We start from the raw sequence: 57,152 nt of genomic DNA on the forward strand, positions 1-57,152 counted from the left end.
GCCCCGCGTGGCCGCCAAGCTGGACGTGGCCCAGATCAGCGACATCACCAAGGTCGACTCCGCTGACACCTTCGAGCGCCCCATCTACGCGGGCAACGCCATTGCCACCGTGCAGTCCGCCGATGCCGTCAAGGTCATCACCGTGCGTACCACGGGCTTTGACGCAGCGGCTGCCACTGGCGGCTCTGCTGCCGTGGAAAGCGCAGCGGCCGTGGCCGACGGCGGCAAGAGCAGCTTTGTGGGCCGCGAAGTGACCAAGAGCGAGCGTCCCGAGCTGACGGCCGCCAAGATCATCGTCTCCGGCGGTCGCGCGCTGGGCTCGGCCGAGAAGTTCCAGGAAGTCATGTCGCCGCTGGCCGACAAGCTGGGTGCCGCCATCGGTGCCAGCCGCGCTGCTGTCGACGCGGGCTACGCCCCCAACGACCTGCAGGTGGGCCAGACCGGCAAGATCGTGGCACCGCAGCTGTACATTGCCTGCGGCATTTCTGGCGCGATCCAGCATCTGGCGGGCATGAAGGACTCCAAGGTGATCGTGGCGATCAACAAGGACCCCGAGGCACCGATCTTCTCGGTGGCTGATTACGGTCTGGAAGCAGATCTGTTCACCGCCGTGCCTGAATTGGTCAAGGCGCTGTAATTTGGCGCACATCAAAAGAGGGGCTTCAAGCCCCTCTTTTTCCATGAGAGTCTGGCTCGCACAGATCAGGACATCAACAATAATTCGGCAGCTGCATGGGCGTTTCAGACCCACTGCATTGATGGAGAGGGAGACTCTGATGAATCGCAAGCATTGGGTGTTGGCGCGAGCCGGTTTGGTCGCGCTGTGTGCGGGTGCCGCTTTGGCGGCGCAGGCCTGGACGGTGGGGCAGGTGGCCCCGATGTCGGGGGCTGAAGCCAGTCAGGGGCGCGCCTATGCGCAGGGCATGCGTCTGTACTTTGACCAGGTCAACAAGGCCGGTGGTGTGCAGGGCCAACCTGTGGAGCTGGCTTCGCTTGATGATCTGGGTCATCCCGAAGAGACCGTGGCAAAGACCCGCAAGCTGCTGAGCGAGTCCAGGCCCGTGGTGCTGGCCGGCTATTTCGGCAATCGCAATCTTTCGGCCTTGCTGGAGAGCAAGTCACTGGATGGCTCGCAGATTCCGCTGGTGGGTTATCAGAGCACGGACACTCGTGTGCTGGCGTCGTCGCATATGTTCTCCACGCGCGCAGGACTGGTAGAGCAGGTTGCAAAGATTTCCACCCATCTGGCCACTGTCGGCATCACGCGCCTGGCCCTGGTGTTTGAGGAACGCCCCGACGCCCAGGAACTGACGGCCCTGGTCACCAAGGCCGTGAATCCCAGTGGGGCCAAGCTGGTGACCTCGGCCATGCTCAAGAGCAGAAGCGGCTCGGACAAGGCTGTGCAGGAACTGCAGGCTTCCAAGGCTTCGCCCCAGGCCATTTTGCTGGTGGCTTCCAGCCCCGCCACGGCGGCCTTTGTCGAGGCTTATCGCATGGAGGGCGGTACGGCCCAGATCTATGCCACGGCCGAGGCGGATATCGAGCAGCTGGCCAAGCGCCTGCCTGTGGAGTACATGAGCGGTCTGTCGATTGCCCAGGTGGTGCCCAGTCCTTACAAGGTCTCGGGCAAGCTCAACAAGGAGTTCCGCGATGCGACGATTGCAGCCGGCAAGTCGCTGGACGTGCCGGTGAGCTTTGCCATGATGGAAGGCTATGTGAATGCCAAGGTCATCGTGGAGGCCATGCGTCGCAGCCAGCCGGTAACGCCTGAAAAGATGAGCGCCGCCCTGCGTGGACTGGAGTCTTTTGACTTGGGCGGCTACTGGGTGAACTTCAAGCCCGGGCAAGTGGGTTCCAAATATGTGGACCTGTCCATCGTCAACGCCGCAGGACGTGTGACGCAGTAAGAAACCAAGGCCTGACACGCATCGCGTTCAGGCCTTTTTTGCAGCCACCTCCATCACGATGATCCGCCGTGCAAAACAGATGCAGAAACTGTTGCCCAGGGGACAGGAGGCGGCGCAACGGCAGGCGAAACTGGCCATCGGCTAGTCGGACGAGGCCGCTGTCGGCACAGGAGTGCAAAAAGTGGATCGTTCAACGAACTGCTTCTGAAATAAGAGCTGTCAACGTATATAGAGAAAGCGCTACAGCCCTTTTACATACAAAACGAAGAAGGAGACAACATATGTCCAAGCTGCCACCCGTTCTTAAAAAGCTGGCTTTGCCTGTCATCGGCTCACCGCTTTTCATCATCAGCAATCCCAAGCTTGTCATCGAGCAGTGCAAGGCCGGCATCGTCGGCTCCATGCCTTCGCTCAACGCCCGCCCAGCCGAGCAGCTGGAAGACTGGCTGGCAGAGATCACCGAGACTTTGGCAGCCTGGGACAAGGCCCATCCCGATCGCCCTTCGGCTCCATTCGCCATCAACCAGATCGTGCACAAGAGCAATGACCGCCTTGAGCACGACATGCAGGTATGCGCCAAGTACAAAGTGCCCATTATCATCACCAGCCTGGGAGCGCGTGAGGATGTGAACCAGGCCGTGCATAGCTGGGGTGGAGTGGTGCTGCACGACATCATCAACAACAAGTTTGCGCGCAAGGCCATTGAAAAAGGTGCCGACGGCCTGATCGCTGTGGCGGCCGGCGCAGGCGGCCATGCGGGTGTGAAGAGTCCGTTTGCCCTGGTACAGGAAATTCGCCAATGGTTTGACGGCCCGCTGGCGCTGTCCGGCTCGATTGCCACGGGGGGGGCGGTTCTTGCGGCCCAGGCGATGGGGGCGGACTTTGCCTATATCGGCTCGGCCTTCATCGCCACCGACGAGGCGCGAGCCGTGGAAGCCTACAAGCAGGCGATTGTCGAGGGCAACTCCGACGACGTGGTCTACAGCAATCTGTTTACTGGCGTGCATGGAAACTATCTGGCGCCCTCGATTCGTGCGGCCGGTCTGGATCCGGAGAACCTGCCCGAGTCCGACCCCAGCAAGATGAATTTTGGCGGCGGTGCGCAAAAAGCCTGGAAAGACATCTGGGGTTGCGGCCAGGGCATCGGCGCCGTCGACAAGGTGCAGCCCACGGCCGAGCTGGTGGCCCGCCTCAAGCATGAATATGCCGAAGCCAAGGCCAGCTTGCTGGCAGCCTGAAACAGATTTGCGACTCTCCTGTGCCAACGGCGTCTTCGGACGCCGTTTTTCATGGGCGTCTTGCTCGTTTGATGTTGCTCAAGTGCGACTGAAGCAAGGGTTAACCCTTGATAAATCAATGTGAAGTTGATGAACATCAATGTAGGCCTGGTCCTGCAATTGGCTTTTGCATATCAAGTCATGATGATTGTCAAAAGAAGAGTAGTATTCCGTTAATTTCAGTAATTGCTGAAAATTAAGAAATGCAGCAAACACCTTCTTCCTCAACAGACAATCAGACCGATGCGACGCATACCGCACTGGCGAGCGTCATCCGTCGCCCCAGTGCGGGCGCGGTATGGCAGGTGTTTGCCGGACTGATCTGGCTGCCGCAGGCCGCCTTGCTTGCCTGGGCTGTACAGCTCATGGCCGACGGGCAGGGCGTGGCGACCGTCTGGCCCATGGCGACGGGCGTGCTCATGCTGGGTCTGTTGCGCGCCTGGGCAGAAGGCCATGGCGGCCTGCTGGCCAACCGTGCCGCGCGTATACAGCTGAGCAGCTTGCGCGCTCTGGTGCTGCAGTCGCTGGCCCAGGCATCGCCGCTGGACAAGAGCCGCCCCGCTTCGGGTCAGGCGGCCAGCGCCATGGTCGAGCAGGCCGAGGCCATTGTTCCCTGGCTGGCGCGTTATCAGAGTGCGATGTGGCGTGTGCGCCTGCTGCCTTTGGTGATTCTGGCAACCGTGGCCTGGCAGTCTTGGGTGGTGGCCCTGATTCTGATAGTGGCCGCGCCGCTGATTCCGCTCTTCATGGCGATAGTGGGCTGGCGTGCCAAGGCGGCCAGCGAGGAGCAGATGCTGCAACTGGGCCATATGAACGCTTTCTTGCTGGACCGTCTGCGCGGTCTGAGCACGCTGCGCGCTCTGCATGCCGTCGATCTGACAGGCCAGCGGCTGCGCGACCATGCCGAAGATCTGCGCGCCCGCACCATGCGCGTGCTGCGCATTGCCTTTCTGTCTTCTGCGGTGCTGGAGCTTTTCTCGGCGCTGGGTGTGGCTATGGTGGCCGTCTATATAGGCTTTCACCTGCTGGGCACGCTGAACTTCGGCGCCTGGGGCGACAAACTCGGTTTGGGTCAGGCCATGTTCGTGCTCTTGCTGGCGCCGGCGTTTTTCGAGCCTTTGCGCGATCTCTCGGCCGTCTGGCATGACAGAGCCGCAGGCGAGGCAGCGCTGCAGACCTTGCAGAACATGCAGACACAGTCCGTACAGATTGTGGGCGCGCAGCATGCTGCCGAAGCATCTTCGGTCAAGGAGCGGCTATCGCCTGGAAAGCCTGTGTCCGTAAGCGTCTGCGGGCTCGAGGTTCAGGCTCCAGGCAGCGACTCCAGCCTCGCACCGCTGACTTTGCACATACAGGCCGGCGAACATGTGGCGCTGTGGAGTCCCAGCGGCAGTGGCAAGTCCGTGCTGCTGGCGCAGATTGCCGGCCTTTTGCCGGTACGGCAAGGCCGCATCGAAGTTGACCGGCAAGCGCTCGATGCCTGCAGCGCAACGCAGCTGCGTCGGCGCATGGCCTGGCTGGGTCAGCTACCGCATGTCTTTGCCGGTTCGGTTGCGCGCAATATCGCACTGGGGCGCAGCTCGGTAGAGCCCGAGCAGATTGCCCAGGCCACGCAGCAGGCGGCACTTGAGGAGACCCTGGCGCATCGCCCCGGCGCGAGCCTGGGCGAGGGCGGTGCAGGGCTTTCCGGAGGCGAGGTGGTGAGACTGGCCCTGGCACGCATGGCCGCGCAGACGGAAGCCGGACTGCTGCTGGTCGATGAACCCACTGCTCATCTGGACCCCGAGACAGCAGCCCAGATCACGCAGTCTCTGCGCCATCTGGCCAAGGGGCGCACCATGTTGGTTGCCACCCACGACGCGCAACTGGCCGCTGCCATGGATCGCGTGATCGAACTGCCGCTGCTGCGGCGGGCGCAGGAGTCGCAGTCATGAAGATGCGAGCCATTCCAATGCGCGAAATGCTGAAGCTGCTGGGCCGGATGGCGCCGCGCAAGCTCTGGCTGGGCGGCGCCGCGCTGGCTGCACTCACGGTGCTGATGGGCATGGCCTTGCTGGGGTTGTCCGGCTGGTTCATCACAGCCACGGCGCTGGCCGGTCTGGTGCCTGCTACCGCTTTGGTGTTCGATGTGTTCATGCCGTCGGCCGGCATTCGGCTGCTGGCCGTGGGCCGCACTGGCGCCCGCTACGCCGAGCGCCTGGTGACCCACGACGCTACGCTGGCCGTGCTGGCCGCTCTGCGCCAGAGACTGTTTCTGAGCTGGGCTCGCCCTCAGGCTGCCCGTCTGCTGCTGCAGCGTCCGGCCAGGCTGTTGCAGCGCCTGACCTCCGATGTGGACGCGCTGGACAATCTTTATCTGCGCCTGCTGGTGCCTGCCGTCGCGGCGCTGGGCGCGGCCTTGCTGGCAGCTCTGGCCTACGGATTCATGAGCTGGTGGCTGGGCCTGTTGACCCTGGCGTGGCTGCTGCTGACTGGCTGGGGCATTGCCCTGTGGCATGGTTTGCGCAGCCGCAAGGCCGCCGTGCGCCGTGCCATGGCACTGGAGGCCATGCGTGCCCAGACCGTGGATCTGGTTGCCGGCCAGACCGAGCTGCTGATGGCTGGCCAGTTGCCTGCCCAGCTGCAACAGGTGCTGCACAGTGATGCGCGCTGTGCGGGGGCTGATGAGCGGCTTTATCAATTCGAGGCGGCTGCAGCGAAGGCTTATGGTGCGGTGTCTGCCATGACCTTGAGCGCATCCGTGCTGCTGATGGCCTGGCTGATGGAGCAGGGCCGTATCAGCGCTGCGGTTGCTGCGCTGGGTATTTTGCTGGCACTATCCGCACTGGAGCCGTTTGCCGCCCTGCGCAGAGGGGCTGAGCAGGCCGGGCGTACCTGGCTGGCGCTGCGCAGGCTGGCTCCCGCGCTGATGGCCGAGGCCGAAGCGGCAGAGAGCCTGCCGCAGCCCGTGCAGACGATGGCCGTCAGCCTGCAGTCTGTCCGGCTTCGTCATTTGGGCCCTGTCGATCTGAACGTACGCCAGGGCGAGCGCGTGGCACTGATTGGCAGCAGTGGTGCAGGCAAGACCAGTTTGCTGCATTTGATGGCGGGTGAGCAGCAGCCGGACGAGGGCGTGGTTCAGGCCCGCAGTTGCAGCTGGATGACACAGAGAACCGAGCTCTTCCAGGACAGTCTGCGCAACAACCTGAGGCTTGCCGATGCCAAGGCCGGCGATGAGCAATTGTGGGCCGCCCTGCAGGCTGCAGGCCTCAGAAGCGACGTCATGGCCTTGCCACAGGGGCTGGACACCATGCTGGGTGAGGGCGGCCTGGGCCTGTCCGGAGGCCAGTCGCGCCGGCTGGCACTGGCCAGGCTGCTGCTGAGCCCTGATCGTTGCTGGCTGCTCGATGAGGTGTGCGAGGGACTGGATGCCGTCACCGCTGCTGACGTTTTGCAGCGCCTGGAACAGGCTGCTGAGTGCGGCGCGCGAACGCTGATTTTTGCTACGCATTGGCAGCGCGAGGCGCGCCTTGCCGATCGCATCGTGTATCTGCAGGCCGGACAGGTGAGAGCGCAGGCCCTGCGCGGCACACCTGAGTTCGTGCGGCTGATGGCGAGACTGAGACCCGATGCCCTGGGGGCCGTTGCACCACAGGACATATGTTTTTCCGATTGATTTTTGAAGTACCGAGAGAAAGGACCTGACCATGGACCTCGATATCGTCGATTTATCGCGACTGCAGTTTGCGATAACGGCGCTCTACCACTTTCTGTTTGTGCCGCTGACACTGGGCCTGTCCATACTCATCGCCATCATGGAGACGGTGTATGTGATGACCGGCCGTGCCATCTGGCGCGACATGACCAAGTTCTGGGGCGTGCTGTTCGGCATCAACTTTGCCATGGGTGTGGCCACCGGCGTGGTGATGGAGTTTCAGTTCGGCATGAACTGGAGCTACTACAGCCACTATGTGGGCGACATCTTTGGTGCGCCGCTGGCGATCGAGGGTTTGATGGCCTTCTTCCTTGAAGCGACCTTTGTCGGCCTGTTCTTCTTTGGCTGGGATCGACTCTCCAAGGTCAAGCACCTGATCGTCACCTGTCTGATGGCGATAGGCACCAACTTCTCGGCCCTATGGATTCTGGTGGCCAATGGCTGGATGCAGAACCCTGTGGGGGCGAGCTTCAACCCTCAGACCATGCGCATGGAAGTGAATGACTTCTTTGCCGTGCTCACCAATCCAGTGGCGCAGGCCAAGTTCGTGCACACGGTGTCGGCCGGCTATGTCATGGCCTCGCTGTTCGTGTTGGGCATTTCGGCCTGGTATTTGCTCAAGGGCCGTCACATCCATCTGGCCAAGCGCTCGATGACGGTGGCTGCATCCTTTGGTCTGGCCGCTTCGCTGTCGGTGGTGGTGCTGGGCGACGAGTCCGGCTACCTGTCCTCGGAACACCAGAAGATGAAGCTGGCGTCTATCGAAGCCATGTGGGAGACCGAGCCCGCACCGGCTTCCTTCACAGCCTTTGGCTTTCCCGACCGCGAGGCACGCGAGACCCATTTTGCCGTGCATATCCCATGGGTCATGGGCCTGATCGGCACGCGTTCTCTGGACACCCCGATTCCCGGCATCAACGAACTGGTCAAGAGTGCCGAGGGCAATATCCGCAACGGCATCGACGCCTACGATGCGTTGCAGACCATTCGCAAGGCCAAGACCGATGCCGAGATTCCTGCCGAAGCACGCCTGCGCTTTGAGAACAATGGCGCCAATCTGGGTTACGCCCTGCTGCTGATGCGTTATGTGGATGATCCCCGCAAGGCGACCGAGGCGCAGATCCATCAGGCGGCAATGGATACCGTGCCGCCGGTTGGGCCGCTGTTCTGGACCTTCCGCATCATGGTGGCCCTGGGCATGTTCTTCATCGTGCTGACCGGCACCTTCTTCTGGCTGGCCGCCCGCCACAGGCTTGATGCCTACCCCTGGCTGCTCAAGGTCGCCGTGTTCTCGATTCCGCTGCCCTGGATTGCCGCCGAATGCGGCTGGGTGGTGGCCGAGCTGGGTCGTCAGCCCTGGATCATCGAAGGCGTGCTGCCCACGGCCATGGCGGTTTCCAATCTGGGCGCGAAGACGCTGTTGCTGACCATTGCCGGCTTCGTGCTGATCTATACCGTACTGCTGGTGATCGAGCTCAAGCTGATGGTCAAGGCCATCAAGAAGGGCCCCGAGCATGAGAGCGAGCCCCACCTCAGCCTCTACGAACCCATGATCAAGAAGCTGGCACGCGGCCAAAGCTGAGAGGAGCAACCAAATGATCTTGCATGAACTGATTTCATATGACGTGCTGCGCCTCATCTGGTGGCTGCTGCTAGGCGTGCTGCTGGTGGGCTTTGCCGTCACCGACGGCTTTGACCTCGGCGCCATGGGCCTGTTGCGGGCCACGGCCAAGACCGATGTCGAGCGCCGCACGGCCATCAACTCCGTCGGCCCCGTGTGGGAAGGCAATCAGGTGTGGCTGATTCTGGGCGGTGGCGCCATCTTTGCGGCCTGGCCCCAGCTTTACGCCGTGTCCTTCTCGGGCTTTTACCTGGCCATGTTTGCCGTGCTGGTGCCGCTGATCCTGCGTCCCGTGGCGTTCAAGTTCCGCAGCAAGCATGAAGATGCAGCCTGGCGCAACCGCTGGGACTGGGTACTGTGCATCACGGGTCTGGTGCCTGCACTGCTGTTCGGCGTAGCCGTGGGCAATGTGATTCTCGGCGTGCCGTTTCGTCTGGGCGACGATATGCGCATTTACTACGACGGCAGCTTCTTCGGCCTGCTGACGCCTTTTGCGCTGCTCTGCGGTCTGGTCTCGCTGTCCATGCTGCTCATGCATGGTGCGGCCTGGCTGATGTTCAAGACCGATGGCGAAGTCGCGAGCCGCGCGGCCCGCTATGGCAGCCTGTTTGCCGTGCTGACCACCTTGCTGTTTGCGGCCGCTGGCCTGTGGCTGGCTACGGGCATCAACGGCTATGTGATTACCAGCGAGATCAACCCCGTCGGTCCCTCCAACCCCTTGAACAAGACCGCAGCCGTGGCTGCCGGTGCATGGATGGCCAACTTCAAGTCCTATCCCTGGCTCTGGCTGGTGCCCGGCATTGGCCTGCTCATGCCGCTGGTCGTGGCCATCGGCCTGCGCAGCCGTCGCGAATGGCTGGCGCTGCTGGCCAGCGGCCTTGCGATTGCCGGAATCATCCTGACCGTGGGTGCAGCCATGTTCCCCATGATCCTGCCCTCCAGCATCGATCCGCGCTTCAGCCTGACGGTCTGGGACTCCTCGTCCAGCCATGTCGTGCTGTTCATCATGCTGGTCTGCGTGCTGATCTTCCTGCCCTTGATCCTGGCCTATACCAGCTGGGTGTACTCGGTGCTGCGCGGCAAGGTGGACGTGAAGGCCATCGTGACCGGCCAGGGCCATTCGTATTGAGACGGGATGCCCCCGGGACGCTGTGCTGCGATCTTCGGGGACAGTCTAAAACTGGTGGGCTCATCCCATGGATGGGCTGAATGAAAGGAAACTTATGTGGTATTTCTCCTGGTTGCTGGGTCTGCCGCTTGCCGCAGCCTTTGCCGTGCTCAATGCGATCTGGTTTGAGTTGATGGATGACGAGGCAACGCGTCGCAAGCTTCTGGAGCGAACCAATTCGCTGCCCGACGCCTGAGTCGCCAAGACGTGGAAAAGCCCGGTCGGCTTGCGCTGACCGGGCTTTTTTCATGGATCAGGCCTTGTTCTGCTCAGGCCGTGCGGGAGCTTCTCAATGCCTGCGTGGCCCGAGCCAGCTCGGTGATGAGCGACCAGTTGCCACTCTCCACGGCGCTGGCGGGGACCAGCCAGGAACCGCCCACGCAGACCACATTGGACAGCGCGAGAAACTCCGCCGCGTTGCCGGGCGAGATGCCGCCCGTGGGGCAGAAACGCAGCTCCCCGAACGGACCTTGCCAGGCCTTCAGCATCTGGATGCCGCCCGACTGCACGGCGGGGAAAAACTTGAGCTCGGTAAAACCGTCTTCCTGAGCCATCATGATTTCGCTGCTGGTTGCGACGCCGGGCAGCAGCGGCAGGTCCAGATCGCGGCAGGCCTGGCCCAGCTTGTCGGTGTAGCCGGGGCTGACAGCAAACCTTGCGCCGGCTCGAGCTGCCGCCGCGGCATCGGCCGCATTGCGCACGGTGCCAGCACCGACGATGGCCTCGGGCAGCCGTTTGGCGATGGCCTCTATGCAGGCCAGGCCCTGAGGCGTGCGCAGCGTGACCTCCAGAACCCTGATGCCGCCGGCCAGCAATGCTTCGGCCATGGGGACTGCATGTTCCGTTTTGTGCAGCACGATGACCGGAATCACCGGTGCATCCTGCATGATGGACAAGGCGGTCATTTGAGCAGCCATGTGCAAGCTCCTTCTTCTGCGCTCAGCGCATTGCGCCGGAAACCGGCAAACAGTTCACGGCCCATGCCGCGGTGGTTGGAGTGCTCCAGCTCGGTGGGCATGGTGGCCAGCGGTCTGGCCTGCCATTCGGCCTCTGTCAGTTCGGCCTGCAGCAGACCTGCGGGGGCATCGAGCACGATGATGTCGCCACTTTGCACCTTGGCCAGCGGGCCGCCTGCCAGTGCTTCGGGACTGACATGGATGGCGGCTGGCACCTTGCCCGATGCACCGCTCATGCGGCCGTCGGTGACCAGGGCCACGACATAGCCCTTGCCTTGCAGAACGGCCAGCGGAGGGGTGAGCTTGTGCAGCTCGGGCATGCCATTGGCCTGCGGACCCTGCCAGCGCACTACGCAGACGACGCCATTGAAGCCATTGGTCTGGCAGGCCTGCTCCAGCGCACCGGATTTGAAGGCCGCCTGCAGCTCATCCTGAGAATCAAAGACCCATGCCGGTGCCCGCAGTGCGTGGCGATCTTCGGGTACGGCGCTGATCTTGATGACACTGCGGCCCAGATTGCCTTTGAGCAGCTTCAAGCCGCCCGTAGGGCTGAAGGGGCGGCTGGCAGGGCGCAGAACGGTGTCATCGCCGGAGATGCCCGCATCCTGCCATTGCAGCTGATGGTTTTCGACACGGGGGATGCGCCCAAAGGCAGCCAGCCCCTCGGGCCTAACCGTAAGCACATCGCCATGCATGAGTCCGGCCTGCAGCAGCTGGGCGATCACGTAGCCGGGGCCGCCTGCGGCCTGGAACTGATTCACATCGGCGCTGCCATTGGGGTAGACGCGGGCCAGCAGGGGAACCACCGCGGACAGCTGCTCGAAATCATCCCAGTCGATGACGATGCCGGCGGCACGGGCCACGGCGACCCAGTGGATCAGGTGATTGGTGGAGCCGCCTGTGGCCAGCAGGGCCACCATGGCGTTGACGATGCAGCGCTCGTCCACGACATGCCCAATGGGGGCAAAGCGCCGGCCCCGGGTGATGGACAGCACGGTTCGCATCGCTTCGCGCGTGAGCAGTTCACGCTCCGCGTCGGCGGGGTTGATGAAGGCTGTACCGGGAACATGCAGGCCCATGGCTTCGAGCAGCATCTGATTGCTGTTGGCCGTGCCGTAGAAGGTGCAGGTGCCCTGGTCATGGTAGGCCGCGTTTTCTGCCGCCAGCAGCTCCTGCCGGCCGACTAGGCCCTGCGCCGCCTGCTCGCGTACCTTGGCCTTGTCGCTGTTGGACAGGCCTGAAGTCATGGGGCCGGCAGGCACGAACACCATGGGCAGGTGGCCGAAATGCAGGGCACCGATGAGCAGGCCGGGAACGATCTTGTCGCAGACGCCCAGCATCAGGGCCGCATCGAAAGTGTCATGCGTGAGAGCCACGGCGGTGGACATGGCAATCGTGTCGCGGCTGAACAGGCTCAGCTCCATGCCCGGCATGCCCTGGGTCACGCCGTCGCACATGGCGGGCACACCGCCGGCGACCTGGGCCGTGGCCCCGTTGCGTCTGGCCTCGTCTTTCAGAATATCGGGGTAGTGCGCAAACGGCGCATGGGCGGAGAGCACATCGTTATAGGCCGTGACAATGCCGACATTGGGGCCTTTTTCCTCAACGATGCGAATCTTGTCCGAGCCGGGCAGAGCCGCAAAGGCATGGGCCACATTGGCGCAGCCCATGGTGCGTACTTGTGGAGGGCGCGCGGCCATGGCATCGACCTGTGCCAGATAGTCGGAGCGGCTGGCGCGGCTGCGCTCCTGGATGCGCCGCGTCACCTGGTCCAGAACGGGGTGAAGTGCCATGATGAAAGTCCTTGGGCAGCAATGCCTGTGCTTCGGGCGCAGGCATTGTCTTGGAATGAGTGAGAGCCATGCCCCCGGGGCATGGCTTCATGGTTGCGCGCTTATTTGGCGCGAGCTTGCTTGACGGCGGTCTGCACGGAATCCCAGGTGCCTTGACCCACGGATTTGGCAATGCCGGCATTGACGGCACCGAGCTTGTCGCGCATGCGGCTTGCTTCGGCGGCCGGCAGTTCGTTGACCTGCATGCCCTTGGTCTTGATCTCGGCCAAAGCCTTGGCGGCTTCTTCGCGCGTGTCCTTGCGCTCGAATTCACGGCTCTTGATCGCCGCGTCCTGCAGCACCTTCTTCTCGGCAGGGCTCAGTGTGTCCCACCATTTCTTACTGACCGTCACGATCCAGGGGCTGTAGACATGGTTGGAGACGGTCAGGTACTTCTGCACTTCATAGAACTTGCTCGACAGCACCGTGTTGAAGGGATTTTCCTGACCGTCCACGGCCTTGGTTTCCAGCGCCGTGAACAGCTCGGAGAAGGGCAGGGGAACGGCATTGGCGCCCAGTGTCTTGAAGCTGTCTAGGAAGACGTTGTTCTGCATCACGCGCAGCTTCACATCCTGCAGATCTTCCAGCTTGGTGATGGGGCGCTTGTTGTTGGTCAGATTGCGAAAGCCGTTTTCCCAATAGACCAGACCCACCATGCCCTTGGGCTCCAGAGTCGCCTTGACCTTCTCTCCCACGGGGCCGTCCAGCACGGCATCGGCCTCCTTGGTGTTGGCAAACAGGAAAGGGGTGTCCCAGATCGCCATCTCGGGCGACAGTCCCACCAGCGTGGCGGTGGAGCCGACCATCATTTCCTGGGCGCCGCCGATCAGGGCCTGCTGCATCTGGGTGTCCGAGCCCAGGGAGGCGTTACCGATGGCGCGGACCTTCATCTTGCCGCCGCTGGCCTTTTCCACTTCCTTGGCGAACATGCGCACTGCTCGACCCTGGTTGGAGTCTTCCACCAGGCCATAGCCGAACCGCACCAGGCGGGGTTTGAAGTCCTGCGCCTGAACGGCGCCGGCGGCCAGCAGCATTGCCGTGAGTCCTGCGACTGCAAATTTGATACGCATACCCGTCTCCTTGCTTGTTTGGGCCTGGGCCCTTTGGTTGAAGTGAAATTGACCTTTAGCGCTTATGTGGTAAGCGTTGATAGCTATTGATTTGAGAGTTTTCGAGATCGTCATGGCCTGGCTTTCAATGCATCCACTTGAGTGGCGCGGTCACCAGCTGCGGGAAGAGCACGAACAAGGCGGCCAGCAGCACATAGACCATCAGGAAGGGATTGGTGCCCTTGATCACGGTCTCCATGCGCAGTCTGCCCACGCCGGCCACCACGTTCTGTACCGTGCCAACCGGAGGGGTGATCAGACCGATACAGCCCACATAGATGAACATGAAGCCGAAGTACACCGGATCGATGCCGGCCTTGACGGCCAGCGGTGCGCAGACCGGACCGAAGATCAGAATGGTGGGGGTCAGATCCATGGCGGTACCGACCACGAGCAGGAAGAGCATCATCACGGCCATGAAGAGCAGGGGCTGATCCAGCAGGCCCGAGAAGCTGTCGGCCAGCATATTGGGCAGGTCGGCGAGCGTGATCATGTAGGCGGTCACAGTGGCCGCGCCGCAGAGGAACATCACCACGGCGGTAGTCTTGGAGGCACCTAGGAAGACTTCGTAGAGCCGGGCCCAGCTCATCTCCCTGTAGACCACCATGGAGACAAACAGCGCATAGACCGCGGCCACCACGGCGGCTTCGGTCGGCGTGAACACGCCGCCCTTGAGGCCGCCCAGGATGATGACCGGCATCATCATGGCCCAGAAGCTCTTGGCCAGTGCCTTGAGGCGCAGGCCCCAGCTCACGCGCTCACCCGAGGTCAGCTGGTATTTGCGAGCGATGAACCACCAGGCGGCAATCAGAAAGCCGCCCATGAACAGGCCGGGTACGACGCCCGAGAGAAACAGCTTGCTGATGGAGGTGTTGGTGGTGACACCGTAGATCACGAACGGCATCGAGGGCGGAATGATGGGGGCGATAATGCCGCCCGAAGCCAGCAGGCCGGCGCTGTAGCTGTCGGGATACTTCTGGTCGCGCATCATCGGCAGCAGGATGGTGGCCAGCGCGGCGGTGTCGGCAATGGCCGAGCCGCTCATCGAGGCCAGCAGCACGGCCGCACCGATGGCCACATAGCCCAGGCCGCCCGGAATATGACCGACAAAGGCGCGGGCCAGATCGATGATGCGGCGCGACAGGCCGCCGGCATTCATCAGCTCGCCCGCGAGGATGAAGAAGGGCACGGCCAGCAGCGGGAAGTTGTCAAACCCGGCCTGCAGATTCTGTGCAAGCAGCTGGGTGTCGAAAAAGTCCAGGTGCCACATCAGGGCGACGCCGGTGAGTATCAGTGCATGGGCAATCGGCATGCCGATCACCATGCCGCCGATCAGCACGGCGAGAAAAATCAGGGTGACGATCATGGCGCCTTACTCCACGCTGGTTTCAGAAGACTCGGTCGGGGTGCCGCGCAACATGTCGCGCACCACAACCAGCAACATGCCTATGGCCAGCACCAGCGTCGCCGCTGCGCCCAGGGCCAGGGGATAGCCCAGCACGGTGCTGTAGCTGCTCCAGCCGGCAACGACCTGCTCCCAGGAGCCCCACAGCAGCAAGGCCATGCAGGCACCGATCAGCAGCTGCGAGACCCAGAACAGGACTTTGCGTGTGGCTGGGCCGACCCGTGATGTCACCATGTCGAAGCCCAGGTGGGCGCCTTCAAAAGCCGCCACGATGGCGCCGATGGCCACCAGCCACACAAACAGCAGGCGCGAGATCTCCTCATAGGAGACGATGCTGGTGTGGAAAACGTAGCGCAGCACCACGTTGACGAAAACGGCAATCACCATGCCGGCCAGAGCCAGCACCATCAGGCCTTCGGCCAGGCGCTTGAGCCATGGCTTGCGGCCTTGTGCCTCTTTGCGATCTTCAGACATTGGCTGTCTCCTGCTGTTTTTATGCTTGGGATTCGCGCCTTGCCCATTGCCGGGCCGCGAGCGCGATATCGTTGAGGTTCATGGTGGCGCTGACGGTCAGCACATCAGGCTCCTGACGCGGGTCTTCCAGCGTCGTGAACTGATTGGCGACCAGGTCGGGCGAGAAGAAATGCCCGGGTCGGGTCTGGACGCGTTCCAGGGCCGTGGCGTAGTCGAGGTCGAGAAACACAAAGCCCAGTTGCTGGGCGCTGCGCAACTGGTCGCGGTACTTGCGCTTGAGCGCCGAGCAGGTCAGCACCAGGCCGTGTTCGGCATCTGCCTGAGCCAGTCGCTGCGCCAGGCGTTCGAGCCAGCCTTCGCGGTCGGCATCCGTCAGGGCAATGCCGGCCTGCATCTTGGCCACGCTCTGTGGGGAGTGGTAGCTGTCTCCTTCCACCAGTGTCCACCCCAGCTGCTGCGCGATGGCTTCTCCTGCGCTCGATTTGCCGCAGCCGGAAACACCCATGACGACGAGTGCCGACATGGTGCCAGGAGGCTGGATCTTGCTTTGAATCATGTTTGGATAGCGCTATCCGATATGGTTAAAAAATGAGCAGCCTGCTGCTTTCTGAGATGGGCTTCAGACCTTGGTCGAAGGCAAGTCAGTGCTTTCATCAAGCTGCTTCCACAGACTTCATTTCAAGTCTGGATAGCGCTATCATAATCAAAAAACCTCAGGCATCTGATTAGGAGATTCCCTTGCCTCCCGAGACCCGTACCAAGAGTGAAACCCCGGCAGACAGTGCTTCTCCAAGGCGATCTCGCGCCAGCGGGCGTGTCACCCTCAGCGATGTGGCACAGGCTGCGGGCGTGAGCCCGATGACGGTCTCCAGAGCCTTGCGCGGAGAGCGCAGAGTAGCTCCGACCCTGGTCGACAAAGTGCGCGAGGTTGCGGCTTCTCTGGGCTATGTGCCCGATCTGGCGGCCCGCGCACTGGCCTCGCAAAAAAGCACCCAGGTGCTGGTGCTCGTGCCCATGCTCTCCAACACCTTGTTTGTGGAGGTCCTGGAGGCGGTGCACAAGGTATTGTTTGCCCAGGGCTATCACATGCTGATCGGCGTGACTCACTACGACCCGGCGGAAGAAGAGCAGTTGCTGCGGGCCTATCTGCCCATGCGGCCTGCCGGTCTGCTGCTGACCGGGTTCGACCATAGTGAAGAGTCGCGGAAACTGCTGGCCGCCAATCCCGTGCCGCGCGTGCATCTCATGGAGTTGCGCGCGCCCGGTAGCGGCACCGATTGCTACAGCGTGGGCTTCTCGCAGATTGCGGCGGGCGCCGAAATGACCCGCCATTTGCTGGACAAGGGATACAGACGCATCGCATTTTGCGGAGCCCAGCTCGACGCACGTGTCATGCAGCGCCTGGAGGGTTATCGGCAGGTGCTCAAACAGGCTGGCCTGTATGACCAGAGCCTGGAGATTCTCAATCCCGAGCGCTCATCGCTGGCGTTGGGTGCAAGGCAGTTTGAGACACTTCTCAAGGCCAAGACCACGGTTGATGCCATCTTTTTCTGCAATGACGACATTGCGCAAGGAGCGCTGCTGGAGGCCAACCGCATGGGAGTCAGAGTGCCACAGCAGGTGGCGATCGCAGGGTTCAACGACCTTCCTGGCAGTGATCAGATGGTGCCGCCGCTGACAACCATCCGAACGCCCCGGGATGAGGTGGGCAGCAAAGCCGCCAGTATGCTGCTGCAATTGCTGGCTGGCGATAGCGTCAGGCAAGCCAGTGTGGATCTGGGCTTCAGGCTGGTGCCCAGGGCCAGCACCTGAGTTGTCGGCGTCAGGCTTCCGTGCCTGACTTGCCTCGCCCGGTAATCTTGTCCTTCAGGTCCAGCAGACGCGTCACGGCTGAGCCCATGCCCATGAGCTGCATGGCGGTCTCGGGAGACAGACGCTGCACATCGTCAAACCAGCTCATCAACTTGTCGATCAGTTCGTGCATGTCACGCATGCGCTGCTGAGCGTAGCGCTCTTCGTCGGTGCTGGCTTCCTCCATCATGGCTGCACGCAGCATGGATTGCGTAGGCTCGATCTCGCGGCGGCGGCGCTCTTCGGCCAGTCGCTTGAAGATTTCCCAGACATCCTCGGGCGCCTGGAAGTATTCGCGCCGGTCGCCGGGCTGGTGACGCAGCTGAACCAGACGCCAGGCCTGAAGCTCCTTGAGTCCCATGCTCACATTGGAGCGTGAGAACTCCAGCGTGTCGGCAATCTGGTCTGCGTTCAGCGGTTCGGGCGAAATGAACAGCAGGGCATAGATCTGCCCCACGGTGCGATTGATGCCCCAGCGGCTGCCCATCTCGCCGAAATGCGAAACAAATTGTCGGCTCAGCTCCGACAGTGGTTTGGCTTGCGTCATGGCCTCCATTGTGCCTTTGCCCGGGGTTCTCAGTGGAGCTGGGGGATCAAGCCGGACTGCAATAGCCCTGGTTTTTCATGCATAGCCGCCAGAGGTCCGCGCAGATATGTTTCGTAAAACTTGCAATGCTGTCAGCAAATTGTTGGGAATGAGCGCAAAATCGCCATCCTGTTTTAAGTCGGTTTTTTTACGTTGCCTGTTGCCGGGCAAACTCACCCTGACGCTGGGCAGCCCATGGGCTGCAAGCGGCCGTGATCAGATGGCTCAAAGTTCTATTTCCTCTCATTCCCGCAGCGCGCTGATCGACTGCACCAAAGGCCTGGCTTGCGCAGCCATCGTCTGGCATCACCTGGCGTTTTACGGCCCCATGTCCGATGTGGCTCATCCTGTCATGCCTAATCTGCTGGACTGGCTCTATGAGTACGCTCGCATGGCCGTGCAGATCTTCCTGGTGATCGGTGGTTTTCTGGCTGCTGCCAGTCTGGCCCCTCAAGGTCTGGCGCGCTTTGATTCGCCCTGGTCCAAGATCGGCAAGCGCTTTGTACGCCTGGTCGTGCCTTATGCCGTGGCGCTGGTGGTGACGATTGTGGTGTCTGCCGCGATTCGACCGTGGTTCGATCACGAGTCCGTGTCTGCCGATCCCGATCTATGGCAGCTCATGGCCCATGCCTTGCTGTTGCAAGGCATCGTGGGCGAAGAGTCGCTGTCGGCTGGCGTCTGGTATGTGTCCATAGATTTTCAGCTTTTTGCGGGCACCGTGCTGCTGCTGGCCGGTGTGCGCTGGCTGCAGCAATGGGCGCTAGCACGCTGGGGCGACGCGGCCATGAAGCGCTGGTGGCCCTGGGCCGTGAGCGGCATGCAGGCACTGGTAGTTCTGGGGACAGCGGCTTCGCTGCTGAGCTTCAACCTTGATGCGGAGCTTGATGTCTGGGCGATTTACTTCATGGGCGCCTATGGCGTCGGCATGATGGCTTTCTGGGCCGTAGCGGCAGACAAGCGCCTGACGACCTGGAGCTGGGGCATGCTGATTGCTGCACTGATCATCGGTGCGCTGGTCTATGAGTGGCGCGACCGCATTTTTCTCGCCGGCGTGACCGCGATGCTGCTGATCGTCTGCATGCGTACCGAGGCCATTGCTCGCTGGCAGGGTCTGGCTCCGCTGCGTCGCTTGGGAGAGATCTCCTACTCGGTGTTCCTGATTCACTTTTCGATCTGTCTGCTGGTCAATGCGGTGGTCAACCATTTCTGGCACGGATCGGTCACTGCCGCTGTGGTGGGCATTCCGTTTGCCTTTGTGCTGTCGTTGACCGCTGGCTATGCCCTGTATCAGTTGGTGGAGCGCCATGTCTCCTCTTGGAGTCAGGCTTTGCGCTGGCAGGCTGGCCTGATCGGGGCCGGACTGCTGACCACCATGGTGGCGGGCTTGCGCTGAGCCAGAGCCTAGCAACAAAAAAAGCAGCTCGGGTGAGCTGCTTTTTTTTATGGAGCGAGCAGGTTCAGCGATGGAGCTCGCCCGCGCGTTCGGGCTGGAACTCGATGTCATCCACGCGCACGGTCACCTGGCCAGTAGGGCTGGGCATCTTGAACTCGTCACCTACGGACAGGCCCAGCAGGGCGATGCCCACTGGCGCAAAGATGGAGACTCTGTCGGCGCTGCCATCCATATCCTTGGGGTAGACCAGTGTCAGCGTGCTGCTCTTGCCACTCTCGAGCATGGTGAAGCGCACGGTGGAGTTCATCGTCACCACGTTGGCGGGCATTTCGGCGGGATCGAGCACATCTGCTCGGTCCAGTTCCGCCTCCAGCGCATCGCGGCCGGGAAACTGGCTATTGTTCTTTTCCAGCAGCGATTCAATGCGATCCAGGTCCAAGGAGGACAGAGTGATATTGGGCTTGCGCTCCATGTAGTAACTCCCTTGAAAGATGGTGTGGTCGGCGCTTTTGCGTAGCGCAAACGGACAAAAGCCCGGGCAACGGTGTTGTCCGGGCCAAGGCATTCGAGAAGAAGGCACCAATTTGGTGCGTTGCGGGTATTGTCAATGCTGTGCCGCAAACTGCCAAGTCATCTCGCACTCCGTCAGTGCGGATTGACTTCGCACTTGCCCTGGTCAAGAGGGCGTGATACGGGCGATGGGCAACCGTAGAAGCCGCTGTTGATCTGAATCCGACGCTACAGGTTCTCGGAATATGAGTCCGACGCCCCTCATGCGTCAGAGCTCATCGGTCAGCGACGACAGCTTGTTGCGCGTGGGATGGAAACCCGCTGTCTGATCAGCCCTTGAGGCAAGGCTTCGGCCTCTCGTGGGCATCACGCTGAGGCTATTCAAACAGACCATTTTCGACGCAGAACGTGATGAGCTCCTGGTTGGATTGAACGTTCAGCTTTTCCATGGCAGATGTCTTTTGCGTGCTGACCGTCTTGACGCTGCGTTTGAGATTGGCGGCGATCTGTACGACGCTGTCGCCACGTACGAAGTGGCGAAGCACTTCGAACTCGCGTGGAGACAGCAGCTTGATGCGATCGGCGACAGAGGTGTTTCTCTGCTCACGGGTGACGTTCTGCTGATAGTTCGTGGGGAAATACTTGTTCCCCAGCCTCAGGCTGTTGATGGCTGAAAGAATCTCCGTCAGCTTGTCGTGCTTCAGCACCACACCCCATACACCAGCGTCGTAAAGCGAGGAGATGATCATCGGGTTCGAGATCATTGTCAGCACCAGCAGTTTGGGGCCGGGGTAGGTGCGGATCAGGTAGTCCACGAATCGGATGCCATCGCCATACACGCTGTCGCCAGGCATGGTGTAGTCCGTGATGATGATGTCCGGCAACGACGAATTCAGTTGCTCCACCAGTGCGGTAGACGTTGAGACGGACGCTGTCACGGCGATGTTCATATCGCGTTCCAGCAGATCCTGAATGCCGACAAGCGTCAAAGGATGATCGTCGGCCAGCACTATGCGGATTTTTTCCATGTTATTGCTCTTTAAGTGTCGAATCTGACAACGGCTCCGGGAACTACACCTCCGCCAGGAAATTCTTCAGGTCTTCAATCATGAAGCTCAGTTCGGCCTCAGTGTCGTCGTTCAAGCTGTCGAAGTGCAAGTGCTTTTCGAGCTTTTGCATTCGTTGCGCCAGGGAGAAATGATTGACGTCGACCAGAGCACCGCTGATGCGGTGCAAGGTGAGGATGATGTCGTCCACACGCCTGTTCTGCTTGGACCGCTCCAGCTTGAGGACGTCCTCGTGCATGGTCCTTAGAAACAGATCACGATACTTTGCGGGCACTTGGGCAGGCCCTTCGGGTATGTGCACTGGTGCGATGTCGGGTAGCCTGGGCGCAGCCGTGTCATGGGCTCCGATTTCGGAGTGAGGCGCGTACTCACGCAGCATCTGTATCAGCGTATTGAGGCCAATCGGCTTGACCATCCAGGTATTCATGCCAGCGCTGACGCAGCGCCGCTGTTCGTCCAGCATGGCATTGGCGGTAATTCCGATGATGGGGCACATCACACCTTCCGAGCGGAGCGTGCGGGCCAGCTCATAGCCGTTCATGAGCGGCATGTTCACGTCGGTCAGCACGAAGTCATGCGGCTGCACGTCCCATAGCGCCAGGGCATCCTCGCCGTCCTCGGCCAAGGTGACCTGACATCCCAGTCGTTCGAGCTGATCCAGTATGGTGGTCTGGTTGATGGGGTTGTCCTCGGCAACCAGGATGCGTATCGAGAACCGTGGCATGACGGGTTCCGGCGGGACTATCAGTTGCTGGTTGTGCAGTATGCGCTGGATGCCCCGGCCGATGCTGAGCACATCTTGAGCATCGATCTCAGGATGGGTCGACTCCTGCAGCTGGGGAGAGATGCTGACGTAGTGCCCCTTCCAGTCGGAAGGCGCAGTGGTGCAGCCCGACAGCACATCCAGCAGCAGGGCACGCGAGGTGTGGGCAGAGGTGGGTTGGGCAAGCGGCTCGGCCTGTGCGTGCCAGCGGGTCAGCCAGGCGCAGATGTTCTCCGTCAGCTCCGGGTGCGGTGTACGCACGGCAATTTGGGTGTCGGAAAGGTCGGGGAAGTCGGTGATGGTCTGATTGTCCACATCCAGTGTCAACGCAATGGAAAAGACGCTGCCCACCTGTTTCTCACTCTTGACCTGCATGGAACTGCCCATAAGTTCGGCCAGTCGTGCACAGATCGACAGACCCAGACCCGCACCACGCACGACATGTCGGCTGCCATCGACGACGTAGAACGGCGTGAAAAGGCGATTCTGGTCTTCACGGTCGATACCTACGCCGCTGTCGGCGACTTCGATCTGTAGTGTCACGTGGCCAGGAGTGTGATCCAGAACCAGGCATCGGACGATGATGCTGCCGACATTGGTGAACTTGATCGCGTTGCTGATCAGGTTGTTGAGAATCTGGCGCACGCGCACGGGGTCGCCGAGCACCGAATCGGGAATCCTGGTGTCAACGGCAGAGAAAAGCAGCAGTCCTTTCTGTTGTGCCATGGCTGCATAGGAGCCGGTGCAATCCTGCACGAGTTCGCGTGGGTTGAAGGCCAGGCGCTCCAGTTTGAGCTGTCCGGCTTCTATCTTGCTGACGTCCAGGATGTCGCTGATCAGCTGAAGCAGGATTTGCGAAGAGCCTTCAATGCGGTTGACATACTGACGTTGCTGCCCGTCCAGTCGCGTGGCCGTCAAAAGCTCCAGCGTGCCCAGCACGCCATATAGCGGCGTACGGATCTCGTGGCTCATCGTGGACAGAAAGGTGGATTTCGCTTCGCTGGCCTCGTCTGCCGCGCGGCGTGCACGCTCCAGCGCGCGCTCTATCTCGACGCGCGTGCTGATGTCGGTAAACGCGCACAGGACGGCGTCCTCATCCATATAGCGCGCCGGGGTGTAGGAAACCGACAGCGTGCGCTCGTTGTCTATATACAGGTTGTCCATGCTGCCGGACTGGTCGACAGCGCGCAGGGAGCGCAGGAGCTGGACGGCGTTGGCCTGCAGCGGCTGCGCATGGCCAGGCTCGCCGCCCAGCCAGTCCAAGGCAATGGAGTTGCTGAAAACCAGTTCACCGCTTGCCTTGCTGATCACGCATAGCGCGACGGGGGCGGTCTGGATCAAGGTGCGATTGAACGCATCGCGTTCGTCAATCTTGCGCTGGGCGTCCACGGCAGGCTCCATGACCCGGCGCTTGTACCAATACGTGTAGCTCAGGCCGGCCAGCATGCTCAGAACCACAAAGATGGCCGCACCGACGAGCAGCCCCATATGGCCTCTGAAAAAGCTGGCATAGCTGATCAGATAGGTGCCGCTCCAGTTGCCGCTAGCATCCAACGCCTTCCACACCAGCCCGGCGCTTGTAAAGGACAGACCAAGTTTGGTGACCACTGGCTCGGAGCCGCCTCCCATCAGAGTGACATCTTGATGCTTCAGCCAGAATTGAAAGGGCAGTCCGCTGGCAGTGCTTCTCTCGAGCACGTTGATGCGCTCGCGGCTGAGCAGCGTGGCTGCATAGATGTTCTGGGAGGGGCCGGACGGGCCCCACAGGCCGGACGGGAATCCCGCCGGGACCCAGCCTATCATCTTGTTGGGCAAGGCCGCAGCCTTGAACCAGTGCACTTCGTTGGGATTGAACGACGGCAGCCGCTTGCCTGGTGCTTGCGTGGCGGGACCCGGCCGTGCCGTCAGGTTTTCCTGAATCGCAGAAACCGCGGTCCGGAACATGTCCATGCTGATGGCTTCATAGCCGGCATAGGTATTGATCGCCGGCACGCTGATGCTGGTGCTGTCTGCCGGATTCACGAAAAAGACGGCAGCAGCCGGAAAATAGGAGGAGGCCCAGAACGTTGAATAGAAATCGGACAGATAACTGCCCAGCTGGAATAGTGTTCCAGGAGCGGCAGAGCACTTGGCGGGCAGGGCGCAGGCCAGCGAAAACGGCATATCCACCACCGATTCCTGGCCCAGGAACAGGCGAGCCCTCCAGTCCGCAGGTGCATCCACTTCATGGAAGCTGGTGACCCTGGAGTAAGGGATGGCTTCCAGGTCCTGGCTCTGGGCACGAAGCTGGCTCAGGAAGATCTCTTGTTCCTTGATATAGCCAACCAAGGTGCTGAAGTCGACCAGCAGTCGGTCGCGCTCCCGGTCAATGATGCGCTGTCCTCCCCAGAGCAGTGCGCTCACCAGAGCGACGACTATGGGAAGTATGCCGAACAGCAGCCAGTTTTGCCGGCGCGACGTGCGCGTGATTCGATGGATTGGCGTGTTCTGCATATCAGCGATGACTACGCAGCCTCCGCAGGAAAAAACTGTCTGCGTTGATCGTTGTTCAGCAGCATGGCGAAGTCGCTGGATTTCAACGCGGAAGAAATCAGAAAACCTTGTACGCAGTCGCAGCCGATGCGGCGCAGAAATTCAAGGTCCGTGACGGTTTCGACGCCTTCGGCGGTGACGGTCAGGCCCAGCTGCTTGCCCAGTTGTACTGCGGACGTCAGCGCTGTCCCGCGGGTCGCATCATCGGTGGCGCCGGTCACGAATGCGCGATCGATCTTGAGTTCCGTGAACGGCATCGAGATCAGGTTGTACATGGAACTGTATCCTTTACCGAAATCATCCTGGGCAAGGCCAAAGCCCTTCAGCCTCAGCCGACTTGCACCCATATAGTAGTGCGCAGGCGCAGCGGTTGTCTCGTCTTCAAGCAACTCAAAATTGATGTTGCCTGGGGGAACCTCCCATTTGCGAGCGGTCTGCTCCAGTTCGTCCGGCAGATCCGGGTTCTCCAGAAGAGGGACCGGAAGATTGACGGATACGGGAATCGTATAGCCGATGTCGCGCCACTGTCGATGCGCGGTCAGTGCATCCTCGAGCATGCGCTGGAGCAACTGCCGCTCGAGTTTGCAATGGTGGATGGCAGCCAGAAACGAGCCCGGCAGCATGAAGCCGTGCTCGGGGTGATCCCAGCGGGCAAGCGCCTCAGCGCCGACGATCTCACCGGTGCGTAGTGCCATCTTCGGCTGAAACCACGCCTGTATCTTGCGGGTGCTCAGTGCGGTCTCTATGGCCGATTTGTCGAACACCAGGGGCTGGCCAAAGCGTAGATCCGGGCTGGAGGTCTGCGTCGCTACGCGGTGACGCAGCTTGCCGATGATCTTGTGGGCATAGCAGGGGTCGAACGGCTTGGAGAAGGCATCCAGCACGAACAGCCCGACTTCCTTGGCCATCAGGCTGACGCTGTTCATGATGCGGCGCGAGCAGGAACTGGAGATCGCCAGCATCGGCGTCAGGTTTTCGCTTGCGAGCCGGCTGATGAACTGCAGGCCGTCCATGTCCGGCATTCTGATGTCCATGATGACGATTTCAAAGTGCTCCGCGTGCATCATCTTCAAGGCCTGTTCGCCGGTTTGCGCGGCCTTGACGTGAATGAATCCGGCATCCGCGAGTATGGAGCAGATGCGCGCGCAGGAAAACTCGTGGTCGTCCAGGACAAGGATTCTGTATTTGGAAAGCATGATGGTTAACTCCCCTCGGCTTTGATCGAGTTCAGGATTTTTCGCAGTTGGTCTATCGCAAGCGGCTTGATCAGCAAAACGTTGATGCCGGAGGTAAGGCCACGCCGTTGCTCCTCGGGAAACGCATTGGCGGTCAGACCGAGGATCGGGCGCGTGTAGCCACGTTCCCGCAGCGCAAAGGCCAGCTCGTACCCGTTCAGCATCGGCATGTGCAGATCGGTCAGGATGGCGTCGAAGTCCTGGATGTCGGGTCGGTTCAGGGCCATCTGCCCATTCGTTGCAACCGCCACGGTGCAGCCCAGGTGCTGCAGCTGTTCGCGCAATATCAGCTGGCTGATCGGGTTGTCCTCGACAACCAGCAGGTTCATATTGATCAGGTCGAGGTCGACCTGGCCGGTGGGAGTGACCAGGCCGTGCCCTTGCTGCATTCCATTTATCGCGCGGCCCAGGCCCAGGATGCCGTGGGCACTGATCAGCAAGGTGTGGCGGTCTGCGGTGATGCCATGCCTGGCGCCAGGCGGGTGCATGACGATGCGCCGGTGCTGCCATTGCGCAAGAGGCATTGCCCAGGGCCAGGCCTCGATCAGCACTGACTGCGTATCCATGGAGGAGTGATGCTCGCGGTAGGGCATCGCCATTGCGCCCCAGAGGCGCAGCCAGCCGCACAGGTTTCTCACGACTTCCGGGATTGCACTGCGCACGTAGATCTTCTGGGGCGACAGCCTGGGCAGGTTGTCCGGTCCGGACTCCACGGCGATCGGCAGCGTCACCTTGAACGAGATGCGTGTGCCGATACCCAGTTCGCTGGTCGCGGCAAGTTCACCGCCCATCATCTGCGACAGGCGCGAGCAGATGGACAGGCCCAGTCCCGTGCCCTGGATGAGCTGGTCGATATCGGAGTCGGTGCGGAAGTAGGGCTGGAACAGCTGCGGCAGATGCTCGGCAGCGATGCCGATGCCGGTATCGGCAACCTCGAACTCCAGCTGCACATGGAAATCGTCGACCGGTGTCGAGCGAAGGCGCAGCACGATATGTCCGCTCACCGTGAACTTGATGGCGTTGCTGACCAGGTTGTCCAGAATCTGACGCAGCCGCGTGACGTCTCCGAGCACCTGCAATGGCGTATTGACGGAAGCCGTGGAGTAGAGCCTAAGATTCTTGCGTTCTGCGCGCACACAGAAGGTGGAAACCACATTGTCCAGCACCTCCAGCAGAGCCAGCGGCCTACGCTCGAGTGTCATATAGCCTGCCTCGATGCGCGACAGATCCAGAGTGTCGTTCAAGGTCGACAGCAGGACGGTGGACGAGTGGCGCAGCGTGTCCAGGTACTGCTGTTGCTGCTCGGTGGCCCCGGTGAGCGACAGCAACTCCAGCGTGCCGAGAATGCCGTACAGCGGCGTACGGATCTCGTGGCTCATGGTCGTGAGAAACAGCGTCTTGGCCTGGTTTGCCGCTTCGGCCGCCTGCATGGCATTGACCAGCGACAACTCCGTCTGCTTGAGTTGGGTGACATCGTTGATGGTGCACAGCATGGCTGGACCGCCGCAATAGGTCATTGGCGTGAAGGTGCGCTGGACCACGCGGCCGTCTTCAAGTTCCAGGTCTTCGTCAACGCCGCTCAGGTCGGGGGACTCGACGATGTGCTTCCATTGGTGCTCGGCTTTCAGCCAGGCCTGCGCCAACTCGTTGGAGAGCAGGGGGTCGCGGTCGCCCTGCCGCAGCAGGGCCAGACCGACGGGGGCGGTCTTCAACAGCTTTCTGTTCAGGGTCACGCTGTCCATCAGTGCCAGAAAGTTGGATCTCGCGGGAGTCAGCTGCTTGCGGTGGATATAGAAAGAGGCCAGCAGCAGAACGACCGCGAGCGCTGCGCAAAGAGTCAGTGCACCGTAGAGCTTGGCCGCGTTGTCCTTGAGCAATTGCCTGACGGGCATGTAGTACTTCAGGCGCCAGCCTGCGTGGCCTACGGACTTGCTCAGTGCCAGGTATCTGGGAATGCTGCCCTCCCAGACGATGCCGAAGTTGTCAGTGCGCGTGATGTGCAGCGAGTCCTTGTCCATATCTGGTGCGTTGGCACCTCGCAGTGTTGCGTGACCATTGGGGTCGTAGAGGACATAGCTGCCCCCTGCCATGCTGGTCAGGTCCAGGGCCGAGCCGATATCGTCGAAGGTGATGCCCAGCCACCCGCTGGCGGTGTCGGTTCCGTCGATGGGGGTATAGAGGAACAGTCTTTCACCATCGTCGGTGGGGGGATTCAGCCATACCAGCGGCGAGCTGCCCGAGATTCCGACCTTGGGGTTCTCGCGCAGCAGCGCGCTGGCAATCCACTTCTGGGTTTGCGGCGAAATATCAGGCGTTGCCGAGGCCTTGTCGCCCAATACCGGCACGGTGGCGCCACTGCTCTTGGACGTGTAGACAAGCGTCGTCTTGATACGGCTGTTGTCATGAACATCCCGTGGAGTCAGAGCCAAGGCCCACTCGTGGCGACTCTCGCCTTCTGGCAACGGATAGATCTCGAGTTGCCTGGCGAGGCCGGACAAGCCCAGTGTTTCGGTCGCCGGAAATGGTTTGAGACTGCGGACAGCAGAGGCGGCCGTGGCGCGTAGCAACTGCTCGCGCTGATCAAAGAAAAGCTGCGCGTTGTAGGCGGCAGCATTCATCTGGCGCCGGTAGCCCGAAACACTTTCGTTGATCGACCAGAAGCTGTAGAGCAATGCCATGGTGACGATACAAAGCAGCGAGGAAGCCGCAAGCGCATACAGCAATACCGTGGGCAGGCGCGTGGCCGTCGCGGCATTTTTTGTGATGGGCTTGAGGGGCAGTCGATGCATAGGCAAATGCTATGAAGCGAGTGCCCTCTTGCGGTTCAGATGAATCTGAATCTAATGAGTACCAAAATGTTTGAACTTGTTGACCAGATCGGCTGGCTTCAATAGTTATCGCGCTAGCCAGGAGTGCGCAAGCGCCGAGCGATTGCGGCTCCCTGTCGATAGTGTTTTGTGCGTGAGCAGCTTCGGGCTTGGCATGCCGATGAGCTGTATGCGTTTCCGGCTGGGCACAAAGCCGGGTCGCGGCATTGGATTGCACTGCAACTCAGTGCAGGTGTGCGTCGTTTCCCCGTTTCCCCGCGTCCCATTTCTCGGCGAAAGCACCGAGCGGCCACCGCTGCAGGCTCTGCGCTTGTCAAAGCGGCATCAAACCCTGCAGCCGAGTCTTTCGGTGCTGAGTGCAGGGCCAGAACATGCCCTATATATGCGCCCATGACCTGCACCGACACGGCAGCAGGTGCATGCAACGTGCCGCGCTCCATCTTCCGGGCTATCTTTCAAGGGCGGTCGACCTGCTGTTGGCCACCGCAAGGAACCGACACATCGCCACGCCTGGATTGCACGTCAGGCAACGCACTGAGTCTTCGCCAGGCGCAGATATCTGGCCATTGATCTCTCTCATCCTATAGACGTTGGCGGCTCGGGATCCTCCTTCAGGCAGATACGAAGCTCTCTTAGGTGGGTTAATTCAAGCTAAAGAATTTCGCGCTTTCCCTAGTTGACATTGCTTGACATTGTTTGGCTATTTTGGCTGGCGATTAGGAATCGTCCGAGACCTGTGAGGGGGGGCTCTTCCTAAACTTCGTTCCTATGTGCTGACCCGTTGGCACATGGCTGCGATAGAGCTACCAACCGCGATATGTGCGTAACTGGCTCCATCCATCACTAACCTTCACTTTAGAGTTCTTGAAATGAAAAAAGCTATTCTCAGCATCGCCGTTCTGTCCGCTCTGGGCTTCTCCGCCGTTTCTCACGCTGCCACTGTCGGTGCTACCGGCATGATCAACTTCAACGGTTCGATCAATGCTGACTCCTGCGTGGCTCACTCCAACGGTGCTGGTAGCGCCGGCGGTGCCAACCTGACGTATGACATGGGCGTGGTTTCCAAGACCGCCCTGGGTACCGAAGCAACTCCCAATGCTTCGGCTGGCAGCAGCAGCACCTTGCCCGTTGCCATGAACCTGGCGCTGGAATGCTCGAGCGGTACTTCGGTTGACCTGAAGCTGACTCCCACCGTTGCCTCGGGCAAGGGTATTGGTTTGGCACCCGTAGCTGGTGCTGCCACCAACGTGCAGATCATGCTGATGCAAGCAGGTCAGGCTCTGGACTTCACTGCCGGCTCCGTGACTCTGAATGCTCCCCTGGTCAATGGCGTGGCTAGCGTTCCCCTGACCGCTTACTACACGCTCAAGTCCGGTAAGGCTGTTACCGATGTGGACGCTGGTACTGCCAACGCTTCTGCTGCTTACGTGCTGTCGTACAACTAAATCGGCTGTTCCTGCACAGGCTGAAAGGCCTGCGCAGGAAGTCGAACCAAAAGCAACCGGGGCATCGGCAATTCTCTGATTGGCTTATGCCATGCAGTCTGCATCGCCTCGGTACTTTTGGCAGACCAATTTGGTAGCTTCTACTCAAGAGGGTAGATCTTAAACAGATTTATGCAGATCCTCTGCTGCATGAATGGCATTTGCTGACACCGCTTGAAGAAACACAGGGCTTGTTAAGACTGCGCAAGTCTAGTCATGACAGAGCCGTCAACCGGGATGTATATGCAACCTGCGCCAGCGATCGTCTCTCCCTCGCCTCATAGGTTTTAACGGAAATGAAAAAAGCAGTCCTCAGCATCGCCGTTTTGTCCGCTCTGGGTTTCTCGACTGTTTCTGGTGCTGTCCCCAGCCTGGGCCCCAATGGCATTATTTCCTTCGCCGGTGGGCTCAATGCAGAAACTTGCTCCGTGAGAGATGCTAGTCAGGGCAACGGCAACGGCACAGGCACCCGTGCCATGGGTGACCTTAGCTATAGCATGGGAACTGTGTCAGCGAGCGCGCTGGGTACCGAAGCCGTGCCCACGGTCTCGGGTAGCGGTCCCACCTCGCCTGTGGTTGTGGATCTGCTGCTGGCATGTTCCAACGCCACTTCGCTTGAACTGAAGCTGACCCCCACAGCGCGCAGCGGTAGAGGCATCGGAGTGACCGGCGGAGCCACAAACGTGCAGATTATGCTGATGCAAGGAACGACCGCGTTGGACTTCACCAACGGCTCCGCAACCTTGTTCGCCACGCCGAGTAGCGGTAGTGCCCACATTGTCCTGAATGCCTACTACACGCTGCAAGCCGGCAAGACCGTCAGTGATGTAGTGACTGGTACCGCAAATGGCTCTGCCGCCTACGTTCTGTCTTACAACTAAATCAGTTTCCCTTTCGTGGGCTGCATGTTCAGTCCTGCGGAGGGGCTTACATGGAAGGCCCTACACCGTGACCATCTCTCGTATTCATACCTTCGCTCGGCGCGTGCTGCTGGCCCTGATGTTCACGGGCGCTGTTGGCGCACATGCCGATATTTCACTGAACACCACCCGCGTCATTTTCGACGGCAAGAACAAGGAAGCCAGCCTGATTGTGCGCAATGGCGCCAATCCCGTGCTGATCCAGTCCTGGCTCGAAAGCAATACGCCGGACGACAAGGGCGAGCTGCCTTTTGCCATCACCCCGGCGCTGGCCAGAATGCAGGTCAACGGCCAGCAACTGCTGCGCGTGCTCTATGCCGGCGGTGCCAATGCCATGCCTTCGGATCGCGAATCGGTGCTGTGGGTCAACGTGCAGGAAATTCCACAACAGGCCGAATCGGAAAACTCCTTGCAGATCGCAGTGCGCCAGCGCATCAAGATGTTTTTCCGGCCCGTCGGTCTGCCCGGCTCTGCTGCAGAAGCGCCTGCAGCCCTGCGCTGGAGCTTGGACATCGCCGACGGCAAGCAGGTCCTGAAAGTGCAGAACCCGACAGCGTTCCACGTCTCCACCACGGGCATCGATACGGGCTCTGGTGCCGACAAGCAGCGCATCAGCGAGGCCGTCATGATTGCGCCGGGTGAGAGCAGGACCTTCGCTCTCAAGAGCTCTGCCGCTTCCACTTCAGCGGTGAGCTTCACTGCCATCAACGACTACGGCGGCTCCGAGTCGTATCAGGCACCCATCGCCGGTACATTGCCCGCGCAGGTCAGCCCGAACCCAGTTATCGAGCGCAGCCCAAACTAGGCGCTTCGCGCGCGCCCTGTCGCAAGACCCTACAACCGAGAAGACTCGTAAGTCTGGATCGCCTGAGGCGATCCCGGGCGGAGGGGGCTTTTGTCTGAAATTCTCTATCCCCAAGTGTTCAATCATGAGCAAGCTGAAGTCCAAGGTTCCCTTTGCACCGTCTCGCGGTAGCAGTACGTCGTTTCGTCTGAACCCGCTGTACCAGATTCTGTTTGGTTCGCTGGGTGTGTTTCTGCCCTATTGGGCCTTTGCGCAAGAAGTCTCGGCGGCGGCTCCAGAAGCATCGCAGACCGTAGCGCAAATGGCTCCGTCGTCCACGGCTGAGCGCAAGGCCGTGCAGTCTGGCGGCAACGCCGATCAGAAAGCGCCCGTGCAGGTGGCTGCCTTGGATGTGGCCGCGCTCGATCATGCCGCCCTGAGCCAGGGTGTGATGAAGGGTTTCAGCACGGCCTTCCTGCAAGGGCTGGGGGCTAGTGTTGACGTCAAGACCCTGCTGTCCAGCAGCGAGATTATTGCCGGCAACTACCGTGTTGACCTTTTTGTCAACACGCTGCAGTCCAGCCGTATCGACATGCTGTTCTCGCTGAACGCCAAGACCGGCGAGGTCGAGCCCTGCTTTACCAAAGACATACTCATGCAGGCTGGCGTGGACATGTCCAAGATCGACTTGGATCAGGCTGCCGGTCAGGATTCGTCCTGCCTGCGCCTGCCCGAGCTGATTCCGCAAGCCACCGCGCAATTCGATGCAGCACGCCTGCGTCTGAATGTGAACATTCCCCAGGCCTATATGAGCCAGGCACGGCGCGGCTATGTGGAGCCGTCGCAGTGGAGCGACGGCGTGCCCGTGGCCTTTGCCAATTACAACTTCAGCTCGCGTTTTACCAACAACTCGGGCGGCATGCCTGACCAGCGTACGACCAATTTGGGCCTGAGCATGGGTGTCAATATCGGCCCCTGGCATTTCCGCAACAATTCCTACCTCAGCAGCGGCTCGCAGCAATCGACCCAGTTCCGCAGCCAGAACACCTATATTCAGCGCGATCTGACCGATCTGCGCAGCCAGCTCTGGTTGGGCGAAACCTATACCTCGTCGCCGTTGTTCGATAGCGTGCGCTTTCGTGGCGTGCAGATGGCGTCCGACGACGCCATGCTGCCCGACAGCATGCAGGGCTATGCGCCCGTGATTCGCGGCAATGCCGAGTCGAACGCGACCATCGAAGTGCGCCAGAACGGATTTCTGATCTACACCACCAATGTGGCTCCGGGCCCATTCGAGATCACCGATCTGGCGCCCTCGGGCACGAACGGCAATCTCGAAATCACCGTGGTCGAGGCCGACGGCAGGCGCCGCGTATCGGTTCAGGCATTTTCCGCGCCGCCGCTGATGGTGCGTGAGGGGCGCCTGAAGTACGACGCCACGGTTGGTCAGTTTCGCAACAACTACAACGGCGGCAGCACGCCGGCTTTTGGCAGCACCTCGGTCCTCTACGGTCTGACCAGCAATATCACGCTGGCTGGCGGCTTGCAGGCGGCGCCGGGTTATCAGATCTTCTCGGGGGGCGCGGGCTTGAACACCGAAGCTGGTGCCTTTTCGCTCGATGCTTCGCACTCGCGCAGCAGCGTCAACGGCGACTCTGATGCCGGCACCCGCCTGCGTTTTATCTATCGCAAGTTCTTCGAAAGCACCGCCACCCAGGTTTCCTTCACGGCCCAGGAAAGCCTGAACGAAGGCTTTCGCAATCTGAACGACCATGTCCAGGCCAGGAACTGGGTTGGCGATGCAAGCGGGCAGAGTTTTCGCTCCATACTGCCGCGAACCCAACTGAGTATGTATCTGAGCCAGACCCTCGGCGTCGGCACACGCTACGGCAGCGTCTATACCAGTGCATCTGCGGGTCGCAACTGGGATGGCTCCAAGTCCAGCAGTGTCTCCGCAGGCTATAGCAACTCCCTGGGGCCTGCGTCTTTCAACCTGAGCCTGACGCATTCGCGCAATGTCGCGAGTGCGCAGTATGCGGGCGGCCGCTATAGCGACACCGGGGTCTTTCTGTCCGTGACCTTCCCGCTGGGCAAGGGCGGCAATGCTCCCAATATGTACACCAATGTGGGCCACCAGAAGGCCGGCACCACTGTGCAGACGGGTATCAACGGCAGGCTTCCCAACGACCGCGACATCAGCTACTCGGTGATGGGGCAGCGCGACGTCAACGGCGACGCTTCGGCCTCCGCCTTCCTGGGTGCTGCGACCTCGGTGGCCGTGCTCAATGCCGGTTATTCCTACGGTAACCGCTCGAACACCGCGTCGCTGCAGGCCAATGGCTCCATCGTTGCGCACCAGGGCGGCGTCAACCTCGGCCAGCCCCTGGGCGAAACCTTTGCACTGGCCCAGGTCTCGCCAGCGGTGCCTGGCGTGCGGGTGTCCAGCTATAGCGGCGTGGCAACGGGTAACAACGGGTATGCCGTCGTGCCCAATGCCGTTCCGTATCGTGCCAACTGGATTGCCATTGACGGCAAGGGCCTGAGTGCCGACGTCGAGATCGAGGGCGGTATGGAGCAGGTCGTACCGCGCCGCGGTGCCGTGCCGCTGGTCACCTTCAAGAGCGAAGAGGGCCGCCGCGTCCAGTTCGAACTGACCCAGCCCGATGGCTCGCCCATGCCGTTTGGCGCGATTGTGGAAGGCGCCAATGGGCAGCGACTCGGTATTACCGACCCGCGTGGCCGTGTGCTGACCATGCTGGAGCAGGACCAGGAGCAGGGCCAGTTGCGCGTCATCTGGGAAGAGCAGGAGTGCCGTGTTGCCTATGAGCTCCCGGCCAAGGCGCAGGGCGAGAACTACCAGCGTGTTGCACTGAGCTGTACCGAAGTCAAGCCCGTACCTTCCTCCCCAAGCAAAAACGGATCCGGCGTGGCCCAGGCTACCGATCCCGATCTGGCGTCCAAGCAGGGCTCTTGATCACGTTGTCAACGACCAAGTTCGTTGCACTTAACAAGGAATTCGATCCATGAAAACACTTTCTCGTTCTTCTTCTCCGCGCTGGGTCTGGTTTACCAAGGCATTGGCAGCCTGTGCCGTAACCGCCAGTGTGCTGCATGCGCCCAATGCTATCGCAGGAGGTGGTCAGGCATGCTTTGCAAGTGGAATCCAATCCGAAGGGCCGTGGACTATTGTGACCAGCCTTGGTGGCATTGCGAACGGTGTGACGGTCGCAGAAACAACTTTTAGCCAGAGTGTCACTGCCACCAGTACTTTGCAGAACTACGCGATGCTGGTCACGGTCGTGAGGCCTACTCAACTAGGCGCATACCAGACCATTCCTCTGGCCACGTTTCCGGGTCTGGGCCTGCGATGGAGCTATGCAGGCTATGACGACGTTTCCAATGCAGCGGTGAACACCAGCCTGCTTCCGCCGATCGGCAAGGTTGTCACCACCAGTACATCGAACTTTCTCAACACGACGTTCACCACGAATGTCTCCACCAAGCAGTACAAGCACAAATGGAAGTTCGAACTGGTAGTGACCGATGTCAGGGCGTATGCCGGCGGTACCGGTGACTTTACCCGCGAAACAATACTGAACGGCATACAGATCATGCCGACTGTCAGGGACAATACCGCATCACCTACCAACCAGTCATGTACTCCCGTTCTTTCCGGCTTCGCACAGGCGCTGGGTGTTGGGGGATCCATCTCGTTGCCTGAGCTGCCCAAGCCGCCGACGCCTACCTGCCAGTTTCCGATCGGTGACTTGAATCAGACCGTTGGGCTCAATTTCTCTACGACTGGCAATGTGCCTGCCAATGGCGCTGCACGCACAGCGGGGGCAACAAGCGAGACGCGATTCAATATCAATGCGGTCAACTGCGGTGCAAACAGCAATTACGCCATTTACTTCACCGACACTGCTGCTGCCGGTGCGATCAAGGATTACCTCAATAGCTCCAGCGGTTCGCTGTCAGGCCAGGTCAATCTCAGGCTCTATCAGGGCAGCAACAGCACGCCCGTGCAATATGGTCCCCCACCCACGGGCAGCGGGCTGCCGGCCAATCCACCAGCCGTGAGCAACAGCAACACCATGGCGGGCTCGAATTTTGTGCATGATTTCTATGCGCAGTATGTGCGTGCGCCGGGAGTGACGGGCACTCTTCCTACTGGAGTGCTGGGGGCTCAGGCCACGGTGACGGTGGTGTATCCCTGACCGGCCTGAGCCGTGGAAGGCGGGTACCCGGAATTCGCATTTGCAAAAAGCTTTGCAATAAACCGTTCCTTGCGGGAGCTGCAGCAGCGTCATCTGGCATAGATGGCATTTCTGCCGCAGTACGCGCCACTCCATGGCACAGCGCCCAAATAGGGCTCTGATATGAAAACAAGTCTCTTCGAGCAGTTCGGGGAAGGCCATGACTCTGCGCTGGAAGCAGAGGTCGACCCCGACCCAGACCCCACGCCGTCGCCGGCACCTGTGCCGCAGGCGCTAGCTGCCAGCCTTGAAGCACAGCTGATCGGCTACAGCCTGAGCCGTCATGTGCCCGCCATGCGAAGCGGCTTTGAAATCATCACCAGCCAAGGCCTCTGGCGTGTGGATGGCGAGTTGGCAGAGCAGATGGCCGAGCTGATGCGCCGGTATCTGATGAAGCAGCTGGAGAGGGCCTAGAACCGCCAGTCGATGCCCCGCCGAATCAGGTCAGCGCCGAAAGACCTGCAGTGCCGCAGCTGCCGGGCAGAGCTGACGGCGAGAACTGCCAGCGCATTGCACTGGCTTGTAACGATACAAGGAGCCCCATCCATGAGACTTTGTCTTTTTATCCATCTTCGTCTCCCGCAGGCCGGCACCTGTGCCGGGCCTGGGTTGCCAAGGCTGTGGTTGCATGTGCCGTGATTGCCGGCGCCTTCGCGGGACGCGGGCAGGCATGCGGTATTGCCGTGATGGGGCGCATCGCGAGCCAGCCTTTCAGGTGGGCGGCCACCGATCCTTGCTGCAGCGGTTGAAGCGTCAACTGAAAAAGCTGGCGTTTCGGCCGCTGCGTGCACTGGAGCCTCGCGACCGGGCCGGTGTTCTGACCTGGGACGCATATCCTGGGGCGGATGGCTGCAGGCAAGGCCGCAAACGCAGAGGGTGTGGCTGCCCCTGCCCAGATGTCATCGGGCCAGTACACCCGCCTGGCAGTTCCGCTGATCGGGCAGGGTTTGAGCCGCCATGCAACTGCCATAGCGGAAGAGGGGGGCTGTGATCATCGACCGCAGTGGCAGCAGGCGTGTGCAGGGCAGGGTCTGACCCCGGCGCCGGCCTTGGCTTTGCGGCTGCTTACTGGGGCTGGTAATCGATGGACTTGAGCAGGGCCTGCTGGTGCTGGTAGGCCTTTTGCAGCTCGCTCATCAGCGCTTGCGAGCTGGCGTCGGTGCCCGATTCCATGCCCATGTCCCTGAGCCTGGCCTCGACCTGGGGCTGCTTGAAATACTGCAGCGCAATCTCTCTGACCCTGGCCTGCACATCGGCCGGAATATCGGGGCGCGACCAGACGCCGAACCAGCTCACCTCGGCCAGCTGCGGATAGCCCAGCTCCTTGAAGGTGGGCACATCGGGCAGTTGCACCATGCGCGTGGGGTAGTTCACGGCCAGTGCCTTGACCTTGCCGGCCTTGATCAGCGGCAGGGAGGTGGTGAGACCGTCCATCATCAGCGGCACATGGCCGCCCATGAGATCGCTAAGCGCCGGGGGAGAGCCCTTGTAGCCCAGGTGCTTCATCTTGATATTGAGCAACTGCCCGAGCAGCATGCCCGAGGTATGGCCGCGCATGCCCGTGGCATAGGAGGCGAAGTCCAGCCCGTCAGGCTGCTTTTTGCCGTAGTCGGCCAGCTGTTGCAGATTGCCGGCCGGGAAGTCCTTGTTGGCAATCAGTACCAGGCCGTTGCGGCTGAGCTGGGCCAGCGGCTTCAGGTCCTTGAACGGCTGATAGCTGACCTTGTAGGCCAGTGGCGTTTCGCTGACGATGCCGCCCTGGATCAGCAAGAACGTGTGGGCGTCCTTGCCGTTGGCAAGCAGGTCGTTGACGGCCAGTACGCCGGCCGCGCCGGGCTTGGATTCGACAATCACCGGCTTGCCCAGCTGTTTTTGCATGCCATCGGCGAGCAGGCGTGCCAGCGAATCGGCATTGCCGCCGGCCGGGCCGCCGACCACCAGGCGTATGGGCTTGACGGGCCAGGGGGCCTGCTGCGCCATGGCCGCTGCACTGAGGCTCAGGCCGGTTGTCAGGGCCACGACCCTCCAGAGCTTGCTTTGTTTCATCATCGTCTCCTCTGTTTCTTGACTGCCCGGCAGCCACCGCTTTGCCAGTGCACCGGGCCGCACTGTCAAAAAATTCTCGGCGCAAGGGGGGCAGAGGGTTTGACGAATTACGCCAGCTTCTTGGCCGTTGGAGCGATCAAGGGTTTTGGAGCGGTCAGCAGTACGGGCAGGTCGGGCGCCGCGCTGCCTTCAATGGCCTTGAGGAAGGAGCGCACCAGCAGGCTTTCGCTGCGTTCCTTCATGCAATAGACGTAGGTGGTGGTGCTGGCCGGGTCGCCGGCAATGCGCACGGGCCGAAAGCGCGGGTCGGCAATGAATTCGGCCTCGGACACGGCGCCGATGCCCAGGCCGCGCGCCACGGCCTCGCGTATGGCTTCGCGGCTGCCGATCTCCAGCTGGGTGCGGGGCTTCACGTCGGCGGCCTGCAGCGCTTTCTCGATGGCGGTGCGCGTGGTCGAGCCTTGCTCGCGCAGCAAGAGCGGCAGGCCGTGCAGCTCGCCCAGCTCGACCTGCTCGCGCCTTGCCAGCGGATGGTCGACATGGGCAAACAGGATGATGGCGTGGCGCGCATATTCGCGCGCCAGCAGCTCGGGCCTGTCATACAGACCGGCCAGCACGGCCACGTCGGTGGTGTAGTTCTCCAGATCGTGCAGCACCTGCTGCGAGTTGCCCATGCGTATCGACAGCTTCATGCCGGGATGGCGGGCGCTGTAGGCCGCCACCATCTCGATCACATGGAAGGGCCCCACGGCGCCGATCTTGAGTTCGCCCTGGTTGAGCTGGCCCGAGTCACGCAGAAAGAACTCGGTTTCCGACTCCAGCGCGAGCAGCTTCTGCGCCAGCGTCATGAGCTTGTGGCCGGCGCCGGTGAGCGTCATGCGATAGCCCTGGCGATGGAAGAGTTCGATCTGGCTTTGCCTCTCCAGCGTGGCGATCTGGCTGGAGATCGTGGGCTGGCTCACGCCCAGGGCGCGGGCGGCTGCGCTCAGGCTGCCTTGCTGGGCCACGGCGATAAAGGCTCGGTAGCGGGCGGTGCTCATGCAAATTTCATCTCAAGGTTTGATCTATGGAAGCTGTCAAAACTGATTCTGAAACCTTCACATGACAGTCATATGTCGTCCCTAATATTTGCATCAACGCACTGCAGTGACGGTGCGATGGCGGAAGCCCAGCCGCACCCTACAGACGCACTTGCAAAGGATGAACTTCATGACGATGACCCGCAAAACCTGGCTGAAAGCCGCAGCCGCCAGCCTGACGCTTGCCGCCACCACCGGCGTCATGGCGCAGCAGCCCACCGAGCTGCGCGTGGGCCTGATTCCTTCCGAGGACGCCCAGGCCATGATGCGCGCCAGCCAGCAGGTGATGGATCAGCTGGCCGCCAAGACCGGCCTGAAGATCAAGCCCTTTGTGGCCAATGACTACAACGGCGTGATCGAGGCCATGCGCTCGGGCAAGATCGACGTGGCCTATTTCGGCCCCTTCTCCTATGTGCTGGCCAGCCAGCTGGCGAATGCCGAGGCCTTCGCCATCCCCGTGGCCAAGAAGTCCGGCAAGAGCTCGTACAACAGCATCATCATCAGCAAGAAGGACAAGGGCCTGAGCACCGTGCCCCAGCTGCAGGGCAAGACCTTTGCGTTTGTCGATCCCAGCTCGGCATCGGGCCATCTGTTTCCCAAGGCCGGCCTCAAGGGCGAGGGCATCGATACCGACAAGTATTTCTCCCGCGTGATCTTCTCGGGCTCGCATGACGCCAGCATCATGGCCGTGGCCAACGGCAAGGTGGACGCGGCGGCCGTGGCCGATCCCATCTTCCAGACGGCTGTCGCCAAGGGCCATGTGAAGGCCGAGGACTTCCAGGTCATCTGGCGCTCCAAGGACATCCCCGAGTCGCCCATGGCCTGGCGCAAGAATCTGGACGAAGCCACCAAGAAGAAAGTGGCTGCGGCACTGGCCGAGATCAAGGGCCTGCCCTGGGGCGACCGTGGCGAGCTCAACGGGTTTGCGCCCACCAACGATCAGGCCTATGACGTGGTGCGCCAGACCGCCAAGGCGCTGAATCTGGACCTCGGGAAGATGAAATGATCAGCATCCGCAATCTGCGCAAAAGCTATGGCAGCAACCATGTGCTGCACGGCATCGACATGGATGTGAAGGCCGGCGAGTTCGTGGTCATGCTGGGCCTGTCGGGTGCGGGCAAGTCCACCTTGCTGCGCTGCATGAACGGGCTGAACCAGCCCGACAGCGGCCAGTTGCAGGTGGGCGGCATCGACCTGATGCGCAGGCACTCGCGCCGTGAGCTGGCCCGCCATGTGGCCATGGTCTTCCAGCACCACAACCTGGTGCAGCGCCTGTCGGTGCGCAAGAACGTGCTCACGGGGCGGCTGGGCCAGGTCGGCACGCTGGCCTCGGTGCTGCAGCTATTCAAGCAAAGCGATATCGCACTGGCCGACGCATGCCTGCAGCGCGTGGGCCTGGCCCACAAGGCCGACGAGCGCACCGAGGCACTCTCGGGCGGACAGATGCAGCGCGTGGGCATTGCCCGTGCGCTGGCGCAGCAGCCGCAGGTGATTCTGGCCGACGAGCCCGTGGCCAGCCTGGACCCCAAGACCGCGCGCAGCGTGCTGCAGTATCTGCGCGATGCCACGCGCGAGCTGGGCATTGCCGTGGTCTGCAATCTGCACCAGGTCGATTACGCCCGGGAGTTTGGCGATCGCATCGTCGGCCTGTCGCAGGGGCGCATGGTGTTTGACGGCGTGCCGGCGATGCTGGACGAGGCCGCGCTCAACGCCATCTACAGCGGCGAGCCGCAGCCCGCCGGACATGCCGCAGGGCAGGGCGGTGCGCTGCATGTCAGCAGCACCGCAGCCGGCAACTGGCTGCCCGGGGCGATGTCGCCAGCCGCAGCCGCAGGAGGTCTGCCATGAGCAGCGAAAGCCTGAAGCAGCCAGACCGCTGGCAATGGACGGCCGCACGCCCGCAAGGCCGGGGCGGTTGGCTCGGTTATGCCGCGCTGGCCCTGGTCATCGGCTGGGTGCTGCACTGGAGCGCTGCGGGCGCGCAGATGAGCTGGAGCGAGCTGGCAGGCGGCATGCCGCAGATTGGGGACTTTCTCTCGCGCTCGGTGCCGCCGGACTGGAGCATGCTGCCGCGCCTGTGGGCACCGGCGCTGGAGACGATTCAGATCGCCATCTGGGGCACTTTGCTCAGCGTGATCCTGGCGCTGCCGCTGTCCTTTGTGGCGGCCGGCAATCTGCACGGCTGGCATTGGCTGCGCCGCATCACGCGCCAGTTTCTCAATGTGATCCGCAGCATCAACGAGCTGATTCTGGCGCTGGTGTTTGTCTCGGCCGTGGGCCTGGGGCCCTTCCCCGGCGTGCTGGCCCTGGCCCTGCACGGCATGGGCATGCTGGCCAAGTTCTTTGCCGAGGCGATCGAGGAGATCGACGACGGCCCGCTGCAGGCCTTGCGCAGCGCCGGTGCCAGCCAGCTGCAGATCATCGCCTTCGGCGTGGTGCCCCAGGTCATCACCGCCTGGATTGCCGTGGTGCTCTACCGCTTCGAGGTCAATCTGCGTTCGGCCACCGTGCTGGGCATGGTGGGTGCGGGCGGTCTGGGCTTCGAGCTGGTCAGCAGCCTCAAGCTGTTCCGCTACCAGGAAACCGCGACCTGCATCATCGTCATCACGGTGATGGTGATTGCCGCCGACATGGCATCAAACTGGCTGCGCAGCCGCATACAGCAGGGCGCTCGCCACTGATCCCGCTGCGGTGCCGGTGTGCGCCGCAGTCCTTGTATAAATCAAAAATATGAGCTATCAGCGCTTGGTACATAAGCGCTAAGGGCTGATTTCGCTCAAAAAACGTCAAAAGGCTTTCTCGTGTGGACCTATCACAACCCCGTGCACATCAGCGTGGGTCGCCACAGTCTCGATCAGCTGCCGGCCTTGCTGGCCGGGCGAAGCTGCCTGCTGGTCACTTTTCCCGAAGCCGAAAGCCTGGGTCTGGTGCAGCGCATGCGCCAGCTGCTGGGTGCGCAGCTGCGCGGCGTGATCGACAGCATTGCTCCCAATCCCGATGTGCAGTGGCTGGCGCCGCTGTACGAGCAGGTGCAGCGTGACCATGCCGAGGTGCCTGTGATCGTGGCCCTGGGCGGCGGCAGCGCCATCGACTCGGCCAAGGCCCTGATCTGCCATACGCCCGGTGGCCGGTTTGCCGACCTGCTGGCGCTGCTCAAGCAGGGCGGCCAGTTGGGGGCGGGAGGGCACAAGGCCTTGATCGCCATCCCCACCACGGCTGGAACAGGCAGCGAAGTCACGCCCTGGGCCACGATCTGGGATCAGGCCGCCGGCCAGAAGTATTCGCTGCACCAGTCCTGCACCTGGCCCGAGGCGGCGGTGATCGATGCCGAGCTGATGACCAGCCTGCCGGCCGGCGCCACGCTGGCCTCGGGGCTGGATGCGCTGTCGCATGCGCTGGAATCCATCTGGAACGTGAACCGCAACCCGGTTTCCATGGCTCTGGCCGTGCAGTCGGCCCGCCGCACCCTGGCCACGCTGCCCGCGCTGATGCAGGATCTGGGCAGCGCGCAGCTGCGCAGCGAGATGGCCGAGGCAGCGCTGATGGCCGGCCTGGCTTTTTCCAACACCAAGACCGCACTGGCGCATTCGCTGTCCTACGACATCACGCTGCAGCATGGCGTGCCGCACGGTCTGGCCTGCTCGTTCAGCCTGCCGCTGGTACTGGAGATGGCGCTGGGTGCAGACGCGGCGGCCGATGCGGCCTTGCTCTCCATCTTCGATGCCAGCACGCCTGCCTCAGCCATCGAGTGTCTGCGCAGCGTTCTGCAAGGTCTGGGCGTTGCCACCGACCCGGCCCACTATGGCGTGCAGCCAGACGCCTGGAGCGCCATGGTGCAAAAAGCGGCCAATGGCCCGCGCGGCCGTAACTTCATTCGCTCTCTGAACTGAGTCCCGGAACCTGAACCGGTTTCCGCTTTCCATCCCCTTGACGCCACCACTGAAAACCATGAACTCCATCGCTCAAGCTGAAACCCAGGCCCTGTCCCAGCCCGCCGCCGATCTGTCGCCGCTGCAAGCCGTCATCTTTGACTGGGCCGGCACGCTGGTGGACTTTGGTTCGCTCGCACCCACGCAGATTTTTGTCGAAGCCTTTGCCAGCTTCGGCATCACCATCACCCTGGCCCAGGCGCGCGGGCCCATGGGCCTGTCCAAATGGGACCATATCCACCAGTTGCTGCAGGATGAAAGCATTGCTGCCCAGTGGCAGACCGCTTTTGGCCGGACACCGACCGATGAGGATGTGGACGCCATCTACGCGCGCTTCATGCCTTTGCAGATTGCCAAGGTGGGCGAGTTTTCTGCCCCCATAGCAGGCGCTGTGCAGACGCTGCAATGGCTGCGCGCCCAGGGCCTGAAGGTCGGCTCCTGCTCGGGCTACCCGCGCGAAGTGCTCAACCAGTTGCTGCCGCAGGCCGAGGGCGCAGGCCTCAAGCCCGACTATGTGGTGGCGGGCGACGAGCTGGAAGCCGGTGGCCGCCCCGGGCCCTTCATGGCACTGGCGAATGTGCTGGCGCTGGGCATTGGCGATGTGCGTGCCTGCGTGAAGGTGGACGACACCGTGCCCGGCATTGAGGAGGGTCTGCGCGCAGGCATGTGGACCGTGGGCCTGAGCCTGTCGGGCAACGAGGTCGGCTATAGCGTGCAGGAGTTTGCCAGTGCGCTCGAGCAAGAGGTCGAGGCCCGTGTCGCCGTGGCCGAAGCCAAGCTCAAAAAGGCCGGAGCCCATTACGTGGTGCGCAGCGTGGCCGATCTGCCGGCTGTACTGGTGCAGATCGCGGCCGAGATGCGTGCCGGAAAAATGCCGTTCTAGGACTCGGTTCGGGAGCTTGCAGACCCGGTTGCAAGCCCGGCCCTGAACAGCCAAGCCCCAGGTCTGACGGCCTGGGGCTTTTTTCTGCGGTTGGGGCTCAACCTGCGGGCGTCTGCGCTTCGGGGGCGAGCTGCTCGTGATGCTCGATGACCTTGCGCATCAGCTGTGTGAAGAGCTCGCGCTCGGTCTCGCTCAGCGGGTCCAGCATCTGCTGCTGGGCTTGCAGCACGGACGGGCCGGCGTCGGTCAGCAGGGCCTGGCCCTCGGGCGTCAGGGACAGCAGGCGCACGCGGCGATCCTTGGCCGTGTGCTGGCGCTGCAGCAGACCACGTGCTTCCAGGCGGTCGATCACGCCGCCGATGGTGGATTTGTCAAAGCCCACTTCCATGCTCAGCGTGCGCTGGTCTATGCCCGGCAGATGCACCAGTTTCTGCAGCACGGCAAATTGCAGTGGCGTCACACCCCAGGCTTCCGTGGCCTGGCTGAACACGGCCACGGCCACTTGCTGCAGGCGACGTATGCCGTGGCCGGGAAAGGTTTCCACCTCCAGGCGTGGAAACAAGGAGGGGCTGCTGGCGCTGTCTGAGGCAGCGTTTGGCAGTGCAGAGTTAATCATGGTTTTCCCTAGGTGGGGTTGGCATTTCAAGGTTCGAATAATACGATGCATGCATTTGGTATGCATACATACTATTTGTGTGCGGACTGATTGGGCAGACACTGGCGTCTGCGTACTTGAAGAACTTGAGGCCTCCATGCAGTTTCATTTGAACGGTTTTCGTCCCGGCAACCCCTTGATCGCTCCGGCTTCGCCGCTGGCCCCTGCCCATACCGAGGCCGTTCCGTCGCAGGTCGACGTGCTGATCGTGGGTTGCGGCCCCGCCGGCCTGACGCTGGCCGCGCAGCTGGCGGCCTTCCCGGATATCCGTACCTGCATCGTGGAGCAAAAGGAAGGCCCGATGGAGCTGGGCCAGGCTGACGGCATTGCCTGCCGCACCATGGAAATGTTCGAAGCCTTCGAGTTTGCAGACTCCATCCTCAAGGAGGCCTGCTGGATCAACGACGTCACCTTCTGGAAGCCAGACCCCGGCCAGCCCGGCCGGATCGCCCGCCATGGCCGCGTGCAGGATACGGAAGACGGTCTGTCCGAGTTCCCTCACGTCATCCTGAATCAGGCGCGCGTGCACGACCACTATCTGGAGCGCATGCGCAACTCGCCCAGCCGTCTGGAGCCGCACTACGCCCGCCGCGTGCTGGATGTGAAGATCGACCATGGCGCAGCGGACTATCCGGTCACCGTGACGCTGGAGCGCTGCGACGCCGCCCATGCCGGTCAGATCGAAACCGTGCAGGCCCGCTATGTGGTGGGCTGCGACGGCGCGCGCAGCAATGTGCGCCGGGCCATCGGCCGCCAGCTGGTCGGCGACTCGGCCAATCAGGCCTGGGGCGTGATGGATGTGCTGGCCGTGACGGATTTTCCCGATGTGCGCTACAAGGTGGCCATTCAGTCCGAGCAGGGTAATGTGCTCATCATTCCGCGCGAAGGCGGCCACCTGGTGCGCTTTTATGTGGAGATGGACAAGCTCGATGCCGACGAGCGTGTGGCCAGCCGCAACATCACGGTGGAGCAGCTGATTGCAACCGCCCAGCGCGTGCTCCATCCCTACAAGCTTGACGTCAAGAATGTGCCCTGGTGGTCGGTGTATGAAATCGGCCAGCGCATCTGCGCCAAATATGACGATGTGGTCGATGCCGTGCCCACGCCGGACTCGCCCCTGCCGCGCGTCTTCATCGCCGGCGATGCCTGCCACACCCACAGCCCCAAGGCCGGCCAGGGCATGAATTTCTCCATGCAGGACAGCTTCAACCTGGGCTGGAAGCTGGCCGCCGTGCTGCGCAAGCAATGTGCGCCCGAGCTGCTGCACACCTATTCGTCCGAGCGCCAGGTCGTGGCCCAGCAACTGATCGACTTCGACCGCGAATGGGCCAAGATGTTCAGCGACCCGGCCAAGGAAGGTGGTCAGGGCGGTGTGGACCCCAAAGAGTTCCAGAAGTACTTCGAGCAGCATGGCCGCTTCACGGCTGGCGTGGGCACGCACTATGCGCCCTCCGTGCTGACGGGGCAGGCCACGCATCAGGCACTGGCCAGCGGCTTCACGGTGGGCATGCGTTTCCATTCCGCACCGGTGGTGCGCGTCTCCGACGCCAAGCCCTTGCAGCTGGGCCACTGCGGCAAGGCCGATGGCCGCTGGCGCCTGTATGCGTTTGCAGGGCAGAACGACCTGGCGCAGCCCGAGTCCGGCCTGCTGGCGCTGTGTCGCTTCCTGGAGAGCGACGCGGCATCGCCGCTGCGCCGCTTCACGCCGGCCGGCCAGGATATCGACAGCATCTTTGATCTGCGTGCCGTGTTCCCGCAGGCTTATACCGAGGTGGCGCTGGAGACACTGCCTGCCTTGCTGCTGCCCCCTAAGGGCCAGTTGGGAATGATCGACTATGAAAAGGTGTTCAGCCCTGATCTGAAGAATGCCGGTCAGGACATCTTCGAGCTGCGCGGCATCGACCGCCAGCAGGGTGCTCTGGTGGTGGTGCGTCCCGACCAGTATGTGGCCCAGGTTCTGCCCTTGGGCGACCACGCTGCACTGAGCGCCTATTTCGAGTCCTTCATGCGGGCCTGAGAGCCCATGGCCAAGGACTGCTGATCAGCATCAACGCCTGGAAGGTGTTTCAGGGAGGGCATTGCCCTCCCTTTTTTGCGCCCGGGGCAGAGCGAGTGAGCGCCGCTTGCTACGATGTTTGCTTGTGCTTAAGAGGAGAAGGCATGCTGTTGATCGTCGGTACCGTGCGTTTGCCATCCGAAAACCTGGCGCTTGCGCGACCTGCCATGCGTGCCATGGTGGAAGCCTCGCGTGCCGAGCCGGGCTGTCTTGAATACGGCTATGCCGAGGATGTGCTGGTGCCGGGGCTGATCCATGTGAAGGAGCTGTGGGCCGATCAGGCGGCGCTGGATGCACATTTCGCCTCCGCGCATATCCATGCCTGGCGTGCCGCCTGGCCGGAGCTGGGGATCGGGCAGCGGGATCTGCGCCTGTACGAGGTCCAGGCCCCGCGCGCCACCTGAGCTGTATGCCGCCCGGCTGTGGCCGCCGCTTGAGGGCACCTGGATTGACGGCACCTAGCCTGGAGCCTGCTGCAGCTTGATGATGTCGACCGAAATTTCCACCGCCGTCACGGCGCAGCGGTTTTCCAGCCAGTGCGTGGTGTTTCTGTCTTCGGGCCAGCCCACGCCCGGGCCATAGTCGGTGGCCACGCCGTTTCTGTGGTCGGTAATGCATCCTTCGAGGATGTAGACCATGCCGGGTCGGTCTTTGTGATCGTGAACCGGGCCGAAGACGCCGCCTGGCGCCATGGTCACCAGGCGCATGCGAAGCTGGCGCCCCTCCATGCCTTCGATCTCGGGGCCCAGGTCGAGCGTGGCCAGCATTTGCACTGCCACCCCCCGGGTTTCGGGGACTTGCTGTTGGTTGGACATTCGATGCTCCTTCGCGCCTCGTCAAGGCCATTGAGGCAAGCTGCGTTCGCGCCCGCTGCGGCGGGCCGCCTGTCAGGCCGATTGGCAAAAGTGTGATCTCTTGTCGTTGCCCAGGAAAGCCAAACCCATGTTTTCGGCGTGGCACATTTCCCATGTTCCCTGCTGGGCGGGGAGAGGCGCTGCGGCCTGCACGGCCTGGCGCTTGTCCCCGGAGCAGACGCCTGGAGGGTGATTCCCCGACAATGCGCCCATGACTTCCCAAGAACAACCGCGCAACCCCCTGCATGGGCTGACGCTTGAGCGCATCGTTACCGATCTGGTGGATTATTACGGCTGGCGCGAGCTAGGGCGCCGCGTGCCCGTGCGCTGCTTCAATCTGGACCCCAGCATCTCCTCGAGCCTTAAGTTTCTGCGCAAGACGCCCTGGGCGCGCGAACAGGTAGAGCAGCTGTATGTGCAGACCCAGCGTGCCGATGAGCGCGAGCAGCAGCGGCGCGCGAAAAGAGCGGAGCGCTCCGAGGATTGAGTGAAAGTGAGCACACCACTCATAGTTTGATCTAGATGAAAGAACAGCCGCCATCAGGCGGTTATCTTCGCATGAGGTACGCCCGTTTCACTGCCGGCGGTCGAAAAAACGATTCTTCGCGAATTTCCCGATCCTGCTCTGCTTGCGCTCATGCCCGACACCCCATTTTTCACTGCCCGCCAGTACAAAAGCCTCTGCAACGGCCTGCCGGACCCCACCTTCGTCTTCACTGAGTCGGGACGTTATGCCGCAGTCCTCGGTGGCGAGCATCAGCGCTGCCGCCCTGACGCCACGGCGCTGGTCGGCCGGTTCATTGCCGATGTGCTGGCTCCCTCCAAGGCGCTCTGGTTTCTGCAGCAGATCCGGGAGGCGCTGAGCAGCCAGCGGGTGCTGGTGGTGGAGTACGAGCTGGGCGCAGCCGATCTGTTGGGGCTTCCCCAGGGCGGGCCTGCCGAGGCGACCTGGTTCGAAGGTCGCATCAGTGCCCTGGAGGAGCTGTTCTGGGGTGAACAGGCCGTGGTCTGGGTGGCGGGCAACATCACGGCCAACAAGCGCCTGCAGCAACAGCTGCAGGAGCAGAGCCTGACCGATGAGTTGACGGGGCTGCGCAATCGCCGGGGCTTTATGCGCGAGCTGGCTCAGGCCTATACGGTCCACAGGCAGCAAGGCTTGCCGGCCTGTCTCCTGAGCTTTGATGTGGATTACTTCAGAGCCATCAATGAGGGGTTGGGCCATACCGCAGGGGATCAAGCGCTGCGCGATCTGGCCGCCGCCGTGAGTCCTCTGCTGGCTCCAGAGCATGTGTTCGGTCGCCTGGGTGCCAATGAATTCGCCGTGCTGTGCGGCGGCCGCAGCATTGCCGAGATCACCACCCTGGCGCGAGGGCTGCTGGATGTGGGGCGACAGGCGCTGCAACTGTATGCCACGACCGATCCCGTGCCCACGCTCAGCGTCGGGATTGCGCATTTCCTGCCGACCGACAGCAGCCTGGAGGACATCATGCGCCGCGCGGATCAGGCCTTGTACGCCGCCAAGCGGCAGGCCGGACACCGGGCGGTCGTAGCGGATGGAAACCAATCGAACTACGGCCTGGCCTGAGGCCTGGCAGAAGGGCCCGGCGCCATTGGCCGGGCCACGCCCGCAGAATCAGGCTCCCAGCTGCTGCGCATGGTGGCGCAGATGGTCGTCGACAAAGCTCTGGATGAAATAGTAGCCATGGTCGTAGCCCGCATGCCGGCGCAGCGTGAGCGGTTGGCCAGCCTTGGCGCAGGCGGCTTCGAAGGCTTCGGGCAGCAATTGCTTTTCGATCAGGAACTTGTCGGCCAGGCCCTGGTCGACGAGGATGCCTGCGGGGTAGGGTGCTGCGGTCTGCGCGCTCATCAGCTCGCTGGCGTCATGCCTGGCCCATTCGGCCTTGTCTTCGCCCAGATAGCCGCTGAAAGCCTTGTGGCCCCAGGGGCAGTTGAGCGGGTTGGCAATCGGTGCAAAGGCCGAGACCGACCTGAACCGGCCGGGGTGGCGCAATGCCAGGGTCAGCGCGCCGTGGCCGCCCATGCTGTGGCCGAAGATGCCCAGACGCTGCAGGTCCACGGGCAGCTTGCTGCCGACCTGGGGCAGCAGGTCATTGAGGATGTAGCTCTCCATGCGCCAGTGCAGCGCCCAGGGCCGGGTGGTCGCATCCAGGTAGAAGCCGGCGCCCACGCCAAAGTCCCAGCTGTCGGCCTCGCCCGCCAGGCCAGCGCCGCGTGGGCTGGTATCGGGGCAGATCAGGGCGATATTGAGTTCGGAGGCCAGGCGCTGGGCGCCGGCCTTGATCATGAAGGTTTCTTCGGTACAGGTCAGGCCGGCCAGATAGAGCAGGGCCGGCACCTTCTCACCCATCACGGCCTTGGGCGGCAGATAGACCGAGAACTTCATGGCGAGGCCGGTCTCGGAACTATGGTGTTCGTAATAGCGCTGGGCACCACCAAAGCAGGCATGGGCGTTCTTGAGTTCCATGGCAGTCACTCCTAAAAGAAAAGCTGCTTGCGCTCGTCAATCAAGCGTTTGCAGCTGTTTTATATCTAAATATGAATCAAAGCATGCGCAAGCAGCTATGAAATTCAAAGCACTGGGTGGTTCTTCAAAACTGGCGCGGCCCATCGATGAGACACCGAGGAAGCGCCGCCGCGCACCGAGGGTGTCGTCCCCCTTCCGCGAAGCGAGAAAGGGGGAAGGCGCAGGGCCGCCCAGGCGAAGCGCCTCAGGGAGTTACGAAGCGTCGGCGTAGTTGACCACCGAGCGAATCGACTTGCCTTCGTGCATCAGCTCGAAGGCTTCGTTGATGTGCTTCAGGCCCATGGTGTGGGTCACGAAGGGTTCGAGCTGAATCTTGCCGGCCATAGCATCTTCCACCATGCCGGGCAGCTCGCTGCGGCCCTTGACGCCGCCAAAGGCCGTACCCAGCCACTTGCGGCCGGTCACCAGCTGGAAGGGGCGGGTCTTGATCTCCTGACCGGCACCGGCCACGCCGATGATGACCGACTGGCCCCAGCCGCGGTGGGCGCATTCCAGCGCCGCGCGCATCACCTCCACATTGCCGATGCATTCGAAGCTGTGGTCCACGCCCCAGCCCGTCATCTCGACGATCACTTGCTGGATGGGCTTGTCGAAGTCCTTGGGGTTCACGCAGTCGGTGGCGCCGAAGGTCCTGGCCAGGTCGAACTTGCCGGGGTTGGTGTCGACGGCGATGATGCGGCCGGCCTTGGCCAGCTTGGCACCCTGGATCACGGCCAGGCCGATGCCGCCCAGGCCGAACACGGCCACGGTGTCGCCTTCCTGCACCTTGGCGGTGTTCTTGACGGCGCCCAGACCGGTGGTCACGCCGCAGCCCAGCAGGCAGACCTGCTCGGGGTTGGCATCGGGGTTGACCTTGGCCAGCGAGACGGCGGCAACCACGGTGTATTCGCTGAAGGTCGAGCAGCCCATGTAGTGATAGATGGGCTCGCCCTTGTAGCTGAAGCGTGTCGTGCCGTCGGGCATCACGCCCTTGCCCTGGGTGGCGCGCACTGCCACGCACAGATTGGTCTTGCCGCTCTTGCAGAACAGGCATTCGCCGCACTCAGCGGTGTACAGCGGAATCACATGATCGCCGGGCTGGACGCTGGTCACGCCTTCGCCCACTTCCACCACGATGCCCGCGCCTTCGTGGCCCAGCACGGCGGGGAAGATGCCTTCGGGATCGTCGCCGCTCAGGGTGAAGGCGTCGGTGTGACAGACGCCGGTATGGGTGATCTTGACCAGCACCTCGCCAGCCTTGGGCGGCGCGACGTCGATTTCGACGATTTGCAGGGGTTCTCCGGCTTTGAAGGCTACGGCGGCGCGGGATTTCATGGGCAGGTCTTTCTTGGAAGGCTGAGGATGCGGTGGTTGCCCGAGGCGGCGTCTGGGCCGGGCCGGGCGCACCGGGTGTGAAGTGTGAATGTAGGCGATCCCGTCGCCCTAGGGAAATTCGTGGCCGCAGATGGCGGCTCTTTGGCCGAATGTCACACGGTTCGCGGGATCGTCTTCCGCCGACTGGCGATTCCATGAATCCTGATCAGCCGCTTTGCACTCCGGCTGAGGCCGCCATCATAGGGACGGCATAGCCAGCGTCCATCCTGCCGCTGGCGGGCCCTTGAACATCATCAGCAACTTGACCGCGTTCTTGCTGGCGGTTCGGGCAGCATGCGTCGCAGCATTGATCGTGGAGGACCTGGTCGTCACACCCAAGTCGGATCATCGCGGGCAGCACAGAGTATTGGCGCGCTTAGCGTCTCCAGCTCAATCCTCATTCGGTATCAGCGTCCCCCATACCGGCAGGTGTGCGCCTGACGGCGCCGGGCCATCATAGGCCGGCTGCACTTCAATCGCGGTCTTGCCTGCTTGGCAGTCGATGTACCCCCATTGACTGGGGCGGTAACGCGCCTCGGGGCCATCGGGGGCTCCGACCAGAAACTCGGCCTGAATGTCATAGTCGATCAAGGGCACATGCAGGCTGGCGATATCGCCCTCGCGGCATTCCAGAAAAGGTCGCTTCGGGTCGACCACCCAGGCGCCATAACCCGGGTTGACGTCGGGATCGAAGTGGAACACCGGACCGAGGCGCTGGTCGCGGGCCAGTTCCACCGTGTAGTTGCCGATGGCGATGACCCAGGCGCCTGCGATCTGCACCGGCTGTGCGAAGCGCGCCGTACTCAGGCCTCGCAGACCAAGCGGGCGCTGGCGCTCGCCGTTGTCAAAGGCGTCGTAGCGATTGATCAAGGTGCCTTTGGGGAATAGCTGCTCGCCATAGCGGAAGTCCTCGGGCAGTACAAAGCGCTGTCGGCTTTCTCGATAGTGGGCCCGCAGCGTCACGGCCTCTTCAATCTGCACCAGCTTGCGCGCCAGCACCAGGCCCCAGAGATCGCCGACCAGGGCCAGTATCGCCACCACCACGACGGGCCAGTGCCAGAACGGCGGGCGCTTGGAGCTGGGTGCGTGCCGATGGCGCTGCCACCAGAACAGCCCGCGCAGCAGCAGCCACAGGCTCAGGCCGGCTGCCACCAGGGGAGCGAGCAGCAGCAACAGCATGGGCAGTGTGAAAAGAGGTCCGGGAATCATGGGCGGGCAAAGGGGTAGAAGCCCCGGACTTTAGCAGTGGATGAGTCGGCCGGTCCGAGGTGCCAAGAGGGCTTGCGTATAGTCGAGGCTTGTGCGCTGCAAGTGCCTGCAGCGCTGGTTTTATATGCTTGAACTGCTCTGATTTTTGTATGGAACACCATCACGCTGGCGCCCACCGCGTCGATCTGGTTGTCTACCCCGGCTTCAAGGCGCTGGAAGCCATTGGTCCCATGTCCGTGTTTGACTATGCCAATGTGCATCTGCGGCAGAAGGGCCTGCCTGACGGATATATGGTGCGGGTGGTGGCGTCGCAGGCCGGTCTGGTGCCCTCGGACACTTTGATGGGCTTGCAGGCCAGCCATACCCTGGCGCAGGTCGAGGCCGAGGGCACGGGGTGCACGGTGCTGCTGGTGGGGGCGCGCCATATCGAGCAGGTGCTGGCGGCCTCGCCCGAGCTGGTGGACTGGGTGGCGCGAGTGGCGCCAGGGGTCGGGCGCATGATTGCGTTGTGCAGTGGCAGCTTTTTTCTGGCAGCAGCCGGTCTGCTCGATGAGCGCCGCGCGGCCACGCACTGGAGTGTGGCCGGGGCGCTTGCCCAGCGTTATCCGCGGGTGCAGGTGGATGCCGATGCGATCTACGTGTGCGACGAAATCAAGGACAGCGACGGCATGCGTCAGCTCTGGACTTCGGCTGGCGTCACCGCCGGTATCGATCTGGCGCTGGCGGTGGTGGAGCATGACTTCGGCCATGCGCTGGCGCTGCAGGTGGCGCGCGATCTGGTCATGTATCTCAAGCGCCCCGGCGGTCAGTCGCAGTTCAGCGTTTCCCTGGCCGCACAGGCCACGCAGCACAGCGCCGTGCAGGCCGCCCAGCAGTGGGTGCTGGAGCATCTGGACCAGCCCATGCCGCTGGCGCTGCTGGCGGACAAGGCCGCGATGAGCGAGCGCAACTTTCGCCGCGTCTTTCAGCAGGAGACCGGCTGCAGCCCCAGCAGCTTTGTGGAGAACGCCCGCCTGGAGCGCGCCAAGCAGTTGCTGGAGAATCTGGGCTCCCTGCCGCTCAAGACCGTGGCCGCCAAGGTCGGCCTCGGCTCAGAGCAGGCGCTGCGGCATCTGTTCGTGCGCAAGCTGGGCATCACACCCGTGGCCTATCGGGAGCGGTTCGGAGACTGATGGGCTTGCGGCATTCTGTCGGAAGCAGCCGTTTTTTCGGCCAGCCGATCAGAACAGAGGGCTCTTGAAGAAATCCAGAGCAGCCTTGGCGGCTGCAAAATTGCGCTCGATCTGCGCCTGCTGCTCATCGTGGTTCACGGTCTTGATGACAGGCTCGGCGGCGGGTTTCGCCTTCTTTGGCACGGCATTTCTTTTCCTGTCGAGGCTAGGCGCCTCCGCACGGCATGCCGGTGCCAGTGCTGGCGTCCTGGCCTGCGTTGCCGCAGGGGCGAGCAGCCGGGTCAGATCCAGCGCAGGGTTGAGCTGCCACAGGCAGGACACATAGGTTGCCATGGCCACGGAGGGATCGCCGCGCTCGATGCGCGCCATGGTCGGTTGGGAGATGCCGAGCTTGGCCGCCCACTGCGCCTGTGTTTCGCCCCGTTGCTTGCGCTGCGCCACGATGCCTTGGGCAAGTTCTTCGATCTGTGCCAGGATGGCTGGCGGAAAGTCTGCGGGACTGGTGTTCTGGCGGGGCATTGCGCAATGGTATTTCGATTTGGCGGTCGAAATGAGCAAAACCGGGTGCTGGCCTGTAACCGATGACCAGCGGCAAGGGTGTTCGGGACGGGCGCGCCGGGTACGTAGCGCGGACCAGTTCCATGTCTGTCCTACGGGGCGCCCACCCGAGGTCTGCGAGCATTGGCGGCATATCCGGAGGTTGCGCCATGAAGCTTGTTCACCTGATTTACGCCGTCACCCATTCCCTGATTGCCCTGCTGTTCGGTTTTGCCGCGCTGAGCCTGGTGTGGATTGCCGTGACCAAGGCCTGGGGCGTCATCGTGGGAGGCTTGCAGCCGGAGTCCACGCTGCATGCGGTGGAGGCGCTGGGAATTCTGGCCTCGGGCGTGGTGGCATTGCAGATCTCGCAGACCATGGTGGAGGAGGAAGTGGTGCGCGAGGCCCATATCAGCGGGCCGACGCGGGTACGCCGCTTTCTGTCACGTTTCATGGTGGTGCTGGTGGTGGCCCTGGCGATCGAGGGCCTGGTGGCGACCTTCAAGGCGCAGGAAACCCCCGAGCAGATGCTGTATCCCGCAGCCTTGCTGGTTTCCGTGGGCGTCCTGCTCGCGGGATGGGGCGTGTTCGTGCACCTGAACCGCTCGGCGGAAGAGCTGGAGCCTGAAGCGATGCAGCAGGCCAAGAGCGAAGACCACAAGGTCAGCGACGAGCACTGACAGGAATGTGCCCGGCGGTCAGAGGCAGCGCTGCGAAACGAAAAACGCCCTGAACTGCTTCAGGGCGTTTTCGAGGTCGGCCCAGGAGTCAGGCCGGCAGCCGGTACAGCGTTCCGTTGAATGCCACGGCGCCGCTGCCATGTAGTGCATCGAGCTGCGTCAGCACGAGTTCGCGCACGGGCGCGGTGACGGCGCTCAGGCCCAGCAGCCGGGCCACGGCGGCGGGCAACTCGTCGCGCTGACCACCCAGGCTGGATCTGAGGGCCTGGGCAATCGCTGCACGGATCTCGGCTGGCGGCAGGCAGTCGATGCGGCGCAGATTGGCCGAGCCGACCTCGGAGCGATTGCGTACCCGCACCGCCCGTCCCGGCAGATCGAGAAACTCCCCGTCGACGGCCAGCGCCTCATCGGCCAGCAGCGATTGCCGCGCCTGCTCCAGCGCATCGCGCACGCGGCTGCCCGCGCGTTGCAGACCCCAGAGCGTACGCATGCGGGTGACCAGCTCGTCAAAATGAATCGGTCCTTCCAGCTCCACCGCGCGGCGCATCAGCTGGGCCAGCTGCGTGGTGGATTGCTGATGCAGCTCTCCGGTCGGAACGGCAAAGCGGGCTTCCTGATAAAGGCTGCCGTCATGGGCGGCGGCCAGCTCGGTGTCGGCGCTGCCGGCATCGGACAGTGCTGCGCGCTCTATGACTTCTGTAGCGGCCTGCGCTTGGTACATAAGGGCTGGAGGCTGATTCTCTGCCAAATCCCTGGATTGTCTGGCCGCTTCGACGGCAGCCAGCACGCGCTCGGTCTGGGCGCGCGGCTGGCGGAACCAGTCGCAGCCCCAGATGCGCAGCAGTGTCCAGCCCTGGCTCTCCAGCACCGACTGGCGCAAGCGGTCACGGTCGCGCGCGCTGCGGCTGTGGTGATAGCTCATGCCGTCGCACTCGATGCCGAGCAGATAGCGCCCTGGCTGCTCGGGGTCGACCACGGCCAGGTCGATGAAAAAGCCCGCAATGCCGATCTGCGTCTGCAGCTGCAGACCCTGGGCCGTCAGCGCCTCGTACACATCTTCTTCAAGCGGCGACTCCAGATCGCGTCCGCTGACACTGGCCAGGGCCAACTGGCCGGTGGCCGCGTATTGCAGGAATACCTTGAGCGCAGCCACGCCCTTGCCTTTTCCGCGTTCCAGATCGATGTCGTCGGCGGTGATGGATGAAAACACCTCACAGCGCTGCTTGGCGCGCGAGATCAGCACGTTCAGCCGGCGCTCGCCTCCATCGGCGCTCACCGGGCCGAAGCGCATTGGCAGATAGCCTTGCGCATTGCGCGCATAGGCCACAGAAATAAAGATCACATCGCGCTCGTCGCCCTGCACGTTTTCCAGGTTCTTGATGAAGAAGGGCTCGTTGGGATGGGCGACAAAAAAGGGCTCGGCCTCGGGCTGCTGGCGACGCAGCAGTTCCAGCTCGTCCTGGATGGCGACTTTCTGCTGCAGCGAGAAAGCGGCCACGCCCAGGCTGAGCTGTGGCGACTGCAGTGCGTGCTGCATGATCGCGCGCGCAATGGTCTGTGCCTCGACACGGTTGATGCGGCTGGCGCCGCTGTCAAAGCGGCCTTCGGGCAGATGGTGAAAGCGCAGCCCCATGCCCGAGCGAGTGGTATAGGGGCTGGGCACGACGTAAAGGCCGCTGTTGTAGAACTGCTGGTTGGACACCGCTATCAGCGACTGGTGGCGGCTGCGGTAGTGCCAGCGCAGCATGAGCTGGGGCATGCCCTTGGCCAAGCACAGGCTCAGAATGCTCTCCACATCGGCTGCTCCGGCGATGAGCTGGCTGACGTCCCCGTTCACGTCCTCGTCGTCGAAGTCCTCCTGCTCGCTGGTCATGCGCGAGAAAAATCGCGTGGGCGGCAACTGCCGGTCATCGCCCACCACCACCAGCTGCCTGCAGCGGGCGATGGCGCCGAGCGCATCCACGGGCTCTATCTGGCTGGCCTCGTCGATCACCAGCAGGTCGAACTCGACCGCGCCTGGCTCCAGAAACTGGGCCACGGACAGCGGGCTCATCATGAACACGGGCTTGATGGCCTGGACGGCCTCACCTGCGAGCTTGAACAGCTTGCGCAGCGGCATATGGCCGCGCTTGCGCGCAATCTCGCCATTGAGCACGCCAAGCGGGCCCATGCCGGATGCGCTGCGGGGCACCTGCTCGTAATGCGAGAGTGCCGACTGGGCGCGCGCGAGCTCTATGCGCTCCAGATCCAGCGCCCGGAACTGGCGCACCTTCTGGCTGTGCTGATCGCCGTTGAAGGCGACCAGCTCGGGGTGAGCCTGGGTGGCCTGACGCAGCAGAGACTCGTAATAGGCTCGCTCCAGGCTGGCGGGCAGGGCATCTTGTGCAATGGATGCATTCTCGAGCTGCTGCACCAGGGCGGCCATGCCGGCTGCGCGCGCCTGCTCCCGGGTGGCGTGGTAGGAGGTCCAGTCCAGCAAGGCGTCCGGCTCGGCGAGCCATT

General features: G+C 62.2%; 48 protein-coding genes (1 of these 48 cut by a window edge). 27 read left to right on the forward strand and 21 right to left on the reverse strand.

Going from position 1 to position 57,152, the window contains the following annotated elements; all coding sequences use genetic code 11:
- The 8 genes from ACLBXN_RS07600 to cydX all read left to right on the forward strand — a co-directional run.
- On the forward strand, positions 1–637 hold a 637-nt coding region (locus ACLBXN_RS07600; protein ID WP_447611712.1), incomplete at its 5' end, for an electron transfer flavoprotein subunit alpha/FixB family protein.
- Positions 638–776: 139 nt separating this feature from the next.
- A complete protein-coding gene (locus ACLBXN_RS07605) occupies positions 777–1,907 on the forward strand; it encodes an ABC transporter substrate-binding protein (protein ID WP_043005568.1) in 1,131 nt (376 codons plus the stop codon).
- Between the two features lie 281 nt (positions 1,908–2,188).
- Complete coding sequence (locus ACLBXN_RS07610; protein ID WP_019043877.1) at positions 2,189–3,145, forward strand: NAD(P)H-dependent flavin oxidoreductase; 957 nt, start codon at positions 2,189–2,191, stop codon at positions 3,143–3,145.
- Between the two features lie 242 nt (positions 3,146–3,387).
- Entirely contained in the window at positions 3,388–5,118 is a 1,731-nt protein-coding gene (gene cydD / locus ACLBXN_RS07615; RefSeq protein ID WP_447611713.1) for a thiol reductant ABC exporter subunit CydD, read from the forward strand.
- Positions 5,115–6,839 carry an amino acid ABC transporter ATP-binding/permease protein gene (locus tag ACLBXN_RS07620; protein ID WP_447611714.1) on the forward strand — a complete coding sequence of 575 codons (1,725 nt, stop codon included), beginning with the start codon at positions 5,115–5,117 and terminating at the stop codon, positions 6,837–6,839. The genes cydD and ACLBXN_RS07620 overlap by 4 nt, the downstream gene beginning before the upstream one ends.
- 31 nt (positions 6,840–6,870) lie before the next feature.
- Positions 6,871–8,460 carry a cytochrome ubiquinol oxidase subunit I gene (locus ACLBXN_RS07625; protein ID WP_211458426.1) on the forward strand — a complete coding sequence of 530 codons (1,590 nt, stop codon included), beginning with the start codon at positions 6,871–6,873 and terminating at the stop codon, positions 8,458–8,460.
- A 13-nt stretch (positions 8,461–8,473) separates the two neighbouring features.
- Positions 8,474–9,628, forward strand: a complete 1,155-nt coding sequence (cydB, locus tag ACLBXN_RS07630) for a cytochrome d ubiquinol oxidase subunit II (protein WP_447611715.1) — start codon at positions 8,474–8,476, stop codon at positions 9,626–9,628.
- 94 nt (positions 9,629–9,722) lie between these two features.
- On the forward strand, positions 9,723–9,863 hold the full coding sequence (gene cydX / locus ACLBXN_RS07635; RefSeq protein WP_019043872.1) for a cytochrome bd-I oxidase subunit CydX: 141 nt from the start codon (positions 9,723–9,725) through the stop codon (positions 9,861–9,863).
- A 73-nt stretch (positions 9,864–9,936) separates the two neighbouring features.
- Here the strand turns inward: cydX and eda are convergent, their stop codons facing one another.
- The 6 genes from eda to ACLBXN_RS07665 form a co-directional block, all read right to left on the reverse strand.
- The gene (gene eda, locus ACLBXN_RS07640; RefSeq protein WP_447611716.1) at positions 9,937–10,584 is read right to left on the reverse strand and encodes a bifunctional 4-hydroxy-2-oxoglutarate aldolase/2-dehydro-3-deoxy-phosphogluconate aldolase; all 648 of its coding nucleotides are present in this window, start codon (positions 10,582–10,584) and stop codon (positions 9,937–9,939) included.
- Positions 10,569–12,416: a phosphogluconate dehydratase gene (edd, locus tag ACLBXN_RS07645; RefSeq protein WP_447611717.1), complete on the reverse strand. Its 1,848-nt coding sequence runs from the start codon at positions 12,414–12,416 to the stop codon at positions 10,569–10,571. Before edd ends, eda begins: the two co-directional genes overlap by 16 nt.
- 101 nt (positions 12,417–12,517) lie before the next feature.
- Positions 12,518–13,525, reverse strand: a complete 1,008-nt coding sequence (locus tag ACLBXN_RS07650) for a TRAP transporter substrate-binding protein (RefSeq protein WP_019043869.1) — start codon at positions 13,523–13,525, stop codon at positions 12,518–12,520.
- Positions 13,526–13,649: 124 nt separating this feature from the next.
- The gene (locus ACLBXN_RS07655; protein WP_343678168.1) at positions 13,650–14,930 is read right to left on the reverse strand and encodes a TRAP transporter large permease; all 1,281 of its coding nucleotides are present in this window, start codon (positions 14,928–14,930) and stop codon (positions 13,650–13,652) included.
- Between the two features lie 6 nt (positions 14,931–14,936).
- A complete protein-coding gene (locus ACLBXN_RS07660; RefSeq protein ID WP_003074778.1) occupies positions 14,937–15,443 on the reverse strand; it encodes a TRAP transporter small permease in 507 nt (168 codons plus the stop codon).
- Between the two features lie 19 nt (positions 15,444–15,462).
- Positions 15,463–15,999 carry a gluconokinase gene (locus tag ACLBXN_RS07665; RefSeq protein ID WP_052223946.1) on the reverse strand — a complete coding sequence of 179 codons (537 nt, stop codon included), beginning with the start codon at positions 15,997–15,999 and terminating at the stop codon, positions 15,463–15,465.
- 182 nt (positions 16,000–16,181) lie between these two features.
- Between ACLBXN_RS07665 and gntR the strand changes: the two genes are divergently transcribed.
- Positions 16,182–17,255, forward strand: coding sequence for an HTH-type transcriptional regulator GntR (gntR, locus tag ACLBXN_RS07670; protein ID WP_447611718.1), 1,074 nt, complete (start codon positions 16,182–16,184; stop codon positions 17,253–17,255).
- Positions 17,256–17,265: 10 nt separating this feature from the next.
- On the opposite strand, the gene ACLBXN_RS07675 is transcribed toward gntR, so the two are convergent.
- Entirely contained in the window at positions 17,266–17,850 is a 585-nt protein-coding gene (locus ACLBXN_RS07675) for a GbsR/MarR family transcriptional regulator (RefSeq protein ID WP_034376636.1), read from the reverse strand.
- 250 nt (positions 17,851–18,100) lie between these two features.
- On the opposite strand from ACLBXN_RS07675, the gene ACLBXN_RS07680 reads away from it, so the two are divergent.
- Complete coding sequence (locus ACLBXN_RS07680; RefSeq protein ID WP_447611719.1) at positions 18,101–19,273, forward strand: acyltransferase family protein; 1,173 nt, start codon at positions 18,101–18,103, stop codon at positions 19,271–19,273.
- A gap of 64 nt (positions 19,274–19,337) precedes the next feature.
- Here ACLBXN_RS07680 and rnk read toward each other — a convergent pair whose 3' ends face one another.
- The 5 genes from rnk to ACLBXN_RS07705 form a co-directional block, all read right to left on the reverse strand.
- Positions 19,338–19,745 carry a nucleoside diphosphate kinase regulator gene (gene rnk, locus ACLBXN_RS07685; protein WP_211458438.1) on the reverse strand — a complete coding sequence of 136 codons (408 nt, stop codon included), beginning with the start codon at positions 19,743–19,745 and terminating at the stop codon, positions 19,338–19,340.
- Between the two features lie 415 nt (positions 19,746–20,160).
- Complete coding sequence (locus ACLBXN_RS07690) at positions 20,161–20,811, reverse strand: response regulator transcription factor (protein WP_211458440.1); 651 nt, start codon at positions 20,809–20,811, stop codon at positions 20,161–20,163.
- Positions 20,812–20,854: 43 nt separating this feature from the next.
- Positions 20,855–24,106 carry a response regulator gene (locus tag ACLBXN_RS07695; RefSeq protein ID WP_447611720.1) on the reverse strand — a complete coding sequence of 1,084 codons (3,252 nt, stop codon included), beginning with the start codon at positions 24,104–24,106 and terminating at the stop codon, positions 20,855–20,857.
- 11 nt (positions 24,107–24,117) lie between these two features.
- Complete coding sequence (locus tag ACLBXN_RS07700) at positions 24,118–25,341, reverse strand: EAL domain-containing response regulator (RefSeq protein WP_447611721.1); 1,224 nt, start codon at positions 25,339–25,341, stop codon at positions 24,118–24,120.
- A gap of 5 nt (positions 25,342–25,346) precedes the next feature.
- On the reverse strand, positions 25,347–28,169 hold the full coding sequence (locus tag ACLBXN_RS07705) for an ATP-binding protein (RefSeq protein ID WP_447611722.1): 2,823 nt from the start codon (positions 28,167–28,169) through the stop codon (positions 25,347–25,349).
- Positions 28,170–29,077: 908 nt separating this feature from the next.
- Between ACLBXN_RS07705 and ACLBXN_RS07710 the strand changes: the two genes are divergently transcribed.
- The 6 genes from ACLBXN_RS07710 (at position 29,078) to ACLBXN_RS07735 (ending at position 36,066) form a co-directional block, all read left to right on the forward strand.
- Positions 29,078–29,653: a fimbrial protein gene (locus ACLBXN_RS07710; protein ID WP_447611723.1), complete on the forward strand. Its 576-nt coding sequence runs from the start codon at positions 29,078–29,080 to the stop codon at positions 29,651–29,653.
- A 335-nt stretch (positions 29,654–29,988) separates the two neighbouring features.
- A complete protein-coding gene (locus ACLBXN_RS07715; protein WP_447611724.1) occupies positions 29,989–30,573 on the forward strand; it encodes a fimbrial protein in 585 nt (194 codons plus the stop codon).
- Between the two features lie 67 nt (positions 30,574–30,640).
- Positions 30,641–31,417: a fimbrial biogenesis chaperone gene (locus tag ACLBXN_RS07720; protein ID WP_447611725.1), complete on the forward strand. Its 777-nt coding sequence runs from the start codon at positions 30,641–30,643 to the stop codon at positions 31,415–31,417.
- 124 nt (positions 31,418–31,541) lie between these two features.
- Positions 31,542–34,370, forward strand: coding sequence for a fimbria/pilus outer membrane usher protein (locus ACLBXN_RS07725; RefSeq protein ID WP_447611726.1), 2,829 nt, complete (start codon positions 31,542–31,544; stop codon positions 34,368–34,370).
- A 49-nt stretch (positions 34,371–34,419) separates the two neighbouring features.
- Positions 34,420–35,613: a fimbrial protein gene (locus ACLBXN_RS07730; protein WP_447611727.1), complete on the forward strand. Its 1,194-nt coding sequence runs from the start codon at positions 34,420–34,422 to the stop codon at positions 35,611–35,613.
- Positions 35,614–35,775: 162 nt separating this feature from the next.
- Positions 35,776–36,066 carry a hypothetical protein gene (locus tag ACLBXN_RS07735; protein ID WP_447611728.1) on the forward strand — a complete coding sequence of 97 codons (291 nt, stop codon included), beginning with the start codon at positions 35,776–35,778 and terminating at the stop codon, positions 36,064–36,066.
- A gap of 651 nt (positions 36,067–36,717) precedes the next feature.
- Here the strand turns inward: ACLBXN_RS07735 and ACLBXN_RS07740 are convergent.
- Positions 36,718–37,698, reverse strand: a complete 981-nt coding sequence (locus ACLBXN_RS07740; RefSeq protein WP_447611729.1) for a Bug family tripartite tricarboxylate transporter substrate binding protein — start codon at positions 37,696–37,698, stop codon at positions 36,718–36,720.
- A 107-nt stretch (positions 37,699–37,805) separates the two neighbouring features.
- Positions 37,806–38,738, reverse strand: a complete 933-nt coding sequence (locus ACLBXN_RS07745) for a LysR substrate-binding domain-containing protein (RefSeq protein WP_447611730.1) — start codon at positions 38,736–38,738, stop codon at positions 37,806–37,808.
- A gap of 169 nt (positions 38,739–38,907) precedes the next feature.
- On the opposite strand from ACLBXN_RS07745, the gene phnD reads away from it, so the two are divergent.
- The 5 genes from phnD to phnX all read left to right on the forward strand — a co-directional run bounded on the left by phnD (position 38,908) and on the right by phnX (position 43,589).
- Entirely contained in the window at positions 38,908–39,783 is an 876-nt protein-coding gene (gene phnD, locus ACLBXN_RS07750) for a phosphonate ABC transporter substrate-binding protein (RefSeq protein WP_087081655.1), read from the forward strand.
- Entirely contained in the window at positions 39,780–40,625 is an 846-nt protein-coding gene (gene phnC, locus ACLBXN_RS07755) for a phosphonate ABC transporter ATP-binding protein (protein ID WP_447611731.1), read from the forward strand. The genes phnD and phnC overlap by 4 nt, the downstream gene beginning before the upstream one ends.
- On the forward strand, positions 40,622–41,458 hold the full coding sequence (phnE, locus tag ACLBXN_RS07760; protein ID WP_211458470.1) for a phosphonate ABC transporter, permease protein PhnE: 837 nt from the start codon (positions 40,622–40,624) through the stop codon (positions 41,456–41,458). Before phnC ends, phnE begins: the two co-directional genes overlap by 4 nt.
- Before the next feature lie 120 nt (positions 41,459–41,578).
- Positions 41,579–42,667: an iron-containing alcohol dehydrogenase PsrA gene (gene psrA / locus ACLBXN_RS07765; RefSeq protein WP_447611732.1), complete on the forward strand. Its 1,089-nt coding sequence runs from the start codon at positions 41,579–41,581 to the stop codon at positions 42,665–42,667.
- A 58-nt stretch (positions 42,668–42,725) separates the two neighbouring features.
- On the forward strand, positions 42,726–43,589 hold the full coding sequence (gene phnX, locus ACLBXN_RS07770; RefSeq protein WP_447611733.1) for a phosphonoacetaldehyde hydrolase: 864 nt from the start codon (positions 42,726–42,728) through the stop codon (positions 43,587–43,589).
- A 97-nt stretch (positions 43,590–43,686) separates the two neighbouring features.
- On the opposite strand, the gene ACLBXN_RS07775 is transcribed toward phnX, so the two are convergent.
- The gene (locus ACLBXN_RS07775; RefSeq protein WP_447611734.1) at positions 43,687–44,205 is read right to left on the reverse strand and encodes a MarR family winged helix-turn-helix transcriptional regulator; all 519 of its coding nucleotides are present in this window, start codon (positions 44,203–44,205) and stop codon (positions 43,687–43,689) included.
- Between the two features lie 136 nt (positions 44,206–44,341).
- Here ACLBXN_RS07775 and ACLBXN_RS07780 point away from each other — a divergent pair, with 136 nt between their 5' ends.
- Both ACLBXN_RS07780 and ACLBXN_RS07785 read left to right on the forward strand, forming a co-directional pair.
- Positions 44,342–46,261, forward strand: coding sequence for an FAD-binding monooxygenase (locus ACLBXN_RS07780; protein WP_447611735.1), 1,920 nt, complete (start codon positions 44,342–44,344; stop codon positions 46,259–46,261).
- Positions 46,262–46,404: 143 nt separating this feature from the next.
- The gene (locus ACLBXN_RS07785) at positions 46,405–46,704 is read left to right on the forward strand and encodes a putative quinol monooxygenase (RefSeq protein WP_447611736.1); all 300 of its coding nucleotides are present in this window, start codon (positions 46,405–46,407) and stop codon (positions 46,702–46,704) included.
- A 54-nt stretch (positions 46,705–46,758) separates the two neighbouring features.
- Here the strand turns inward: ACLBXN_RS07785 and ACLBXN_RS07790 are convergent, their stop codons facing one another.
- Positions 46,759–47,115 carry a cupin domain-containing protein gene (locus ACLBXN_RS07790; protein WP_447611737.1) on the reverse strand — a complete coding sequence of 119 codons (357 nt, stop codon included), beginning with the start codon at positions 47,113–47,115 and terminating at the stop codon, positions 46,759–46,761.
- A gap of 250 nt (positions 47,116–47,365) precedes the next feature.
- Here ACLBXN_RS07790 and ACLBXN_RS07795 point away from each other — a divergent pair, with 250 nt between their 5' ends.
- Positions 47,366–47,641 (forward strand): VF530 family protein, encoded by a 276-nt coding sequence (locus ACLBXN_RS07795; RefSeq protein ID WP_211458484.1) that lies wholly within the window; start codon positions 47,366–47,368, stop codon positions 47,639–47,641.
- 150 nt (positions 47,642–47,791) lie between these two features.
- Positions 47,792–48,739: a diguanylate cyclase gene (locus ACLBXN_RS07800; protein ID WP_447611738.1), complete on the forward strand. Its 948-nt coding sequence runs from the start codon at positions 47,792–47,794 to the stop codon at positions 48,737–48,739.
- 48 nt (positions 48,740–48,787) lie between these two features.
- On the opposite strand, the gene fghA is transcribed toward ACLBXN_RS07800, so the two are convergent.
- The 3 genes from fghA to ACLBXN_RS07815 all read right to left on the reverse strand — a co-directional run bounded on the left by fghA (position 48,788) and on the right by ACLBXN_RS07815 (position 52,231).
- Positions 48,788–49,639 carry an S-formylglutathione hydrolase gene (fghA, locus tag ACLBXN_RS07805; protein ID WP_447611739.1) on the reverse strand — a complete coding sequence of 284 codons (852 nt, stop codon included), beginning with the start codon at positions 49,637–49,639 and terminating at the stop codon, positions 48,788–48,790.
- A 252-nt stretch (positions 49,640–49,891) separates the two neighbouring features.
- The gene (locus ACLBXN_RS07810) at positions 49,892–51,013 is read right to left on the reverse strand and encodes an S-(hydroxymethyl)glutathione dehydrogenase/class III alcohol dehydrogenase (protein WP_407713829.1); all 1,122 of its coding nucleotides are present in this window, start codon (positions 51,011–51,013) and stop codon (positions 49,892–49,894) included.
- A 429-nt stretch (positions 51,014–51,442) separates the two neighbouring features.
- Complete coding sequence (locus ACLBXN_RS07815) at positions 51,443–52,231, reverse strand: hypothetical protein (protein WP_447611740.1); 789 nt, start codon at positions 52,229–52,231, stop codon at positions 51,443–51,445.
- A 179-nt stretch (positions 52,232–52,410) separates the two neighbouring features.
- Here ACLBXN_RS07815 and ACLBXN_RS07820 point away from each other — a divergent pair, with 179 nt between their 5' ends.
- Positions 52,411–53,433 (forward strand): GlxA family transcriptional regulator, encoded by a 1,023-nt coding sequence (locus ACLBXN_RS07820; RefSeq protein WP_447611741.1) that lies wholly within the window; start codon positions 52,411–52,413, stop codon positions 53,431–53,433.
- A gap of 48 nt (positions 53,434–53,481) precedes the next feature.
- On the opposite strand, the gene ACLBXN_RS07825 is transcribed toward ACLBXN_RS07820, so the two are convergent.
- Positions 53,482–53,952, reverse strand: a complete 471-nt coding sequence (locus tag ACLBXN_RS07825; protein ID WP_447611742.1) for a helix-turn-helix domain-containing protein — start codon at positions 53,950–53,952, stop codon at positions 53,482–53,484.
- Between the two features lie 188 nt (positions 53,953–54,140).
- Between ACLBXN_RS07825 and ACLBXN_RS07830 the strand changes: the two genes are divergently transcribed.
- The gene (locus tag ACLBXN_RS07830; protein WP_043005525.1) at positions 54,141–54,650 is read left to right on the forward strand and encodes a hypothetical protein; all 510 of its coding nucleotides are present in this window, start codon (positions 54,141–54,143) and stop codon (positions 54,648–54,650) included.
- A gap of 88 nt (positions 54,651–54,738) precedes the next feature.
- Here the strand turns inward: ACLBXN_RS07830 and ACLBXN_RS07835 are convergent, their stop codons facing one another.
- A protein-coding gene (locus ACLBXN_RS07835) for a DUF3320 domain-containing protein (protein WP_447611743.1) crosses the window boundary here: on the reverse strand, positions 54,739–57,152 show its end. 2,428 nt of this gene lie beyond the right edge of the window; the window shows 2,414 of its 4,842 coding nt (coding positions 2,429–4,842); its start codon lies beyond the right edge, outside the window; its stop codon occupies positions 54,739–54,741.

The organism is Comamonas sp. C24C, assembly GCF_053345995.1.

What these genes read in the sequence shown, in the direction of transcription:
- ACLBXN_RS07665 (WP_052223946.1), bottom strand. Translation starts at nt 15,999, where the DNA reads ATGATTCAAAGCAAGATCCAGCCTCCTGGCACCATGTCGGCACTCGTC.
- ACLBXN_RS07680 (WP_447611719.1), top strand. Translation starts at nt 18,101, where the DNA reads ATGGCTCAAAGTTCTATTTCCTCTCATTCCCGCAGCGCGCTGATCGAC.
- ACLBXN_RS07625 (WP_211458426.1), top strand. Translation starts at nt 6,871, where the DNA reads ATGGACCTCGATATCGTCGATTTATCGCGACTGCAGTTTGCGATAACG.
- ACLBXN_RS07695 (WP_447611720.1), bottom strand. Translation starts at nt 24,106, where the DNA reads ATGCAGAACACGCCAATCCATCGAATCACGCGCACGTCGCGCCGGCAA.
- ACLBXN_RS07730 (WP_447611727.1), top strand. Translation starts at nt 34,420, where the DNA reads ATGAAAACACTTTCTCGTTCTTCTTCTCCGCGCTGGGTCTGGTTTACC.
- ACLBXN_RS07740 (WP_447611729.1), bottom strand. Translation starts at nt 37,698, where the DNA reads ATGAAACAAAGCAAGCTCTGGAGGGTCGTGGCCCTGACAACCGGCCTG.
- ACLBXN_RS07775 (WP_447611734.1), bottom strand. Translation starts at nt 44,205, where the DNA reads ATGATTAACTCTGCACTGCCAAACGCTGCCTCAGACAGCGCCAGCAGC.
- ACLBXN_RS07725 (WP_447611726.1), top strand. Translation starts at nt 31,542, where the DNA reads ATGAGCAAGCTGAAGTCCAAGGTTCCCTTTGCACCGTCTCGCGGTAGC.
- phnX (WP_447611733.1), top strand. Translation starts at nt 42,726, where the DNA reads ATGAACTCCATCGCTCAAGCTGAAACCCAGGCCCTGTCCCAGCCCGCC.
- ACLBXN_RS07825 (WP_447611742.1), bottom strand. Translation starts at nt 53,952, where the DNA reads ATGCCCCGCCAGAACACCAGTCCCGCAGACTTTCCGCCAGCCATCCTG.
- ACLBXN_RS07820 (WP_447611741.1), top strand. Translation starts at nt 52,411, where the DNA reads ATGGAACACCATCACGCTGGCGCCCACCGCGTCGATCTGGTTGTCTAC.
- ACLBXN_RS07710 (WP_447611723.1), top strand. Translation starts at nt 29,078, where the DNA reads ATGAAAAAAGCTATTCTCAGCATCGCCGTTCTGTCCGCTCTGGGCTTC.
- ACLBXN_RS07810 (WP_407713829.1), bottom strand. Translation starts at nt 51,013, where the DNA reads ATGAAATCCCGCGCCGCCGTAGCCTTCAAAGCCGGAGAACCCCTGCAA.
- ACLBXN_RS07800 (WP_447611738.1), top strand. Translation starts at nt 47,792, where the DNA reads ATGCCCGACACCCCATTTTTCACTGCCCGCCAGTACAAAAGCCTCTGC.
- phnE (WP_211458470.1), top strand. Translation starts at nt 40,622, where the DNA reads ATGAGCAGCGAAAGCCTGAAGCAGCCAGACCGCTGGCAATGGACGGCC.
- ACLBXN_RS07690 (WP_211458440.1), bottom strand. Translation starts at nt 20,811, where the DNA reads ATGGAAAAAATCCGCATAGTGCTGGCCGACGATCATCCTTTGACGCTT.
- ACLBXN_RS07675 (WP_034376636.1), bottom strand. Translation starts at nt 17,850, where the DNA reads ATGGAGGCCATGACGCAAGCCAAACCACTGTCGGAGCTGAGCCGACAA.
- ACLBXN_RS07610 (WP_019043877.1), top strand. Translation starts at nt 2,189, where the DNA reads ATGTCCAAGCTGCCACCCGTTCTTAAAAAGCTGGCTTTGCCTGTCATC.
- ACLBXN_RS07620 (WP_447611714.1), top strand. Translation starts at nt 5,115, where the DNA reads ATGAAGATGCGAGCCATTCCAATGCGCGAAATGCTGAAGCTGCTGGGC.
- ACLBXN_RS07655 (WP_343678168.1), bottom strand. Translation starts at nt 14,930, where the DNA reads ATGATCGTCACCCTGATTTTTCTCGCCGTGCTGATCGGCGGCATGGTG.
- cydD (WP_447611713.1), top strand. Translation starts at nt 3,388, where the DNA reads ATGCAGCAAACACCTTCTTCCTCAACAGACAATCAGACCGATGCGACG.
- ACLBXN_RS07830 (WP_043005525.1), top strand. Translation starts at nt 54,141, where the DNA reads ATGAAGCTTGTTCACCTGATTTACGCCGTCACCCATTCCCTGATTGCC.
- ACLBXN_RS07790 (WP_447611737.1), bottom strand. Translation starts at nt 47,115, where the DNA reads ATGTCCAACCAACAGCAAGTCCCCGAAACCCGGGGGGTGGCAGTGCAA.
- ACLBXN_RS07660 (WP_003074778.1), bottom strand. Translation starts at nt 15,443, where the DNA reads ATGTCTGAAGATCGCAAAGAGGCACAAGGCCGCAAGCCATGGCTCAAG.
- phnC (WP_447611731.1), top strand. Translation starts at nt 39,780, where the DNA reads ATGATCAGCATCCGCAATCTGCGCAAAAGCTATGGCAGCAACCATGTG.
- ACLBXN_RS07815 (WP_447611740.1), bottom strand. Translation starts at nt 52,231, where the DNA reads ATGCTGTTGCTGCTGCTCGCTCCCCTGGTGGCAGCCGGCCTGAGCCTG.
- ACLBXN_RS07700 (WP_447611721.1), bottom strand. Translation starts at nt 25,341, where the DNA reads ATGCTTTCCAAATACAGAATCCTTGTCCTGGACGACCACGAGTTTTCC.
- ACLBXN_RS07735 (WP_447611728.1), top strand. Translation starts at nt 35,776, where the DNA reads ATGAAAACAAGTCTCTTCGAGCAGTTCGGGGAAGGCCATGACTCTGCG.
- ACLBXN_RS07605 (WP_043005568.1), top strand. Translation starts at nt 777, where the DNA reads ATGAATCGCAAGCATTGGGTGTTGGCGCGAGCCGGTTTGGTCGCGCTG.
- cydB (WP_447611715.1), top strand. Translation starts at nt 8,474, where the DNA reads ATGATCTTGCATGAACTGATTTCATATGACGTGCTGCGCCTCATCTGG.
- ACLBXN_RS07785 (WP_447611736.1), top strand. Translation starts at nt 46,405, where the DNA reads ATGCTGTTGATCGTCGGTACCGTGCGTTTGCCATCCGAAAACCTGGCG.
- cydX (WP_019043872.1), top strand. Translation starts at nt 9,723, where the DNA reads ATGTGGTATTTCTCCTGGTTGCTGGGTCTGCCGCTTGCCGCAGCCTTT.
- ACLBXN_RS07650 (WP_019043869.1), bottom strand. Translation starts at nt 13,525, where the DNA reads ATGCGTATCAAATTTGCAGTCGCAGGACTCACGGCAATGCTGCTGGCC.
- rnk (WP_211458438.1), bottom strand. Translation starts at nt 19,745, where the DNA reads ATGGAGCGCAAGCCCAATATCACTCTGTCCTCCTTGGACCTGGATCGC.
- ACLBXN_RS07715 (WP_447611724.1), top strand. Translation starts at nt 29,989, where the DNA reads ATGAAAAAAGCAGTCCTCAGCATCGCCGTTTTGTCCGCTCTGGGTTTC.
- eda (WP_447611716.1), bottom strand. Translation starts at nt 10,584, where the DNA reads ATGGCTGCTCAAATGACCGCCTTGTCCATCATGCAGGATGCACCGGTG.
- edd (WP_447611717.1), bottom strand. Translation starts at nt 12,416, where the DNA reads ATGGCACTTCACCCCGTTCTGGACCAGGTGACGCGGCGCATCCAGGAG.
- fghA (WP_447611739.1), bottom strand. Translation starts at nt 49,639, where the DNA reads ATGGAACTCAAGAACGCCCATGCCTGCTTTGGTGGTGCCCAGCGCTAT.
- ACLBXN_RS07795 (WP_211458484.1), top strand. Translation starts at nt 47,366, where the DNA reads ATGACTTCCCAAGAACAACCGCGCAACCCCCTGCATGGGCTGACGCTT.
- phnD (WP_087081655.1), top strand. Translation starts at nt 38,908, where the DNA reads ATGACGATGACCCGCAAAACCTGGCTGAAAGCCGCAGCCGCCAGCCTG.
- ACLBXN_RS07705 (WP_447611722.1), bottom strand. Translation starts at nt 28,169, where the DNA reads ATGCATCGACTGCCCCTCAAGCCCATCACAAAAAATGCCGCGACGGCC.
- ACLBXN_RS07745 (WP_447611730.1), bottom strand. Translation starts at nt 38,738, where the DNA reads ATGAGCACCGCCCGCTACCGAGCCTTTATCGCCGTGGCCCAGCAAGGC.
- ACLBXN_RS07780 (WP_447611735.1), top strand. Translation starts at nt 44,342, where the DNA reads ATGCAGTTTCATTTGAACGGTTTTCGTCCCGGCAACCCCTTGATCGCT.